Origin of the sequence: Microcoleus sp. B13-B6, assembly GCF_036705405.1 — a bacterium.
Taxonomy (GTDB): domain Bacteria; phylum Cyanobacteriota; class Cyanobacteriia; order Cyanobacteriales; family Microcoleaceae; genus Microcoleus.
This window is the reverse complement of the sequence record NZ_JAUBUJ010000001.1, coordinates 117,924-175,594: the sequence shown is the minus strand read 5'-3', so window position 1 is coordinate 175,594 and position 57,671 is coordinate 117,924. Positions and strand designations below refer to the sequence as shown.

Here is a 57,671-nt window from a genome sequence, read left to right as displayed (position 1 = left end):
AAACCGGATTCAAAACAACTAAAACTTCTCGTTCTTTTAGCAATTGTAACCCAGCCAGAATCACTTCAGAAGCAGATGAGTACCTACCGTTTTTGACTGTTGATTGAACAAACTGCTCTAGTTCAGGAGTTAAGGATATATTCATGATGTTGAGTCACCTATTTGAGTCAACTATTACCCCATAATAACAAAAATTATCAAATTTTGTTATTTAACATTTTTGGCTACGGGAAGATTTTGCGAGATCCTTGCTTGTAAGCGCAGATTAGCGATCGGCCTTATAGCAATCCTAAATGATTCAGATAAATTTGTAGGGGTAGTGCCCCCGTGCCTACCCCCTATCAATCGGGCAACCACGGGGGGATTGCCCCTACAATAATTATGCAAATGATTTAGGATTGCTATAGTTCCTCTTTCTCAAGAAAGAGCGATCGGCCTTCATTCCTCTTTCTCAAATAAGAGCGATCGCCCTTTTGGAATTTGTCAACAAGTGCGATCGCCCTTTACCCCTTTTTCTCAACCAAAGGCATCGCCCTTTTGGAATAAGTCAAAAAGTGCGATCGCTCTTTTTGATATGGAAAAGTCGATATCTCTTTTGTTCTGAGTCAAAAAGGGGGATCGACTTTTATTTAAGCTGCCACGATTGCCGGACTCGGAGGCACTAAATCTTCTTCTTGGCAATACTCAAGGTAGCTGGAGCTCGCTTCTTTAGCATTGGCGATCGCTTCTTCATAAGTTTTCCCATAAGTACAGGGCTGCATTGCAATTGTTGCAAACTCTGGCAGTGTTACCAAATACAGTCCATCCTCTTGTGACCATTGAATTAATAAACTATAGCGGTAATTCATTCCTCTGATTCCTCTGCTGAAGAATTGTTTCTAACTCTTGAATTGCTTTTTTTAACAAGTTCTCCAAATACAATGGTGTATCCTCAACACAAGAAGAGATTTTAGGATCTGCTGTGGCGCTAGTGTGGGTGGCGGTGTGGCATTTCTGGGGGTGGCCGCGCGAAGTAGAAATTGCTAGAGGTAAGCCGGAGGCTAAGAAAAAGCGATCGCCCAATTCCAACTTACCCGCTCCGAATCCGGTAGAACAAGAGCTCAACCAGCTCAAAGCGACAACTGGAATGAATCGGATGAAGCCAATCGATTTTAGATTTTAGATTTTAGATTTTAGATTGACTTGCGCGAGATAAATGCTCTTTCTTGAGGATTTTCGATTTTAGATTTTGGATTGATTCCACGGATAAATCACGTGGCGGATGCCACCTTTGAAATTCGCTTGTCAGTAAGGAATGAGAATTAAATAACTTACCATGCGTGATGGTTCTTGTGGGATGGGCGTCCCGCCCGTCCAGAAAGGGCGGGCGGGACGCCCAACCCACTTTCAAGAGTGTAAATTATTTAATTCGCGATCCTAAGACGATCGACCCAGCCAACTCCTGAAGTTCCTCAATGGTACGTGTTTCGCAGCGGTGAAGCCAAAGGGCCCTATACCAGATTGCAATTATGGGAGATTGAGGAAATCACAGCCAGAACCAAAGTGCGGCGCGGGGAAGCCGAGTGGCAGCGCGGCGGTGAAATTCCAGAATTAGCGTCGTACCTCACTCAAAAATAAGACAGTACACGTCACCGCACGTCGATCGGCGCTTAAGACGATCGCGCTCCCCAGAAAGTAGCGCTATTCTTAGAAAAGGGATTTGTGTCAGCGAGACTCCCGGAGATTTTTATGAATATTACTTTGAGTCCTGAGCAGGTGAAATTGATCGAAGCGCAATTAGCACTGGGCCAGTTTAGCTCGCCGGAAGAGGTGATTACAAAAGCCCTCCAGACTTTGACTCAAACACGCCAGCATTATTGGGAGTGGGTGGAGGAGGTGCGCTCTTCGGTGGAGGAAGCGGAGGCGGAACTATCGCGAGGTGAGGGAATCCCCTTAGAGACTGCCATCGAGCAATTGCAGGAAAAGTTTCGCAAGGCACGAGAGGTTCAGGGATGAACCGATGCTTTGTCTCTCCCACAGCAAGCCGAGACTTGAATGCCATTGGTGATTATTTTGTTGGCTCAAGTTTATATAAAAAAAAACCCTCAACTTTGTGAGGGCTTTGCGATGCCAGGAACGAGACTTGAACTCGTGACACGTGGATTTTCAGTCCACTGCTCTACCAACTGAGCTATCCCGGCTTGTTTTTTCGCGCTTTACTATCTTAGCAGACACATACAGAATTTAGCAAGCACTTTTTCAAATTAATTTTCGATCGCCCGGAACCGCCCGCCTGTAAGCTAAAAGCTGCAACCTAAAATCCAAGAATCGCAATGGCACAGCAACATCGGGACAGCGAGGGCAAGAGTCTGCTTGTCTTGGGCATAATTTGGCTGCTGGGGGCAATTAGCGATCGCCTCTGGTTTGCCCTCGATCGATCTGTCCCGGCGTGGGATCAAGCAGACTACCTGACTAGCACCCTGAAATACTTGCAGGCGTTGCAGCATCCTCAGTGGCTTTCCGGGGAGTGGTGGACAAACTTTTGGCTGCTTTCGACGAAAATTCCGCCCTTGGCATACATCTTAACGGTTCCGTTTCTTCAGGTTTTCGGTACTGGGGGCGATCGGGCAACCCTCGTTCATTTATTATTTAGTGCAATTCTCCTCGCCTCAGTCTACAGTCTGGGCGTCCAATTATTTAACCGGCAAGTCGGTTTGTGGGCCGCTGCAATTTGCGTTTTGTTACCCGGACTTTATCGGTTCCGCTTGCAATTTTTACTCGACTATCCCCTCACAGCGGCGATTACTTTGGCTTTCTATTGTCTGACAATGTGGAAGCAGGAATCAGGAAGTTCGGCAGCGGATTTAACGGATAGAACAAAGTTGGAAGAAGGAACCAAGAAAAAGTATAAATTCTCGCCATCGGGGGCGGGCACGGGGGCACCGCCCCTACATACCCTCTCGTCGTCATCTTTCTTTTGGGCGATCGCCTTTGGAATTTCTCTCGGCTTATCAATATTAGTTAAACACACGACTGTATTATTTCTGTTTACCCCGATTGTGTGGTTGGCTGTGGGTGCTGTGCGCCAAAAAGCTTGGGGGAGATTAGGTCAATTAACTGGTGCTTTGTTGCTGTCGGTGGCGGTGTTTGGGCCCTGGGCGAAAACCAATTGGCTGTTAATTTTGACCGGGGGAAAACGGGCTACGCTGGATTCTGCGATCGCCGAAGGAGATCCGGCCCTCAATACGATCGACGCTTGGATTTACTACGGCCAACACTTACCCGAACACATTTCTTGGCCTCTGTTACTTATTCCCTTAGTAGGATTGATACTTTATTGGCGTCGCAGGCCAAATAGTTCGTCAATTTTGCATCTCAACTCCTGTCGCTGGCTGGCTGTTTTCTGGGGAGGAGCTTATTTAATTAATTCTCTAAATATCAACAAAGACGACCGATATGTGATACCTTATTTGCCAGTTTTATCTATTTTCTTAGCCTACTGTTTAACGCTGTGGCCTTCTCGGTGGGGACGACAAATTCGCTGGGGTACAATTGGCTTGGCAATTTTGGCGATGCTGTTCCATATCTTGCCGCTGGGAGGTGCTCTGGGAAATAGCTTAGTCCAAATTATTAGTCCCGGCAATTCTAACTATCCTTACTTGGGGAAAGAGTGGCCGCACCGAGAGGTAATTGCAGAAATTATTGATAGGGAACCTTATTTGCAATCTACTTTAGGCGTGTTGCCTTCTACGCCGGAAATTAACCAGCATAATTTGAATTTTTACGGTGCTTTGGCTAATTTTCAGGTTTACGGGCGGCAGGTGGGAACGAATTTAAAAGAAGTGCCGCAAGATGTGCGATCGCTCTCTTGGTTCGTAACTAAAACTGGCCCGCAAGGTTCGATCCGCGAAAAAATTAAACAAGCTCAAAATGCAGCCGTAACCGCGATTGAAAAAGGGGATAAATTTGACTTAGATAAAACTTGGATTTTGCCAGATTATACTAATTTAAATCTTTATCGCAAGCGAGTGCAGCCTGTCGAAATACAGCCGTTGAATGAATCGCGATCGCAAGTACAATTAGATCGAGTTACTGTCGCTGCAAAAGCAGTTCCCGGAGTCGCGCTACCGGTTACTTATACTTGGTCTGGGCCTTGGCAGCAGTTGCAGTCTGGTTTAGTGTTGGTAACGTGGCAAAATCAGCAGTCTGGCGATATTCCACCGGGACAGACTTTCAGGATTTTACACGATCGCGCGATCGCCCAGGCAACTTTGCATCCGGGGATGCTGGAAGCGGATAAATTTGCTGTGGGGTTTCGAGTTGTCGATCGCACAGCGATGCTTCCTCCTGCTAATATTGCACCGGGAACTTACAATCTGCAAGCTACTTATCTAAATCGGAAAACTGGGGAAACTTATCCGATTAATGTGCCGGCAGTTAGTGTTAAAATCGAGGCAGAGCCTCTGGATATGCGTTCCCAGGCAGAGCCGGGAAACGAGGATAATACAGATCAGCCTGAGTTAGATTTGGTGACTCAATTGCGGGCGATGGCGGTTAATTTACCCAAAGGATTGCCCGGTTTAGAACCCGTGTTCGAGCAGATTGGGCGCATCAATCAGTACGATCCAATTCAAGATTATACCGTGCAAGCGGAACAAGCGTTAGAATATCGGTTGAAACAGGAACCAAATAATCTAGAATTGGCTTATGCTTTGGCATTTTCTCGGGTATTGCAGCAGAATGTCCAAAGTGCGATCGCTGCCTTAGAAAAAGTCACTCAACTCGACTCAAAAAACCCTTACGCTTACGCATATCTCGCTTTCGTACACCTGTACGGCTGGCATCCCAAAGCCGCTCAAACAGCCTTAAAACCTGCTCTCGCTCTCAACTCCAACCTACCGGAGATTAGAGTTTTAAACGGTGTAGCGGCTCTGATGCAAGGTAATCTCATTCAAGCATGGCAAGATTTGCAATACTTAAAAAAACTAAAAATTTAACAATCTCTTTTATTGTGGCACGGGCGTCCCGCCTGTGCTTCTAAATCTGTCAAGCCTGTGCTTTTAAATCTGTCAAGCCTGTGCTTTTAAATCTGTCAAGCCTGTGCTTTTAAATCTGTCAAGCCTGTGCTTTTAAATCTGTAAAGCCTGTGCTTCTAAATCTGTAAAGCCTGTGCTTCCGAATCAGTGAAAAACAGAAAACCAATGAACCAACCAAGAATAATCTCTCTAATTCCCAGTGCCACCGAAATTGTAGCACTTTTAGGATTAACCGATGCAATTGTGGGCCGTTCCCACGAATGCGACTATCCCCCAGAAATCCAAAATTTACCTGTTTGCACTCAGCCTAAATTCAATCCCGAAGGAACTAGCAGCGAAATTCACAACCGCGTGACAGAATTGTTGCAAAATGCCCTCAGCGTGTATAAAGTAGAAATAGATACTGTGGAAAAATTGCAGCCGACTCACATTATTACTCAAGCTCAATGTGAAGTCTGCGCTTGTTCTCTAACAGAGGTTGAACAAGCAGTAAGCACGCTGGTAAATAGCAAGCCGGAAATTATTTCTTTGCAGCCGAATCTGCTATCAGAAATCTGGACGGATATTCAGCGAGTTGCTGATGCTTTGGGCGTAGATGGCAAAAGCGCGATCGACCTTTTGCAATCCCGCATCGATGCTATTATCTTAAAAACCAAAACATTAACCGTTAAACCCAAAGTAGCTTGCATCGAGTGGATTGAACCTTTGATGGCTGCGGGTAACTGGATTCCCGAATTAGTGGCAATGGCGGGAGGCAATTCGCTATTTGGAATTGTCGGCGAACATTCCCCTTGGTTAAAATGGGAATCGCTAGTAGAAGCTAATCCCGATGTAATTATTTTCATGCCTTGTGGCTTTGATTTAAACCGCACTCGCAACGAAGCACTGCAGATAACTAAATACGCAGAATGGGCTAATTTGCAAGCAGTAAAAACGGGGAAAGTTTACATAACTGACGGCAATTCTTACTTTAATCGACCGGGGCCGAGATTGGTTGATTCGTTAGAAATTTTAGCAGAAATTCTCCATCCCGAAATCTTCAATTTTGGCCATCGGGGTAAGGGTTGGCAGCCATTTTTGTAAGTACCCACAGTTAGCTAAAGCTTGATATACAGCCTCTTCGGTGGTTCATGAAGTACACTATAAAGCTATATTGTGTGGTGTTAATCTGTAGGGTGCGGATCTGCGAAATATTGGTCGATAAAACTTACAGATTGACGGGTGGCGACGCACCTTACACGGGCTAGAAGATTGTGTGTACCACATCTACATGGAATATGCTATATATTAATTCTGAATGGCCTGCCACACAAATAAGGACACAACAATGTTGTGTCCTTACTTCGCTTTCATTTAACCGAATCTGACATCAATTGATGCAAAAAACGCTAGTCCTACTTGGCATCAGGGGGCATCAAAACCTTGTCAATTACGTGAATCACGCCGTTGCTAGCTTTGATATCAGCTTTCACAACATTACCGCCGCTGACAGTAACTTTGCCTGCGTTAACTCCCACCTTCAGCGCGCTGCCTTCCACACTTTTAACATCGCCGGATTTTAGGCTAGTAGATAAAACCGAACCAGGAACAACGTGGTAAGCTAAAATCTTAGTAAGTTGGGCTTTGTTTTCCGGTTTGAGCAAATTCTCCACAGTTCCTTCTGGCAAAGCAGCAAATGCCGCGTCAGTCGGAGCAAAAACAGTGAAAGGGCCTTTTCTTTGTAAAGTTGCAACCAAGTCTGCTGCTCCCAAAGCCTTTGTCAGCGTCTTGAATTGAGGGTCGCCCGATGCAATAGCAACAATATCCTTAGCAGCAGCAGTTGGTGCCTGTGAAGTGCCAGTTGGTGCCGGTGAAGCAGCGGTTTTCACATTTCCTGCAACTTGTTGAGTTTGAGTTGCATTAGCAACATTGGTATTGGAGGTGATGTGAGCCCAAGCCGGGAAACCAATCAACGCGCTAGCGCCGATTACTCCTGCGAAACCTGTCAGTTGTTTGATCCAGCTAGGTAAATTTTGATTTGTCATAAAACCTGTCGGTAAGTGGGAAACTCAGTCGCTGCATAGCGCTGAGAGGAAAACGATCAGCGGTTTCAACCGCCTTGAACATTACAGGGGGATCGTTTGATTCGATGTAATGAATGTGATGTACTTTTACGATCGACAATTACCACTTCAAACCTCACGATCCTGTACCCATAATGTTTGCTCTTTCGAGCCTCCCTTACGGGGTAATGTTAGCTTCGACCTTGTTATAAGAGCTTGCGCGGGCTCGCAACACTGTTCCAGTGACCTTGGAACTGTTTAATCACGAGCGACAGAGCGGGGAACTAGCTACGCATTCGCCCGGTGTCGTGACTCAAATAACGGCTCCTCTTACGAGGGGTCTGGTCAGCACAGCTTGGGAGAGATTTCTCGCGACCAAGCTCAGTCCCTTTAGGGCTGGGTTGCTGACTGCGCTTGCATTTCCTTTTGACATCCTCACCGGGCTAAAGCCACGGTGATTCCCAAGCATCACTACTTGGGTTTCTGCTTCATTGCACCTGCCTCCACCCTCAAGGAGTTTATGGTCTTACGGTCGCTCCACAGACTATCCCCGCTAGCCCAGCGGTTCTTATGTATCGAGAAATCTCAAGATTTCTGTTTGTTTGCGTCACTCAGGGATGTTGTACCATTGCCCAATAGTGCTTTTCCCGGTCTACCGATTTGTCTGCGCCGCCAGTTGTTTGCTGGACTTCGCTCGTATAGGCTGTCTGATCCATCGTCGCGGGTGGGTCAACGACCACTTTAATTATAGTGAAAAATTTGTAAAGCCGTCCTAGAAGGACGGGGTTTCTACCCAAATTTTCCGATGATATAAAACCGTGAACATGAATTGTTATGTTAGCCAAATATCGACAAAAAGCAAGGTTGCTAGAGGCTAAGGTAGAGAGAAAATTCTCTTGCATCCCCGATCGAACAAAACTTCCTTAATATAACGCAACCTAAAAAATCTGGCATCAACCGCTAAATCTGTAACTCAAAACCTCAATCACCGAACCAGTTTGGGGTAAGTCACCAGATTTGATCGAAATCGTGTCATTATTCAATCGGCGCACCGGCGTACCATCCATCAGCGCCAAGAATTCATCTAGCGGCACCAAATCGCACGCAGCAGCATCGGCGGCTTGGGTTTTGAAATGTGTCGGAATCACCATCTTTGGTTTGAGAAGTTGCAAAGTTTGCTTCGCTTCCGCCGGAGTGTAAGCTTTCGGCCCGCCGCCCACGGGAATCAGCACTACATCGGGCCGCCCGATCAAGATTTGTTCTTCAATGCCGATCGGGCCAGCAACTCCGCCCAAGTGTAAAATCTTAACGCCCGCTTGCTGCCACAGCCAAGCCACATTGACCCCAAATCGCCGTCCTCCCTCACGGTCTTTTTGGGTCCGAATCCCTTGAATCCGCAGCCCGTTAGACCTGTAAGCCCCCGGTTCGTACAAAAGGCCGGGATTGCCCGCAAATCCGTCGATCGCCCCTTCATCGAGCAACCGACTGCTAATCAGAATCAAATCTGTTGGCACTTTAGGAGAGCGATAGCCTGCCGTACAGCCCAGGGGGCGAAAAGGATTCACCAGCACCCTCGCACCGCCACCGGTGAACAAGAAGCAAGTGTGGCCCAACCACTGAATCGACAAGGAATTAGTAGTTTGAGCTTGATAGCTTTCCCATCCAGATGGCAAACCAGTGGACAAAGCTGCTAGCAAACCCGTCTGTGCGTAACGTATTAATTGTCGCCGTTTCATCAAAAACACTCGGTAAGTGGGAAACTCAGGGTATGAAAGACCTGAGAGGGAAAGGACACGGCGATTTCAATCGCCTTGAATCTTTCTGTATCCATTACCGCCTTGGAGTTGCTGGACTTGGTGTACTTTTGTAATGCACTTTCGGCAGGACAGTTACTGCCTCAAACCTTGCAACTCTGTACGCATAATGTTTGCTCTTATGGAGCCTCCCTTTCGGGGTAATGTTCGCTTCGACCTGGTTATAAAGGCTTGTTAGACCTGCAACACTGTTTCAGTGACTTTAAAACTGTTTAATTGCAGATGACAGAGCGGAAAACTAGCGTCGCATTCTCCGGTGTCATGACCTAAATAACGTCTCCTCTGTAAAGAGGGGTCTGGTCAGAACAGCTTGCAATTTCTTACAAGCTCAGTGGCGTTGATTCCCTGAGTTCCTGACCTTGTGGTTGCAGTTGTCGGGTGTTGGTCGTTTGTTGTTATACCACAAAACACCGTCAGTCGATTTTAGATTTTAGATTTTAGATTTTAGATTTACTGGCAGCATTGAATCTGGAATCTCGAACAGGAGTGTAAAATTTGGGGTTCACCACGACAGGAGTGGGGGGCTTGTATCCTTTTTGGGGCGGTTCAGGTGCGAAAATGTGTACCCTACTCTCACCGTAAGGTGCTATAAGAGCGAACCCTACAAATTCAGAGAAATTCAACTAAAGTCTTTCTAAGAAATTTCGCAATAATTGCTTCCCCGAAGTCGTCAAAATACTTTCCGGGTGAAACTGCACACCTTCAATATGCGGATATTCCCGGTGCCGCACCCCCATAATAGTTCCGTCTTCAACCCAAGCCGTAATTTCCAAAACTTCTGGACAACTCTGCTTTTCAATTACCAAACTGTGATAGCGAGTTGCAATCATCGGCGATTCGACGCCCTGAAAAACTCCGACTCCTGCGTGTTCTACCTGAGAAGTTTTGCCGTGCATCAACACGGGTGCAGAAACAATTTTGCCGCCGAATACTTGACCGATACTTTGATGTCCGAGGCACACGCCTAAAATTGGTAGAGTCGGCCCCAATTCTTTGATTAATTCCAGAGAAATTCCCGCATCTTCCGGCCGCCCCGGCCCTGGAGAAATCACCACTGCCGCAGGCTGTAATTGGCGAATTTCTGCTAAGGAAATTTGGTCGTTGCGGTAGACTTGCACTTCGCTTGCTACCGGCAACTGGGCACCGAGTTCTCCTAGATACTGTACCAAATTGTATGTAAAACTGTCGTAGTTATCGATTACTATAATCACGGGTTAAGTTGGATTTTAGGTTTGAGATTTTAGATTTTAGATTGACTCGCTGCCTGAAAGCAAGGGTTTTAAGATTTTAGATAGATGCCCAAGATAAAAATAGTTGCAATATAGACGAATAAAACTAAAAACCTCCCATTGGTCATCTAAAACCTAAAATTTGCTGAGGCCAATAATTTACTGACGGGCGATCGCAATTTGAACGACTGCCCACAAGGGAGGAAGCAGAAGTGCACTACCGACGATCGTAGCAGCCATTGCCGATACCAGAACCGCTCCCGCACCGCAGTCTTTGGCAATTTTGGCTAGTTCGTGGTAAGATTGCCCGACTGTCAAGTCTACCACCGATTCGATCGCCGTATTCAACAGTTCCATTGCTAAAACTATGCCAATGGTGACGCCGATCACAGATATTTCTACAGGTTTCAGTTGCAAAAATAGGCCGAGTCCGATCGCCAAAGTGCCAATAACAGTGTGAATCCGAAAATTGCGCTGAGTTTCAAAAGCATAACTCAGACCACCCCAAGCGTATCTAAAACTCGTAGCTAAGCTAGATGCGATTTTCCAGGACAGATCTCGGTTGTATTTCAAGGCTTTTTTAGACTCGTGGACTGTCTGGCTAGAAGAGTCTTGAGGCATGGGCAGAAACTGTGCGATTTGTGATGAAAGTGAGGGTCTATCTAGTGTCATAAAGAACCAACTTTAATTTACAGAGATGAATGAAGGCTAAACTTTTCAAATTAACTACATCAAGTCTAGGTAACTTTTCTAAGTTTTTACTAAAGTTTTGGTTTAATTTCAGAAAGTTATGTTGGGCTTGACATGATTTGTTAAATCACCATCCACTTCAGTTATGCTGTTTGGATCGTAAGACCGATCGCCCGCAGCAATGTTTCCTGTCGATCGAGCATTTGAGTCAGACTTTCTTCATCCGGGTGATCCCAGCCCAAAAGATGCAGAAAACCGTGGGCTGCCAGCCAAGCTAGTTCGGTTTTCAGGGGATGTCCTTGCTGCTGGGCTTGTCGGTTAGCTGTATCGATCGAGATGACGATATCACCCAAGTATAGGGGTTCAGATGACTGCATTTCCTCTAGCTGAGGACAGTCTACCTCTAAAGCTGCGAAAGCTAGTACATCGGTCGGTCGATCTTGCTGGCGGTACTGGAGGTTGAGGGCTTGCATCTCCCTATCGGCGGTTAAACGCAGACTGACTTCGTAGCCCGGGGCCACTGGCACATCCGCCGCCTGGTTTTCCAGCCAAACGCTAAACCAATTTTCCCAGGTTTCGGCCAAAATCTCCCCGCTGGCTGCACTCTCAGGGAGGTTGGAAGCGTCGGCTGACTGCTGGGCGAGCCCGTAACAGTCTTCGACGTTCACCTCGATTAACATTTTTTTGCTCTCCTGTCAAGGGATATATTAAATTTTTTTACAAATTCCAATTGCGCGATCGAACGGCAGGGGATTTTGCTGTTGCTGGCAACATACAGTAATCTGTTAGAGATTGCAACAGGCAGGCAGAACAATCAGCTTAACTCCCGATTAAGAAATATGAAAAACATCAGCAGAAATTAGAGGCTGATTGTTAGAATCCCCGATTAAGAATTGAAATATCGATCGAGAAAAGCCAAACCGACGAGTACGCCTAAAAGTCCGATCGCTGTCAAGGCAAAATGAAACAGAGAAGTCGCCCGCTTGCGAACCATGTTCCGCATCGCCAGCTTGACATAACTCGGTGGAGGTGCAGTGTTTGTCGGTGCTGTCGGGGTTTCGGCGGACTCTTCTGAGGCGGGAATTGCTGAGGGAGGTTGACTCATAACGGTTAGTTTAGAAGGTTAAGAGAGGGACTGTTGAGGACAGGCTCGTCCCGATGTTAACAAATATGTAACGTTTTGTGTAGGATTTTTTAGCTTTTCGATCGCCCCGGGCCCATTAAAGGGGGATTATACCAACAGATTAATGTGCGATCGCCCTGATAATCAATTCGATATTTTCTTTTCATCTTCAGAGACACAAGGATAAATTTAATTCCCGATCCGTGTTCCTGTGCGCTTTAACAAAAATTTTTAAATTGTCAAGTCGCACAATCAAGCGACACTCATTTGAGTTAACTCAAATGAGTGTCACCAGAAAAAGCGACTGTTAACCAACCGCGACGGGCAGTTATTCATAGATATAGCCACGGAAAAACAGAAACAAAATTTTCCGGCTAAATAACCCAAGCTAAAAGTTAAATTACTCGGACACAAACATGGAAGTTTCCACCTTTGAAATCCTCGCTGCACCGATCGCACCTGTGATGGGCATCCCTCCACAACTCATCCCAGTGGCTCGTCGAATCGTTCAGGGATACTTTCTCACCATCTCCAATCTCGAAGCGATCGACTTGCGATATCGGATTGAGTTTACCATCAGCTTACCCGTGCCGGCAAATCCTAATAAAATCTTGCTCAACAACGCTTTCTTAGTTGTTGACGTTGAAGGCACTAACATAGAGGTACCTCTGACTCAGCAGCCAGGAAAACCGAAGGTATATCGCGCATTTTTTACAATACCCGCTCACAAAACTGCATCTGTTCAATTGTTGCCCATTCTGCCAAAAACTCTGACTCCAGGTTTGTTGGAAGTGCGCGGCTATGTCTCGCTATTTGTGCCAGCGCGCTCCATCTTTCCAAAGCCTCAACCCCAAAGCAAGAAACCAGTCAAGGTGTTATTGAATCCCGAAATTCGCGGTACTTTCTTGCCAAACGATTTCCCATCCGAAAATCCAACTTTACCCGACTTCGATCAAATTAATTACACATTAGCGATCGCCAGTGGAAAAGGCTTGAACGAGATTACGCCTGAACCAGGTAAACCAATTATCATCGATTTACCAATTGTTGGCCCAATTTTGGAAGAGTTACGCAACGGTAATTTGGACTTGGCTACTTTGGAAGCAGACAATTCAGAAAAAGCTCAAATGCTCGTGCAACTGCTGGCCCAACTCGATGCCAATGATGTCAATTTGAAAGAGCTAAATACAGTGATGGATAAATTCGATATTCCTGTCAGAATGTCTCGCGGCTAGAACTGTTAAATGGTAAGTAAGCTGTTGGGCATCTAAATTGTATTTTTTGGGCGGGCGAGACGCCCACCCCACAAGACTTTTCTTAAATTTGACTCTACAATTTAAATGCACTTCAGCTTAACTGTAGGGTGGGCAATGCCCACCTTACGTTTAATTACAGCGGTTCTCAAAAAAGTGAGGTATGCCCACGGAGGCCTATGCCCACGGAGGCCTATGCCCTATGCCCTATGCCCTATGCCCATGAGTACCTCATCTTTCTGAGAAAGGCTATACGTTTAATTACCCCCACTTATACACTCAGTGAGCTTTATTCAAATGTCGAACTCATTTAAATTTCAGCCTGTTTCTTTTAGTTGGGTGGCTGTTCATCCGCAGCCCAAAGGTGTTGTTCAATTTATTGGTGGAACTTTTTTTGGTAGTTTGCCAACTTTGTTTTATCGATATTTTTTACAACAGTTGTTTGAAGAAGGTTATACCGTAGTTGCTTTGCCGTTTAGATTTACTTTTCGTCACTGGCCGATCGCTATTGGGTTATTAAAAGAACAGGAGATTCTGAGAACAGAACTGACCGAGATTGCTCAAAGATTAGGCTATGAAAGCGAAATTTATCAAGAACCATCAAGTTATTTTTGGGTGGGTCACAGTCTGGGATGCAAGTACATTGCTCTTTTAGAATTTTTAAGCGACGATCGGTATCCAAACATTGTGGAGAAATTCTGCGATCGCCCTGACTACGAACGGATTCAAAGGTTAATCGAAAATCTGGGCATCGACAGACCTTCAATTAAAGGCCAGCCGTCCTTATTAATTGCTCCTGATATCAGCAATACAGAGAGCGCTATTCCAGTGCGATCGCTAGCAAAACTGTTAGACAAATTCCGCTTAGGAGTGCTACCAACCAGAGAACAAACTCAATGCTTTATTGCTAATAGTTCTCTGTTTAATTTAACAGCAATAATTTCTTTCGATCGAGATGATATTGCTGGTTCTACCAATGATATCAAAAAAAGTCCAGAACAACAAAAAAACAGCGATGTACTTTGGCTCATACAACAGCTAAGTAATAGAAAATTGCCTTTATTGAGCCAGGAAATAGAAGGCAAACATTTAGAGCCGATTGGCGTCCAAATCGGTTACTATATTGTTGACCTCAATCCTTGGGATAAATTCATCAAACCCCTGAAAAGGCGCTTTCTTGAATATTGGTCTGTTCATTTTTTGGATGCTTTGAAAAAGCGGTTAAGCGCTTAACTATCGGTTGTTATTTGCGATCGCCCTTTCAATCCTCTCTCCTCCAACAGAGAATCGGCCCAAACAGCATCAGTTTCGGACAGCGCAGGGACTAACTCAGCCGTATAATCGAGGGTAATGTCATAGGCGGCGCGATCGTAAACCCCATTTAATAACGCTTGTAAATCTACAATTGGTTCCGCATCACCCGCGCGCAAAGGCAGGGGAAACGGAGGAATCATATCTGGTAAATTGAAAAGGTACAAATCCGCCAAAGGCCTTTGATTTCCGCGACTCACTAAAATTCGATAACTTGCCTCAATATCGTTACCAAAAACTGGTAGAGGTTGGTAACTTCGCAGCAAGTCAATTTCAACCATATGAGTGCGACTACCAAACACCTTTTCTCGCTTTGCTTCATACATTTCTCGCCCTTTGCCAGGGCGCTTATTGGCGGGTGACAGCACTTCAATCACTGTCACAACTTCCCTAGTTGCTGTATCTCGTACCTCTAAATATGCTTCCCTAAATTCCACAGGTACTGGCAGTCTTACTTTCAAAGCTGTCACAGGCGGTGCGGCAACTGCAACATTAGAAGAAGTAGGGTTGGTTGGACTAGGAGAACGCTGCACAGTGACATCAGGAATCCCCACTAATAGGGAATTGTCCCCGCTAATCTCATAAACTCTTTTTTCAATATCGACGATATATTTTGGCAGCAACTGCGGCACTAATGATTCAAAAATGCTACTAATTAGCAAGTGATGTACTTGAGGCCATAATTCAGGACTTTCTAAATAAGGATTCATCCCTGGAAATGGATTAGTCATTGATTTAACTCCTGTTAATTTACCTACTTGTATTATCCCCTTAACCCTCTCTCTCGCAACAGAGAATCGGCCCAAACAGCATCCGTTTCTGACAGCGGGGGCACTGCATCGGCTGTGTAATCAATTTCAAAATCATAACCGGCGCGATCGTATACTTGATTAATCAGCGCCTGTAAATCCAGAATCGGCTCTACATCTTCGGCACGCAAAGGCAAGGGAAATGCAGGAATTGTATCGGGAAGGTTAAATAAGTATAAATCTGCGATCGGGCGTTGATTGCTGCGGCTGACTAAAACGCGGCAGTCGCTTTTATGGGAATGTCCGAAAACTGGCAAAGGTTCCCCACCCCGCAACAAGTCTATTTCGACTAAATGGGTACTGCTATCAAATATTTTATTTCGCTTATTGTCATACTTTTCTCGACCTTCCCCCCGGCGTTTATTTGCAGGCGAAAGCACTTCAAGAACCGTGACAACTTCCTTGGTTGTCATATCGATTACTTCTAAATATCCTTCCCTAAATTCTTCCGACACTGGGATTCTCACTTTTAAAGGCTGCACAGTTCGGGAAGCGACGGCGACAGCATTAGATGCGATCGCACTTGCGGGAAGGCGTTTCTGTTGGATAGAGACATCAGGAATCGCTACTAATAGAGAATTTTGACCTTTGATTTCGTAAATTCGCTTTTCAATAGCGACGCGGTATTTCGGGCGCAATTGCGGAGTTAACGACTCCTTAATCACACTAATCAGTAAATGATGGACTTCTGGCCAAAAATCAGGATGTTCTAAATAAGGATTCATCCCCGGAAATGGATTAGGCATGAGCGTACTTCCCCTTTACCACTACTATTTTAGCAGCTCAATTAAAAAAACGCAGACAATATCAACATATCATCTGCGTTAATCCCCGTGCATCTGCGATTAAAATTCCCTAAAAATTGCCATAACTGCTAATAGCAGCCTGCAACCTCCCAATCACTTCATCAACCGAAATCGCCCCCAACTCCCCAGAAGCACGAGTCCGAATATTCAAACTATTCGCCTCAACTTCCTTCGCACCCACAACACCCATCACCGGAATTTTATCCTTCTCAGCATTGCGAATCAACTTGCCCAAACGCTCGCTATCCTCATCAGCTTCAGCGCGAATATTTAGCGCCTTCATCTTCGCCGCCACTTCCTTCGCAAACGGCAAAAACTCTGCGCTGACAGGCAACAACCGCACCTGAATCGGCGCCAACCACAGCGGAAAATCGCCCGCATACTGCTCGATCAAAATCCCGATCAAACGTTCCAAAGAACCGAAAGGAGCGCGGTGAATCATCACCGGACGCTTGCGAGTGCCGTCTTCAGCGACATATTCCAAATCAAAACGTTCTGGCAAATTATAATCTACCTGAACAGTTCCTAATTGCCATTCTCTATCCAAGACATCTTGGAAAATAAAATCGAGTTTCGGCCCGTAAAAAGCCGCCTCCCCAATTCCCTCAAAATAATTCATTCCCAAAGTTTCCACCGCGCGGCGGATTGCACCTTGAGCCTTTTCCCAAGCTTCATCGGAACCGATGTATTTCTCTAAATTGTTTGGATCGCGGAAACTCAAACGCGCCTTAAAGTTTTTCAGTTGGAGACTCTTGAAGACTGACAGAATCAAATCCACCACATTCAAGAATTCAGCATCCAACTGTTCCGGCGTAACAAATAAGTGGGAGTCATCCACCGTAAAGCCGCGCACCCGCGTTAAACCGCCCAATTCTCCCGATTGTTCGTAGCGGTAAACTGTGCCGAATTCCGCCAACCGCATCGGCAATTCGCGATAGGAACGCAATTCGCTTTTGTAAATTTGAATGTGAAAAGGGCAATTCATGGGTTTCATCACAAAACCCTGTTCGTTTGCTGCCGCTTCCTCATCCTCCGCCATCAGCGGAAACATATCTTCTTTGTATTTCTGCCAGTGTCCAGAAATTTTGAACAAATCGACTCTGGCAATGTGCGGAGTCACTACTTGCAAATAGCCGCGCTTGATTTGTTCTTGTTTCAAGTAATCTTCTAAAATACTTCTCAAAACAGTGCCTTTCGGCGTCCACAAAGGCAAACCCGGCCCAACTGGATCGGCAAAGATAAACAAGCCTAATTCTTTGCCTAATTTGCGGTGATCGCGCCTTAATGCTTCTTCTTTGCGGTGTTTGTATGCTGCTAATTGTTCGGGAGTTTCCCAAGCAGTGCCGTAAATGCGCTGTAACTGAGCTTTGGTTTCATCGCCGCGCCAGTACGCGCCTGCTAGGCTTTCTAGCTCGATCGCCTTTGGATTCAACTCACTGGTATTTTCTAAGTGAGGCCCGGCGCACAAATCCCACCATTCCTCGCCCACATGGTAAAGAGTAATTGGTTCGATCAAACCTTCTAAAATTTCTAATTTGTAAGGTTCGTTAATCTCCTTAATTCTGCGTTCGGCTTCCTCGCGGCTGACTTCTTCCCGAATTACAGGCAATTTACGGTTGATGATTTTGATCATCTCTTTTTTAATGGCTTTTAAATCCTGTTCCGTAAAAGGTTCGGGAGTGTCAAAGTCATAATAGAAACCGTTTTCAATCCAAGGGCCAATGGTCACTTGCGCCTTGGGAAATAACTTCTGCACCGCCATCGCCATAACGTGGGAGGTGGTGTGGCGAATTTTTTTTAGTGATTCCGACTCACTCGTGCGGGGCAACTCAATCTTAACGGACTCTTCTGGAGGGGACATGGATTCTGAGCTAGACATCGGCTGAATTAGCAATTAATTTAGTGGCAGTTGCTTCTATATTACTCAGATTGGGACAGCAAGCGCCGACTTCAGGTTGGGGGACACCCTGGGAAATTAGGTCATTCTGGGCATGGGGCATGGGGCATTGGGCATAGGGCATAGTTTTTTTCTTTCTTCTTCCTTTCATCCGTTACATCTCACATCTTGCACCATTGTCAAGAACAGGCTTTCCGGCCTGTTCCACAAAGAGTGAATTTTCTTGTGGAACAGGCCGAAAAGCCTGTTCCTAAAAAGCTTATTGAGAATGGTGCAACATCTCAGTTACATCCGTTACATCCGAAGAAAGCGAATCCCTTGCCGAACTTCCTTCTGCTATGAGCTATTGCTAGCGAGTCTGAGCCGATATTGCACAATTTGGGGATTTCGACTCAAAAATCGCTGCTGACACCATTAAATTTATTCACACCCACCTACTAATTGTTGTGAAACCCTTGAATTTTTGTTAAAATTATGTTACAATTTGTAAAGACCGTCTAAGACTATAATAGATAAATAACCCAATTTTGATCCATGCTTAATTCCAACTTGCCAGAGCCAGAATTGCTCAAAGCGTTACTGGAACCGCTCTTAGAGGATTTCACTTACTGGTTCGACCGATCGGCAAAACTCTTAGAAAGTGAGGAAATTCCCTTTCTGGGCGACGAAGATCAATCGGACTTGCTGGCGCGAGTCAAACAGGCTCAGCAAGAAGTAGGCGCGGCTAAAGCTCTATTTCAAGCAACCGGAGGTCAAGTTGGGATTGAAACAGCAGCACTGATGCCGTGGCACAGACTGCTCGCCGAATGCTGGCAAGTATCGGCGCGCTTTCGCTCATTGCAGTCAGCTCCCCCTGGAAAATAAGGAAGCGAGTTCAAGTTCAACTTGCAGTCAAATCCGCAATCTTGGGAAATGTGGCGGCTGACTTGACAACCTCAAACAGATTTCCAGTTAATAAGTTATCAGAAAATTGGGTTTAAAACCCCGTCCTTTTAGGAAGGCTTTATTTCCAAAAAGTTCTAAAAGTTTCCCAAATAGTACCCTATACTACAAAGAGATACAGGTAGAATAACCGCGAGCATCGAATGGATAACCAACCCCAAAATGACCCGCTTGAGAAACAATAATGTCTCGTGGGTGGCGAAAACCACAAAAACATAGCTAGGGTAGCCATCGCGCACCCATACCAGAAAACTCAAAATCTTAGTAGTTAGATGTACCGTAGGGCATACGGGAACAAAGGGAATGAGCCCTTAACGCTTGGGGAGACAAGCCCTCTGGGACTATTCAAATTAGGCTCGAAGCTTCGTTCAATTGGACGGGTTTTTGGTTTAAATATTGCCGAAGGGATGAATAGTTTAAAGGTATGTCAGTGAACCAAGAATCCCCGCGTTTACGGCCGGGAGTGTCAATACTTGCTGAAACACTTTTGTAAATTGCTGTGTGGCTGTTTAGCCCGGAGGAGAAGATAATGTTGCACCTGCTTTATATTTTAGCTTTTACCGTTCTTGCCTTTCTGGCAGTCGGTAACTTAATCCGCAGTCTAGTCACCGTTGGTATGGAATCCCAGCGCCCTCAACAGTTCAGGGCAAATAATCCCTACGCATCCTATCCTCGCTCTCAATCTGTACCACATCCAGAACTTTTAGACGAACACGGAAATGTTGTCAATGAGCCGCTGTTAGTGATGCGTTCGCTGACTGTCCAAGACGCCCGCGAACAATTAGATGCTCTCTACAAATCATCTCCGGGCGGCAGCGACGAAGGGGGCGAACTAGCCTGATACAACCACAGCCGCAGCATTTATACTCAGGCGCGATGGGGAGCATCTCATATTTGTAAAAATACTTCTTCTGGCTCCTTCCTTCTTGTGGCTCCTTCCTTCTTCCTCTTTCCTTCTGCCTCCTGCCTCCTGCCTCCTGCCTCAAAACTCCAATTTCTAGCTTGGCCGCAAAGGTGAGATGCTCCCGCGCGATGCCTCAAAAAAATATAGGACTTACACGCTAGGTGTCCGAAGCCCGGTTTATTCATAGATGGTGGGTAAAAACCGGGTTTCTTGGGATCAGTCGTCAAAATAATTGGTCGTTAGTTTTTAACGAATGGCTAATTATTTGCGCTTTTTTAAAGTTTAATTACCGATTAACCAGATCGATCGCCAAAAAGCGATAATTATGGCACTGATATCCAATAGAGCGAGGATAGTTTGACACTCAAGTACAGGGAAACTAGGAATCTTGGCGGGCACGGCGGAGCGAATTGGGGCGAACACCGGGATACTCCTGGAGAGCGAAACCGATTTCTTTGTACTTTACTTACCGAGAAAATGGGTTTAAAGCCCTGCCCTTCTAGGGCGGCTTTTTTCTTATCAATCGTGTTGTCCCTTTGTAACAGTATGGTACAATACTGAGACAAGGAGGTACTACAAGTGTTTTCTCTAACCTACGAGTTTAAGCTCAAACCTACCGTCAGCCAAGTTTCACTGTTTGAAGACTGGCTAGAACAGTGTCGGCGGGTGTATAACTACGCACTTGCTGAACGGAAGGCTTGGTATAAGTCTCGTAGTTGCCTGGTTAATGCTTGTTCCCTACATTCCGAGTACATTATTCCTGCTGATGCTAAGCGTCCTACTTATGCTTCTCAGTGCAAAAGTTTAACAGCAGCAAAAGAAAAAATCCCCGCTTTGAGGGTAGTTCAATCGCAAGTTCTACAACAAACACTTAAACGGTTAGAACAAGCTTTTGTTTCAATGTGGGAGAGAAACTTTGGCTTTCCTCGGTACAAGAAGCCTGGTCGCTGTAAATCTTTTGTTTTTCCACAACTGGGGAAATCGCCTTTGAAAAACGGCATGATTAACCTACCTAAAATAGGTTGGGTTAAGTTCCGACAATCAAGGGAGATACCTGGTGATGCCTTGGTGAAACAAGCTCGAATTGTTAAACGAGCTAGCGGTTGGTACGTGATGCTTAGTTTGCAATGGGGTGTATCTGTACCTCAAGCAACACCATCAGGAGAAGCAGTAGGAATCGACGTAGGATTAATCAGTTTTCTCGCTACATCATCTGGGCTAACACTACCAAGACCGAGGTTTTTTGTAGACCTTCAACGCAAGCTTAAATTGCTGCAACAAAGAGTCAACAGAAAGAAACTTGGGTCAAATAATTGGCGTAAAGCTCAAACGAAAGTGGCAAAACTCCATGAACATATAAGCAACACCCGCAAGAACTTTCATTGGCGTACTGCTCACTTGCTTTGCAATGAGGCAGGAATGATATTTGTTGAAGACTTAAATTGCAAAGCTCTAGCTGCGGGAATGTTAGCCAAGCACTGCCTAGATGCGGCTTGGGGACAATTCTTCAATATTCTGAAACAGTGTTGTTTTAAGCGTGGAGTCTTTTTCAGGGAAGTTGACTCTAGAAAAACAAGTCAAATTTGCCCTAACTGTGGAGTGGAGACAGGTAAAAAAGATTTGTCAGAACGTATCCACAAATGTAATAGCTGCGGGTATACAACTGATAGAGATGTTGCCGCAGCCCAAGTAGTTCTACGACGAGGACTTGCAGCGGTAGGACATACCGTCAAGATGCTTCCCGGAGGGCAAAGTCGTTGGACTCCCTACGAGTTAAGAATCTTCGCGCTTATAGGGCGGAGAGTGTCAACAAGTGCTGTAAATCTATCAGATACTGAAGAAGGAGCGCTCTAAAGCTCCTATCGCTCCTGTTTTGTCATCGGCAAAAATGCACGTTTAAAGCTAGATGATCGTCCCTATTTCGCTACTGGCAGAACTTCTGCAAGCTTTGCCCCAACTGCGGGCACAAATTTATTTCAAATCTTCCATGACAGCCCTGTCTCACGCTATGGAAGACTTAGTTTTGGCGGGTTCCGACGACGAACCCCTAGTCATTGCAAGCTTTCAGCGAGAGCGCTTCTACCGCCAGGAAGCTCACCGTTACCGGCGAATTGCCTCACGATCCTCTCAGGTATATGTGCTGGCAGCACCGGAAACTGAGTTTAAAAATTCTTCGGAGTGTCACGAAACTGTGGCGTTTGCACCGGAGGACGGATTAAGTAAAGAGTGGCACTTAGTGGTACTGGGGGAACACTACTCAACTTGCCTGATTTGTCAAGAAAAAATTGTGCCGATCGACAACCAGGACGATCGCGGGCCACTGGTGATGGATCAAGCTCGCAGATTTGAAGGAATTTGGACGTTCGATCGCGAGGTCAGCTCCAAAGCGGCCGCATTGTTGCTCGATAGAATTGTCAATTATCGCCCGGAATTGGCGGAAAAGATCGATCGAGCGCGAACTACTTACAAGCTCAAAACACCGAAAAAAACGAGGAAATCCGCCACTGCCAAAGCCGCCAAACCCGACAAAAGTACGGCAAAAAGCTCAAAAATTCCCCATCCAAAATTGAGCGATGCTTTTACCGAACGCTTAGTCACCTACTTGCAAGCAGGCCAGCACAAACTGCTCAAAGCATACGCCGCCATCGCCGCCCAGGAACGCAAAGAACGCCTGGTAAACTTAATTACAACGGCAATGCGGCAGTCTCTCAACCCACAAGAAATCGTCGAAGTTGCAGTTCAAGAACTGGGAACTGTCCTGTCAGCAAGCCGATGTTTGATTTATCGGTGCAAGACCGCAGATGTGGCGGTCAAAATCGATCGCGAGTTTTTGGCTCCCGGCGCTAGTTCCATGCTGGATCAGACTTGGCTGTTGCAGGAAAATCAAATATGGATTGAGGCGGTGGCGCGGCAAGAGCGAGTTTACATCCAAGACACATCACAACACCCCCTAATTGTCAATACAAAATTCCTGGAAAAAATTGTAAAAAATTGGCAAATTGTCTCTTGGTTAATGGTGCCAGTGCTTTATCATGGGCGGGTTTTGGGAATGGTGGAAATGCACCAGTGCCGATCGACTTTGGCTTGGGAAGAAGACGAAATTGCTTTAGTAGAGGCGATCGCCACCCAACTCGGAGCAGCATTAATTCAAGCAGAAACCTACGCTCATTTAGAAGAACTAAACCAACAATTAGAAGCATTAGACCGCACTCGCAGCAATCTAATTGCCATCACCGGACACGAACTTCGCACTCCACTTTCTACGATTCAAGTGTGTTTGGAAAGTTTGAACTCGGAACCAGATATGCCTGCAGAATTGCGGCAAATCATGTTAGAAACTGCCCTCGGCGATGCCGATCGAATGCGGAAACTCGTGCAGGATTTCTTAACTCTTTCTCACTTAGAAAGCGGGCGAGTCCAATGGAATGTAGAATCGCTGACGCTGCAAGAATGCGTGGATTTAGCCCTCAGCAGCGTGCGCTCGCGCACGGTCGATCGACAGTTACCGGAAATTATCGCCGAAGTGTCCGCAGAATTGCCTTTAGTGCAAGCTGACGGAGAGTGGTTGGTGGAGGTGCTCTCCAAACTGCTAGACAACGCTTGCAAATTCACCACACCTCAAGGAAGCGTGACCATAAGAGCCAAAAGCAACGGTTCTCGGATGGTGGAAGTGCTGGTAGCCGATACGGGGAGGGGAATAGAGGCGAACAGTTTAAAAGTAGTGTTCGATCGATTTTATCAAGAAGAAGGAGCTTTGCGCCGCAGCACCGGCGGTACCGGTTTGGGATTGGCAATTTGCAAACAGATTGTTGCCGGCTGGGGCGGTAAAATTTGGGTAGATTCCGCAGGAAAAGACCGAGGAAGTGAATTTCACTTTACTATTCCCACTGTTTAGACTCAATTGATACAGCGTATTCCAGGTTTATGAAGTACACACTCCTAACCGGGTTTCTTTACAGTTATCGCATCATTACTGATTCTGTTGCTCGAAACCCGGTCGATCGCGATCTACATTTACCTGGGGAATCTACTGTAAAAAACCGGGTTTGTGGGCGTCTGAGCGCGCAAGTATCGATCGAGTTATATCAAATCCGGCTGCGCTGGCATGATATCAAATCGGCTGCTAACAAATTTGATATGAGGGGCTATTTACGCCGGACTTGATATCAAATACTAATCTACAGTCGTCTTGAGACGACTTGAGCTATGAGGATCTTGTTTCAACCCCTGTCGGACTTAACGACTAATATTAATGCCGATTGCATCGGAATGATTTAACCACAGAGAACGCAGAGCTCGCAGAGAAAGAGAAGAGAGAGATGAATAATTCCGATGTAAACGGAAAGGATATCACCCTCAATCCTCACCCTGTGAGATCGGCCTTAAAGGTGATGTGGCGGGAGCGGTGTTCAGCTTTAAAATAGAAAGTATCAAAGCAGATTCAGGATGCGCTTACCGTCTTAAACCCGGTTTGGCGACAGAATACCTAGGGACGCTGCCGAAAATTAATAGCAGTTTAAAATAAGAATCCAACTGTAGGTAAGCTGCAAACCCCGATCGTAATCAGTCCTGCCGAATCTAAAATCTAAAATCTAAAATCTAAATTGGTATAAGTCTGCCCTGCACAAGCCGTGACATGGTAAAAGTCGATCGAATCTGTTGAGGCACTGCCGAGGCCAGTGTTGATTCGTGGAAAGTTGAAAATGCAAATGTTTGGCCCGGAAAAAGTTTTTTTCCAGAAGAATACTCAAACCTAGAGGTTAGCAAAATCGATTATGTCACCTACAACCCAGATGAAATCTACTCAACCTATGGCCAAACAGCCACAACTACAATTAGGTTCTCAAGGTAAAGCGGTATTGGAACTCGAACAACTGCTAACCAAGTTGCACCTTTACCGGCAGCCTGCTAAAGGAATTTTTAACAAAGCCGTTGAATTTTCTGTGAAGCTGTTTCAGTTTCGGGTTTTCTTGTCGCCCGACGGCATTGTCGGGCCACTGACTTGGCAGGCGCTTTATACTGGAGCTCCAGTTAATATGCCGGTACTCAGATTGGGCAGTTCTGGGCAAGCAGTCGCTACTGTTCAGGAAGTTCTCAAAATTTCCCAGCATTATGGCGGTAAAGTTGACGGCGACTTGTCTACTTTGACGGACAAAGCTGTTCGCGCATTTCAAAAAAGCTTTGGGATTGAGGCTGACGGGATTGTCAATCAGGAAACTTGGACTGCTTTGAGCCAAATTCCGCGCGGCTATGACCCTAATTCGTTCTTGACTTAGGGTTGACGCGGTAAATTGTGCGATCGTGTGTGGGGGTAATTTGGGGGAATGTGCGATTATTCAGGTGCCCCACAAGCACCAGAATAATTGCTGTTTTTTTTTGATTATTTTTTCGGAATTCGTGCTGCCTAATTTTGTTTTCTAACTTGGGTGGAAATTACCAATTATGAATTATTAATTACTAATTATCAGTTATCAGAAAAGATCGATCGCCAAAAAACTGTTAATTTTCCTTACAATTTCGAGAACAGCGTGCAGTCTCGATGATACGATGCCGTAAAAATCCTTTGGATATATCTATGGCCGAACAACTTACTGGACAACCCCCAATCTTCGGCGGCAGCACAGGCGGCTTGCTGACCAAGGCGCTAGTTGAAGAGAAGTACGCTATCACTTGGACTAGCCCCAAGGAGCAGGTGTTTGAAATGCCTACGGGTGGCGCTGCGATTATGCGTCAAGGCGACAACTTGCTGCATCTGCCCCGGAAGGAGCAGTGCATCGCTTTGGGCGGCCAGCAACTGCGGGCTAAATTCAAAATCACGAACTACAAAATTTACCGCGTGTTTCCAGACGGTACTACTGAGTACCTGCATCCCAAGGATGGCGTGTTCCCTGAGAAGGTGAACGAAGGTCGTCCCTACAACGGTAAGATTGACCGCAATATTGGCAGCAATCCAAATCCGGCTACGCTCAAGTTCACAGGTAAGAAGACTTTCGATCCTTAGACGATGAGTGCATGGCTGAGCAAAACATAGGTAATATTCCCTGTAAGGCTCAGCTTGTAAACTTGTTTTTGCAGTAGTATTCTGGCGCGGGAGGCTAAGCCCGCAGCGCCAAAATACTACTGCAAACTTCTAATCTTATTAAAAGTTAATGTTAAATTAAAAATGAATCTCGCAATCAGGCGAGCGCAGCCTTCTGATATCGATGTTTGCGCTCGCATTAATTATGAAGCTTTTAAATGTATTTCCGATCGCCATCAATTCCCTACAGATTTTCCGACGCTGGAGTTTTCAACTGAAATTATTGGTCTTCGGATCGAAAGTCCGTTGTTTTTTGGCATAGTAGCCGAGAGTTCCGGTGCGGTTGTCGGCTGCGGGTTTATGGACGAACGCAACCCGATTCGCGGTATCGGGCCCGTCAGTGTCGATCGAACTTTTCAAGGTCGCGGCACGGGACGGGAAATCCTGAAAGCTTTGCTGGAACGGGGACAGGACGCTGTGGGCATCCGTTTGGTTCAGGAATCTTTTAATATGGCCTCGCTGTCGCTGTACGCTTCTTTGGGTTTTGAGGTGAAGGAACCTTTCGTGTTAATGGCAGGGAAGTTTCGCAGCCAGCCTCCGCATGGGTTTGAGGTGCGCCCGATGGCTAGTGAGGATGTTGGTGAATGTGCTGCTTTGTGCGAAAAACTGTGCGGGTGCGATCGAACTTCGGAGATTGAAGACGCCCTGACTTTCTTTTCTCCTTGGGTTGCTTGCAAACAAGGTCGGATTGTGGCTTATACTTGTGCGGTGTCGGCTTTGAGCCACAGCGTCGCGGAAACTGAAGCCGATATGCAGGCTTTGCTCTTGGGGGCTGCTGCGTACAATTCCGAAGAATTGCTTTCTTTTCACTTGCCGCTGAGGTACCCAAGTTTGTTTCGCTGGTGCTTGGAAGAGGGGCTGCGCGCCCTCAAGCCGATGGCGGTGATGGCAGTTGGCGAGTATCGGTCGCCGGAGGGATGTTGGTTTCCGTCTTTTGTTTATTGATTGTATAGCGAAGTTAGTATATGATATTTCCCGATTTCTCACAATTTTCGGAACTGGCGAAACAAGGCAATTTTGTACCCGTGTATCAAGAATGGGTTGCTGATTTGGATACGCCGGTGTCTGCGTGGTATCGGGTTTGTGCGGGTCAACCTTACAGTTTTCTGCTGGAGTCTGTCGAAGGTGGGGAAAAACTTGGGCGTTATAGTTTCTTAGGGTGCGATCCGTTGTGGATTTTGGAGGCAAGGGGATCTCGCACAACTCAAGTTTACCGTGACGGTTCCGAAAAAGTATTTACGGGCGATCCGTTTGTAGCTTTAACTGAATGTTTGGAGTCTTATCAACCGGTGAAATTGCCGCAGTTGCCGCCGGGAATTGGCGGGCTATTCGGTTTTTGGGGTTACGAGTTAATTAAGTGGATAGAACCGCGAGTTCCCGTGCATCCAGCCAGTGAGAATGATTTGCCGGATGGATTGTGGATGCAGGTGGATAATTTGCTGATTTTCGACCAGGTGAAGCGGAAAATTTGGGTCGTCGCCTATGCGGATTTGCGCGAGGTTGGCGTTGATTTGGCCGATGCTTATCAGCAAGCGTGCGATCGCGTTGGTAAGTTAGTTGAGAAGCTGCAATCGCCACTTTCCAGGCAATCTACTCTCATAGAATGGACACCTCCCAATAACGGGCAAGATGCCCGTTCCACAAGAGATAAGGACGGGCAAGATGCCCGTTCCACAAGAGATAAGGACGGGCAAGATGCCCGTTCCACAACCGGAAATACAGAATTGGCTTACACTAGCAATATTACCCGTGAAAAGTATTGTGCCAATGTCTTAAAGGCGAAGGATTATATCAAAGCCGGAGATATTTTTCAAGTAGTTATTTCGCAGCGACTAGAGGCTGAATACAGTGGCGATTCTTTTGCACTTTACCGCTCTTTGCGTCTCATAAATCCTTCTCCGTACATGGCTTATTTTCATTTCAGAGATTGGCAGATTATCGGTTCGAGTCCCGAAATTATGGTGAAGGCGGAAAACACTGCTGATGGCAAAAAGATAGCAACTTTGCGACCGATTGCCGGCACTCGCCGCCGGGGTAAAACTCCTCAAGAAGATGATGCTTTGGCTGCTGAATTGCTGCAAGATCCGAAGGAAATTGCGGAACACGTCATGTTAGTTGATTTGGGTAGGAACGATTTAGGAAGAGTTTGCCGAAACGGTACTGTAAAAGTTGACGAGTTAATGGAAATTGAGCGTTATTCTCACGTCATGCACATTGTGAGCAATGTGGTGGGAGAATTGGCCCAGGATAAGACAGCTTGGGATTTGTTGAAAGCTGGTTTTCCTGCGGGTACGGTTAGCGGTGCTCCGAAGATTCGGGCGATGGAGATTGTGCACGAGTTGGAAGGTTGTCGCCGGGGGCCGTATTCAGGGGTTTACGGGTATTATGATTTTGAGGGACAGTTGAATAGTGCGATCGCGATTCGGACTATGGTTGTTCGCTCTCAAGGAGGCGATAAACATTCGGTTTCTGTGCAAGCAGGTGCTGGTTTGGTAGCTGATTCTAACCCGGATATGGAGTACGAAGAAACGCTGAATAAAGCCAGGGGAATGTTGGAGGCAATTCGCTGTTTGAAGTAGCGAGGCGGAGCCTCTGGATCTCTGTTACCAGGCAGAGCCTGGTAACAAGAAACACAAACTACTGTTGAACGAGGGAAATGTGAATTTTTATATAGTTGACGTGTTTGCGGAGTCAAAATATGCTGGCAATCAACTAGCTGTATTTTGCGGTGCAGGAGTTGCCGAACTATCTGAGGCTCAAATGCTACAGATAGCGAGGGAAATCAATTATTCAGAAACTACGTTTATTCGATCGCCCGATCCGCGAGATGGCGGCTATGACGTGCGGATATTCACGCCCAAGAAGGAATTGCCCTTTGCCGGTCATCCGACTTTGGGCACTGCGTTTGTGTTGCAGCAAGAGATTATTCGCGAAAAGGTCGATCGAGTAATTCTCAATTTAGCCGTCGGTCAAATTCCCGTTACTTTTAATTATCACAATGAAGCGGCAGATATTTTGTGGATGCGACAAAACCCGCCTAGTTTTGGTCAAGTTTTATCAGCCGCAAGTCTGGCAAATGTTCTGAATTTAGAACCCGATGAAATTGATTTGAGATTCCCAATTCAAGAAGTTTCGACCGGAGTGCCGTTTATAATTGTCCCATTAAAAACTCTCGCATCGCTCAAAAAAGCTCAAGTCAACTTAGATAAATATTTTGAGCTAGTTGATACAATGGAAGCTAAAGAAATTTTGATATTTTGCCCAGAAACTTACAGCGACCTTAATGATTTAAGCGTGCGAGTTTTTGCCCATTCATTAGGAATTCCCGAAGATCCGGCGACTGGCAGTGCTAACGGCTGTTTGGCTGGATATTTGGTAGAACATGATTATTATGGGGAAACAAAGATTGATGTGAGAGTTGAGCAGGGTTATGAAATCGATCGACCTTCTTTGCTGTTGTTACAATCCGCCAAAAATGAAGGGGAAATAGCAGTTTTGGTGGGTGGTAAGGTGGTGATGGTTGCTAAGGGAGAATTTGTGTAAATATTTAAGGGATTTTTTTTTACCGCAGATGCACGCAGATATGTACAGCCCGGTTGAAATTAGATTTTGGCGATCGAGGAAATGAATTGTATGTTGTATAATGTAGTTAAGATTAGGAATAATCATCAAAAACTATGACGGCAACAATCCAAGCTAGAGAAGTTACTCTCTCCTACTTAAGGGAAAAATTTAATATCCAACTCGTTGATGACGACCAATTTTTTCGTGAATGGATTGACGAATTACCCGAAATCAGCGAATTTGAAAAACAATTTCTCGATCAAGTGAAAGCTAGCTATTTCAACTTAGTCGAGTATCCTCCAATGCTAGAAACTACCGTCAAAATGGTGGTCTTATCTCCCTTGCTACATTTTGCAGGTTTCTATTTACCTCCCTTTCATATCAAAGCTGAACCTGAAGTAGAAATTTTCTTTGAAGACGAAGACGAGACAATTATCAGAGGTAGGATGGATGTCCTGGTTTTAAAACAGCAGTTTTGGGTAATGGTTATCGAGTCAAAAAGCGCTCAAATTTCCATAGAAACAGGATTAGCGCAAATATTAGCTTATCTGCTGGCTAATCCTAATCCTAGCATGGCGTCCTTTGGAATGCTAAGCAACGGCAGGAATTTTCAGTTCATTAAAATGACGTATCAAGGTACACCGCAGTACGGTTTATCTAATTCCTTTGATTTGCGCGATCGAGGGAATGAATTGTACAATGTACTCAAAATTATGAAGCGAATCGCTCAAATTGTGAAATATTACACATAAAAAAGGATTAATTCACATGGTAAGTTCAGTAAATCCTAGAATTGTATGAGGTAGCTCATATTCATTGATTCGCGTGATTGTTAGGCTGAAAAAGTCATCAATACCAGAGACTTTCCAATGCTGCAAACATTTTCGCGGACTTTAAATGTATCCCCTGACGCTTCTGAAGCCCTGCTTTCACTGCCATTAACCAGCTTGCTCGCTTCACCGGAATTTAATCAATTATTCGCAAGTCTCGATACTGCTTTACTCAAAGAAACTTTGCCAACGGCTGGAACTGTTTTAGCTCAAAAGCTGCCACCTTTTTACGACTGGTTGCAAACAGAACTAGGAATTAAAAACGTCCCTGAGAGTCCCGATCATACTACGAAATGGGTAGTCGGTTTTTTGAAGAATCAAGAAAGTTTAACTCGTTTAGTTGAATTGCACAAATCAATTCCCAGACAGGCATTAGAACGAGCGATTCCTCGTTTAGTTAGCGCCTTTGATGAGGTTCAACCCACCGCTGTAAAGGAAGAATGGGAAAAAGCGATCGCAGCACTTTGTCTGGTTCTCGCCGTCGCAGCACGGGAAAATCAGCCATCTGCGGCCTGAAGCCATTCTGTCTGAGTTTAAACAAAGCGCTTTTTTCGGAAAATTTGCAATTGAGTGCGATCGATCTCAACGACTACTGGCCGCCGTTTGTTGAGGACGATCGCATTGTGTCTGTTTAGCAAAAGCCACTGAGCCAATATTGCCACAATCGCGCGCCTTTTGAGAAACTTGCCTTCAAAACGCGCCATTCGGACGATCGCCTCTTCGATTTTATAACAACAGTTGTTACCCTTCTGGGAAATGACAAAAATCGTTCCCGGTATGTAATCGCCTTCATTTGCCCAGAAAGCATACCTTTCGCCTAAAGTAAAGTAGTGAAAAACATTGTTAGCGGTGGAAGTTTTAGCTAACTTTTCCGAAACGCCCAAAGAATTAAAAATTACAGTGGATCTAATATAATCCGGGTATTTTGCGGCTATTTGCTGACCAACTTTGCCGCCCAAACTTTCTCCGATAACATCTGGCGGATTCCCGCTGTGAAATTGCTGCTTTATCCAATCAATAGCACCCACAGTTTGCGCCGATTTTAACTGGCGTTCTAGTTTTGCCATAAATACATCGGGCGTATCTTCCAAAACGCGCTCGAAAGGATACCAAGAACCGTAGCCGCGAATCACGAAAACAGGCGGATTATTGCCAGAAATGGGGAGGCGACTTTCAGCATAAAAACCAGTGCGAGAGTCTTCAAAAACTTTTTTTATGATATAATTTCCATCAATAACTTGCCCTTCTTCGTGCCGAATGTAGATTGAAGGATTATTGGGTTTAAAAGTATCGTGCAGTTGGGGTTTGGCAAACTTTTCATACAGGGAATCTAGCAAGTGCCTTCCCGTTTGGCGATCGACAAAATCTGATTTTGTTATTTTCATCCCAAATCTCATTTTTAACTGCTTGTGGGGGGAAAACGCGGTATTTTTGCAAAATACCTTTACCCAGATTTGGTAGGGGCGGGTTCACCAACCATATCTAACGATTACCGACAATCTAGATAAACCCGCCCCCCACCACCGATAACCTACGTCAACCCGAAATTTGCATCGCATCGGAAAATGTACATGATGATTTATGGTTCGGTTCGGGCGGGTTTTCGAGATTGTTTGTTTCAGGCAATTATTGTTTGTAAAACCCGCCCCTACAAGCACCCGGTACATGATGATTTATGGTTCGGTTCGGGCGGGTTTTATGGATTGTCAATTATTGGCAAATATTGTCGGTGAAACCCGCCCCTACCAAATCCGCCAAATGTACATCGGATTTATCGTTGGGCGAGGGCGGGTTTTATAGATTGTCAATTATTGGCAAATAGTGTAGGTAAAACCCGCCCCTATCAAATCACTTTTACAAAACTCGCAACGTGCTAGCAACACTATCGACTGCTTCCATCGCGCGAATTTCATCGAGTGCTTGTTGAAAATTCCCTTCCCTAACATCGTGAGTCACGACGACAATTTCTGCTAAATCGCCGTGAATTCCCGTCTGCACAACTGATTCCAAACTAACTTTGTGATTGCCGAAACAAGTGCCGAGTTGGCCAATTACCCCCGGAGTATCGCGCGTCAGAAAACGGGCGTAAAAGCGAGTAACAAGTTCCTGCATCGGAGCAATTTTGCAGTAGTGTTGGTGACTGCAACTCAGCAAAGGATGGGGAATCGGAACAGTTTCGGTTTTCAGGATAGCCGCGACATTCATGATGTCTGATACTACGGCGCTAGCTGTTGGGCCCGCACCGGCGCCGCGCCCGTACAGCATCAATTGCCCGATCGGCTCTCCTTCGACTAAAATTGCATTGTAAACCCCGTTGACACTAGCCAGCGGATGAGTTTTCGGCACAAAACTAGGATGCACTCGAATTGACAGCAGTTCGCTTTCTGCCTCAGCTTGCTTGCCATTGTAGCGGGAGGTTTCTTGAGCAATAGCCAACAATTTAATCACAAATCCCAGCTTGTCGGCGTAGTCAATATCAGCCGCACTAACTTTTCTGATACCTTCGCAATGAACATCTGCTAATTTGATGCGTCCGCCAAAAGCTAGCGAGGCTAAAATAGCAATTTTATCGGCCGCATCTAATCCATCTACATCTGCTGTGGGGTCAGCTTCAGCATAACCTAATTGCTGAGCGTCGGCGAGCACTTCAGCAAAGTCTGCGCCTTCTGTTTGCATCCGCGTCAGGATGTAATTAGTTGTGCCGTTGACAATGCCGGTGACAGTTTGAATGCGGTTTGCACCTAAAGATTGTTTGAGGGTTTGAATGACTGGAATGCCGCCGCCGACAGCAGCTTCTAGCATTACGTAAACGCCTTTATTGTTGGCGGCCTCGAAGATTTCATTACCGTAGCGGGCGATAACTGCTTTGTTGGCAGTGACGACGTGCTTGCCGCTGGCAATAGCTTGCAGAATGAGCGATCGCGCCGGTTCCAATCCGCCAATCAGTTCTACTACAATATCAATTTCAGGGTCAGTTGCGATCGCTTCTAGGTCAGTTGTCAGCACATTTTCTGGCAATTGTAAAGACCGAGTTCGAGAAATATCGCGCACTCCCACCCGATAGATTTCCAATTCCTGCAACAGCGGATGGCGGCCATCTGGGGAGAGCAAAATCTCTGCTGTTCCCGCGCCAACTGTACCCAAACCTAACAAACCAATTTTGAAAGCCACGACTTTGACCCGTAGAAACTCAATTAACCTACAATCATTGTATGCTAATCAAGCAATTTGTCATTTAAGTAAGCTCAATATCCAGATCCCCGACTTCTTTAATAAGTCGGGGATCTAATTTGAGATGACAATTCACAGTTCTGAATCCATGTCTACTCCCATTTCTCGGAGTCGCTGGGCCAATCTTTCGGCCCGCTGGCGTTCTGCATTAACTTGCTGTTCTAGCTGCCGATTTTGCTGTTCTAGTTCCTGATTTTGCTGTTCTAGCTGCTGTCGCTGTGCTTCTTCTTCTCGAATTAAATCTTCTACTAGCGGCGGACATAGCACTTGATTAACCGATAAAATAAATTCAGCGAACTGTACAGAGTGAACTTGCTGTCCAGGCAAAAATTCCTGGTGAGAGTAACTGCCTTCATTTTCTGGACGGCTACACACTCGTATTTTCGGTTGATTGGCGTCTACAATCCAATATTCAGGGATATCAATTAAGTCATATTCTGCCCGTTTGCGAATGTAGTCGTCCCGCCAATTTTGACTGGTAACTTCGATAACTAACAGCGGTTTTTCTTCAAAATCTAGCACTGCGGAACCAGGTTGCGCGCAGACTTGTTCCCACAGACTCTGAGTGCAAATCACCACATCAGGAATGCGAGAAGAGTTTTCCTCAGTTCGGACTGCGGTAGTCACAATTGCAACTATCGGTAGGTTGTGTGCTGCAAAGAAGCGCCGGAACTGATAAACTAAAAATTCACAAATTTTGATATGTATTGCTGTAGGTGTTGGCATTTCGATTAGATTGCCCCGATATAATTCATAACAAACACCTGATTCTCCCTGATAGTTCAGATATTCTTCAAAGGTGAGTTTTTGGGTAGAAGTTATAACCATGTCAGTTATCTCCCTTTTTCGGTGAGCTTACTGTATATTTTACACTTGTATTGGGTGAACCAGCCCCTCCAGCCTCAAAACTGTTTCAAAAATTGTAGGGCGAGCCAAGCCCACCCTACAAATCAGATTAAATCAGGTAACACATTAATAAGTTTCAACGTGCCAACGGTGGTCTTTCTTCAACTGTTTCTGATAGGCAGCCCAGTCAACACCGTACTTGCCAGCCGCGGCCGACATTCCCTCATCAATTCCGCCTTCCATACCCTTCAAACCGCAGATATAAGTGTGAGTATTCGGCTTTTGAACCAATTCCCACAATTGGTCTGCGTTCTCTTGAATCCGGTTTTGAATGTACATCTTGCCGCCGTCAACATTCTTTTGCTCGCGGCTGATGGCATAAGTCAAGCGGAAATTATCGGGGAACTCGCGCTGCAATTGTTCCAACTCTTCCTTATAAAGAATGTTGGGAGTGTAAGCAACTCCAAAGAACAACCAAGCTAAACCTCTGAATTTGTAATCGGGATTGTTTTCTTTAAACATCCGCCACAAGTAAGCCCGGAAAGGAGCAATACCCGTACCGGTACCCATCATAATAATGGTGGCTTCCTCGTCGTCGGGCAACAGCATTTCCTTGCCTACGGGGCCGGTGATTTTGACATCATCCCCAGGTTGCAAACCGGTGAGGAAAGTCGAACAAACACCAAAGACTTGTTCACCGGTTTCTGGGCTTTTGTACTCTAGGCGGCGCACGCACAGCGAGACTGTTTTGTCGTCGAGGTGGTCGCCGTGACGGGTGGAGGCGATCGAGTAAAGCCGAATTTTGTGAGGTTTGCCGTTTTTATCCGTGCCATCGGGAATAATCCCGATACTTTGACCTTCGAGATAGTGCAAATTGCCTCCAGAAATGTCGAAGGTGACGTGGCGGACTGTGCCGTCGCCGCCTTCTCTGACTAATTCTTCTGTAGAAATGCACTTACCAATATAGGGATTGGCCGGTTTGTAGAGGTTAACAGGAACCTGAACTTTTTCCTTGGCTTGAGTCATGGGCTTAGTTTCTTCTCCAGATTTCTGACTCTGTAGCCCTGCTTCTGGTGCGACTTTGCCATTTGTTTCGGGAGCGCTGTTTGAGGGGCGGATGCTGACAATTCTTCCACCCATGCGAGCAATCCGGCGCATTTCCTGATTCATGCGATCGTAGGGCACGGAGATAAATACGCTGCCGCTACGGCGAATCGGGTTATTTATTTGGTCAGTTGCTTGGCTCTGACGCATACCCTCCACTTCGTAAACAAAGATGCGGCTGCCTGATTCGGAGTTTGCCGCTCCACCAGATAAGCTTGGGCTGTACATTTGTTGATTTTCCTTCACGATACAGAGTTATAAAGAAAGAGAATGTGACGTTAGACTCAATTTACTTTTTTCTTAAGGCCCTCGGGACTAATTGGCCGCGCCAATTTTTGGGCCTCGCCACGCCGGCGGGAGTGTTGAAGTTGCGATCGCTCGCGTATCCAATCCCTACTAGCCGAACGCCGCGCTCACCGAGCCCGCTTTGCGTTCGGCTGTTGACCTATAGCTATTGTTGTCTGCGTACTGCCAACATTTTACCCGATCGGGGGATCTGCCCCGATAAGTCGTTTTGATTGCCGACCGGTGATGGAGTGTGCCATCGGGCAACAAATAGCTCCTATTGACCGAAAGCAGCCAGGTACAAGATCCTGGATTTATGACTCCCAGGCTGACTGACGGGTCAATTCTACAATCTAAAATCTCAAATCTCAAATCTCAAATCTATCGACGTTGAGCTTGTAGTGGGCGATCGCATTCTGGTAAGATCAACTACTAAAGTTAGTGTTAATAGATATGACGATCTTATGCGCCAAGCAATCCCAAATGCCTTGTGCGATGGGATAGGGAGCTGCGTAGTTCAGCCCAGGCGGGTCAATCCGCTCGAAGTAAAAAAGAAAGGGGAGGGATTCACGCCTCCCATGTCATACATAAATGACTATACTTTTACAAGCTATTAATTACTTGCCTTGAAGATTGCTTGGGTCTTCCCGGGCAGGCAATCAACTCACTGCTGTATGCTGGTGAGAACTCGATCCTCTCGGGGTAGCAAAGCAGCGCAAAGCCTGCTTGTCGCTACCTGCGGGCTGAAATTTTGTGGAATCTAGACTTGAGTTAGTTAGTAAACAGTGATTTTGTTAGAGGGAAACTATGACCAGTAAGCCGGATCGCGTGGTTTTAATTGGCGTTGCCGGAGATTCCGGATGCGGAAAATCTACTTTTTTACGCCGATTGACAGATTTGTTCGGGGAAGATTTCGTTACTGTAATCTGCCTCGACGACTATCATTGTCTCGATCGCAAGCAGCGCAAGGAAACAGGGATTACAGCCCTTGACCCCAGAGCGAACAATTTTGACCTGATGGCAGAGCAAATGAAGGCTCTCAAAGAAGGTCGGGCGATCGACAAGCCGATTTACAACCACGAAACTGGTCTGCTCGATCCTCCTGAGCGGGTAGAGCCGAATCACGTGATTGTGATTGAGGGGCTGCATCCGCTGTACGACGAGCGAGTTCGATCGCTCCTCGACTTCAGCGTCTACCTCGACATCAGCGACGAGGTAAAAATTGCTTGGAAAATCCAGCGCGACATGGCGGAACGGGGCCACCGTTACGAAGACGTGCTATTTGCCATCAATGCTCGCAAACCGGATTTTACGGCCTACATCGACCCGCAAAAGCAATATGCTGATGTGGTAATTCAAGTGTTGCCGACCAACTTGATCAAAGATGACAAAGAGCGGAAAGTTCTGCGCGTGCAGATGATTCAGCGCGAAGGCGTCGCCAATTTTGAACCTGCGTATTTGTTTGACGAAGGTTCAACAATTAACTGGGTTCCTTGCGGCCGCAAGCTGACTTGTTCCTATCCGGGAATTAAGATGTATTACGGGCCCGACGCTTTCTACGGTCACGAAGTCTCGATTTTAGAAGTAGATGGTCAATTCGAGAATCTCGAAGAAGTTATTTACATCGAAAGCCATTTGAGCAAGACTTCTGCGAAGTATGAAGGCGAGTTAACTCACCTGTTACTCCAGCACCGCGAATATCCTGGTTCCAACAATGGAACTGGTTTGTTCCAAGTGTTAGTTGGATTGAAGATGCGGGCGACTTACGAGAAGTTGACTGCAAAAGAAGCGAAAGTGGCTGTTAGTGTTTAGAACACGGACATGAAAGATTTGGGAGGCGCAATTGCGCCTCTTTTTTTGTGGAGAAATGAACCGCAGAGGGCGCAGAGGGCGCAGAGTAGAGTTAGGGGAGGGTGTTTGGAAGTAGAGAGGTTAAGAAGGTTTTTCCGGCTTCATTCAGGTCGCTATCTAGGGAAAAAGTTAGACTGCGAACTCGGATATCGCCAATTTGTTTGTCTATGGGCGCTTTGAGATTTTGAGGGTAGATGAGAATTGCATTTTTACAGTTTAGTAGCGTTGCGTAGGTAACTACTTGATTACGATCCGTATTGTCTACTTTATCGGGAATTTTGTATTTAGTATCCAGGACATACAGGATTTCATTTGTTTCACTATCGCACAGCAGTAAGTCAATCCGATCGAAATAGTTTTGGTCATGTGTGACTCGGTGTTGTTGTTTTACAAAAAAGCCTTTTGGTGTATTTGCTTTGAGCCATTCAGCGACAAATTGTTCATATAAATTAGCCATGTCTATGAGAAAAGGGAGCATTTCGCGATCGCCTGTTTCGTGACTCGGCCCCGTGTTATCTAAAAAAAATCGACATAAGGCGTGTAAAAGTTGATAATCTTGATTCAAACGGTGATAATTTCTATCAATACAAGCTTCTGATTTAAAAGGTTTTAATGTAACAAATCCTTGGAGTGCGTGAAATGCTTTTCGCACAGTGGATGAAACAGATTCACGGCACAAACCGCTGCGGCCAATGATGAAGAGTGTCCAAGCGAGTATTTGATTATCTTCAATATCGCCTGTTTGTTCGTTATAGTGGCATTTTAGTTTAACATCCCAAGGTTTTTGCAGGGCTGACCGCAAATCGACGCGGCCGCGAATGTAGGCGAGTCTTTCGGTTTTGGATAAGTAATCGCGATATAATCCTTTGCGACAGCGTTCTAGAATTTTTTGGGCAAGAATGTTAGCTAATCGTTCATAGACTTGTTCTAAAGATTCGCACTCAATCTGTCCCTTCGGAAAATTGATATTAAGTTTGTAGGCATAGTCAAGCATTCCGAAGAGGTTGTTTATGGGAACCTTGGGGCGGATGGCGATGTGAAATTCTGGAGTGATGGGAAGGTTGCCCACTCTGCCTTTAGATTTTAAGTGCCATTGATATTTTGTTTTAAAGTTGGGAAATTCTATCTCTATTTCCTTGGCATAATTATGGTATATTTTTTCTCCTACTGATTCGGGGATTGAGTCTTGTTCAAAAGTTGCTAATTTATATTCTGTAAGTTCTATAATTCGGCGGGATTCTGGTTTCATAATTGTGGTGGATGCAGTAACGCCACGGTATCGGCGTTAGATTGTCAATAGCCCAATTTTGTCTTGATATTCTCCCAGAGAAACTCATCCATTTTTTCCAGGTTATCAAAGAAGTATTCTTCGAGGTATGGCTCAATTTCCATTTCCCAAATATCTTGGATATCTTCAGCTAATGTTTTTGTCAAAAAGAAAGAGATGCCTAGTTCATAGTGTTTGTTGTTAATTGTGCGATTGACATCTTCTAGAATGCTAGTTAATTTATCAACTGGAAAACCTGTTTCCTCTCTGTGGTGATACTGTCGCAGCACTTCATAGTTTGGATAGACGGGAATGAATGCAAAGCGGCGGCGGAGTGCGTTATCGACTAAGGCAATAGAACGGTCTGCGGTGTTCATTGTGCCGATAATGCGGACATTTTTAGGGATTCTAAATAGTTTACCGCTGGCTAGTTTAACAGTGCGATCGCGATCGTCAAGCAAATACATTAACTCTCCAAACACCTGAGATAAATTTGCACGGTTAATTTCATCAATAATTAGAACGCAAGTGTCTTGACAAGACTCAGCTTTTGTGCAAAATTCGAGGAATCTGCCGGGAACTATGGGATAAGTTAATTCCCCATCTTGACTCTGCGGCCGGATGCCTTGAATAAAGTCTTCATAAGTATAAGCGGGATGAAATTGAATAATGTCTGAAAAGCCGTCACCGCCACCGATTAAGTATTGGGCTAGTTTTTGAGCAAGGAAGGTTTTTCCGGTTCCGGGCGGGCCTTGCAGGATAGCTTGTTTCTTGCGGTGGATGGCGCGTATGCAGCGCTTTAGTTCTGTTTCGTCAAAGCCAGTTTCTTCGGCACATTGGTTCAAAAGATATTCCGGTTGCAACTGTACTTCTTCTACAGCGTATTCAAACACAATTGCCTCATCTAATAATGGCACTTCGTTACTAGGAAAGTCATATTTTTTTATTTCTATCAGCCAGTGGCAGAACATATCAAATACATCGTCCTCTCGGATAGATGGAACGCCAGTCTGCTGCATTTCTTTAGTTAATTCTTTGATCAGCTTGTGTCCGGTTAAGTTAGCATAGGAGTAGTCTATTAGCTGTTTGCTGTACGAAGTATTGGCGAAATAGTTAATAACCTGTATTGACTTGTCATTAATCGCGAGAAAGTCATCGGGACGGAGAGCATTGAGGATAGGCGTTAGCATCCCTATCTCGCCGAACAAGGAAACGCGCATTTCTTCTGAAAACTCTCTACAGGCCGAATATAGCTGACTCGGATCGTCGTTACAACAGCAGACTAAATAAAAAATTAATTCGGCCATTCTTACTGGCGCTATTAATGACAATTTTTTATACGATTTGGAATTCCATAATAACCCTTTTATTATGCACGGATTAATATGAATCCAGGCTCCCCTTTGTCGATTAGTAGGAGAGTCTTCGTAAGGTAGAAGTTTCAACATTATAGATTCAGTCACATCTTCTCCAGACTCAGCAGCAGCAGCGATCTCTTCAAAATTTCGACGCCCCTGCTGACGCTGCTCCTTGTAAGCGGCTATGTGACGCAATCCATCGGGAGTGTATGGATATGAATTGACAAATTCTTGAAATAATTTGACAAACTCAGCCCTTTTTTCCGCTTCCATGCTATTCTCAAAAACTCTCGATTAATTAATATTTTTCAGCAACACTTCCTGTCTAACGTTCTCCTAATGAAGTGACAATGTTAAACTGATTAGCTGTCAGGTATCGAAAACTCTGTGGCGGTTTAAGGTTAGGTAACTTGTTTCTTAAACGATGTAACTCTACTGGCTGACTAAACCTATGAATATCTTTTAAAAAGATACCTATACCTAGTTTTACACCTTGGTAATAATCATAAAAATCTTCATGGCTAATTCCTGCTATTTTTTCAACTTCCTCCCAAAGCTCTGTGACGGGTTTTTCAACAATATTATCCACCTTGAAAGAACCAACTACAGCTTTTTCGGGAGATGAAACATAGACTACCACTCGATCTCCTTCATTCAAAAGTCGAGGGCGAACCCGACGCAGTTCAACTGTTTTTGTACGATCGAATATTTTATTTGCGTACTCGGGACGAATAGATAATAATAAGATATTTGACATTTGTGATTATCCTCTTTCTAGGTCGCGGTTCCTTCTTTGTAAATGATTCCGAATTTAGTTTCTGGAAGCCTAAATACGCTTTGAACCGTTATCTTATTACCCAGTATTCCCTGAATTCTCTTTAATGTCAATGGGTTAGGGAAAAGCTCAGTGTGGCTGAATCTTATCGCCATGATATCTGCCTTTGGTTCGTCTTTGGCTATTGTCATTAAATCTTTTAATTCGTATACTCCTAAGCTGCGAAATTGTCGATAGAGTTTTTCCGGCTTGTCTATGATAACTTCCTCTAGTCTAGAGCAAGCTTTAACCTCTTTTGTCCCCAGAGTAAATGAGGAATTGGAGCTGACGTACCATAAAATTCTACCAATAACACCCGGTCTGAGGCCACCATTAGCCCACTTGCTTCTATAATATACAAGTTCCCGTTTTAGCGCTAGCTCAATTTGAGAGCCAAAAATGTACTGCTTAGCTAACTCTTCATCGAATAAGTCTTTGGCCCATCTGGGTTGAATGGGAATCATGAAAGTAGGCAGGTCAGCATCAATAATCTTAGCAGGCCAAAGGCGACGTTCTAGCTCTGCCATCGTTCCTATATCTTGAATTAATTCGGGAGTGTTAAGCGTCTCTGCAATTTTCATGCAAAAATTATATTCTTGCCCTATTTGGGCTAGGCTTGCCAGTTTTTGAGACATATCTGCTGCTGTTTCTGCTACAGGCGGATTTGCCTTTAAATACCCATCATTAACTCGAACAAAAGCATCTTCTTGAATAGCTTGTATAACAATTTCATCGAAATACTGGTCAGTAAGTCTCGTAAATTGCCTGTTTTCTTTTACTGAAACTGATATGGAGTGGAAAAGTAAGTACCGTGAAAGTGCCGCTGCTAGAGCACCGCGTTTAACTCGGAGCATTGTAACTTCTAATTCGTGATTTTTATATTGACAATAGGCAATTAAAGCAAGGGGTTGATTTTCACCATCTAAAACGACATGACACTTAAATTTATCTGGGTTGGCAATTATCTGGCGCAGATTTCTCTGAAAATCGGCTATTTTTTCTGCCCTATCAACCGCATAAAAACAGTTGGTTAACAGTAATTTATCAAATTTGCTATCAATTAGTTGAATGGTGAGATTCTGTATGCCGACAAACCGTACCGGTTGATATTGAGTATCTCTGCGAACATCATCCAGTTTAACAATTAAATCTGTAGGAGTCATAATTGCTAAACTAAAGTTTTCATAGACGGCATCTGCTAAAGCTAATATTTTGGGTTCGCGAGTTAAGAAAATTAAGTAATCAGCAGCAATAGCTTGTGCTAATTGACGAACTAAGGAGTCGTTTATTTCATCGAGATTGATACTGGGAATTAGACGTTTTAGAGAGTTAAATTTTGTTTCAAGTGTCTGCCGATCGCAGTGGATTTTAGTAAAACTCTCCCCTAACAGGCGTTTACGCTTTCTTAGAGCGACCTCAGAGATCGCGTTTATTGCCTTAAAAATCTCATCGGTAATACACAATTCCAAATAATCTTGTAACCAGTCAGCAAGTAGAGAGTCGGATTCCGTGCTTTCAATATCTTCATTACCGTGTAATTCTAAGAAAATACTTGTATCAATAACAGCACAAATTTTAGACTCAAGTTGTTGTGCAGCAGCTTGAGAAAATATAGTTGGATGACCGTGATCCAACCACCAAACAGTAAGCAGTTTACCCTCCTTACTTCTTCCAGGTCGATCGTTGAGAGGAATAAAACCCAGTGTTTCCCACATTCTGTCTATTCCATAATCGCGACGGCATTTGAGTTGAATTCCATAAAAATTCTGACTTTTTTGGCTGAGGGAATTGACTAGCTGTTTAGTAACACCCCGACCGCGATATGCAGGATCGACGCAGAGATGAACGATAACAATAATGTTGCTGCGACGCACTGGTCGGTAAAGCAGATAGCCAATGCAATTTTTTTGAGAATTGAGTGCTATAAGTATCACCCGATCTCTTGCACTTTTGCGAAAAGCACCTTCTGTAAAAAAACCCAGAGTTTTTTTATTGGCATCACCTAGGGCTATAACAGTTTCTAAATGGGGGGATGTTTCGTCAATCTCTTCAATCGTCACCTGTGTTTCTTCTGTCACTTTTTTCTACCTCCTCAAGTTACCGCAATACCTCAGTTTGATCTAAATTTACCACTGAGTCAATGATTGGGGTGGCTATCTCGCCCTTACTTCCGTCTTAGTATCACATTACAAGCGGCTGGGAAAGTCGGGAGTCATAAAGTACGATCGCACCCACCATCCTTACCCACATCAATAGCCCTCCCAAACCAGTAACACTGGCAAAACCGCTAACAACTGTTCCCGGAAAAGTTAAACTTGTGTCGAAACTATCTAAACGTGCTATATTCAACTCCGTAAACCCTGAACTGCGCTTTCAGGTAATGCAAATTTATAAACGAGTCAACTGAATGCTCTCTACTTTCAAGAAATTAGCTTCAATTGCAATCATCTTTGCCGCCCTAGAACTTTTACTTAATTATCCGGCTTTCAGAGAAATAAAGAATTTTATCGCAAATAGAGACCCAGCAAGTGCCACCTTAGACGCTGGAACTCAGCAGCAAAAACCCAGCAGCCCCCCTCCGGTACCTCCCAAAAAATCACCGGAGCAAAAGTTTGATGTAGTAGTATATGGTGATGAAGTACCGGGGATATGTGCGGCGATATGGGCTAAGAAAACTTTAGGCGCAAAGGGCAAAGTTGCGATCGTGCGATCGAACTACGGAAGTGCTCCTTTGGGCGGGTTACTCACCCGCGGCGGTTTAGCTTACATCGATGTAGATAAAATCCCCGGTTGGTATCGCCAACCCTACGCCCAATGTTTTAAGGAATTCTTAGATAAAGCCGATGCGCCCGAATCTTGCTTAGATCCAAAAAAGGCAGATCGAGCTCTCAAACAGATGCTTTCCGCTGCAGGAGTCAAAGTTATTTCCAACTCAACTCTTACTCCCCACGTCGTAGATAAAAAACTCGAATATGCCGAAGTAACAGGCAGAAATTTAACAATTAAAGCCCACTCTTTTATTGACGTAACTCAAGACGCTGAATTGGCAAGAAAAGCAGGATTATCTTATTATACAGGATATCAATCTCAAAATATAAAATCCAAAAATGAAACTCTAGCTGTCTCTGTAGTTCCGAGAATTACAGGGATAACGATGTCCGAATTCCGCAGTATAGAAGATGAAATTCTATACGATCGGCCTTTGGTAAAAAAGATTAAAGAAAGCATTACAAAATCTAAAGATCCGGCTAGTACAAAATTCTGGATGAGGAATTTCTGGAGCACGATTTATCAGCCATATACAGACGGTTACGACATCAGAAGCGTAGCTATAGGAGCAGCGTATCACATAGACAGAAATCTGCCCTTTAGCCAAAATAAAGGATTCTTTTTTGATAAAGGCAATGTCTGCGTTTATAACAAAAATGTGCTGTCCTGGAACGGGTTTCTGTTTAAATACCAAGTTGACAAAATAATGGAGATGGAAGCTAACGGCAGAAAACCGACTCCTGAAATGATTAGAGAAATGTCATTTCTCCAATACTGGCTACAAAAGAAGTCTGGTAAAGATGTGAGAGTATTTCTTCCGGACGAGATTTATATCAGGCAAACTTTGAACGTTCGCGATGTGGTAGATCCGTTAACGGGGCAGGAGATTATCAAAGGGGGAACAGTACCCGAAAAGTCGATCGGCAGTTTTTCCTACGATTTCGATATGCGGGGCGGAGTCAAGAATTTATCTGCGAGAATTCCGCCGCTACCAGTCTATAATTTCGGGATAGAAAGCGCTTTGGCTAGCAAAGTCAAGAATTTAGCCATTGTCGGGCGATCGTCCGGTTATGTCGGTATGGCTGTATCCGTCGGGCGAATTGCGACGGTGAATATTTATCAAGGACAAGGTGTGGGCGTCGCCGCTGGTTTGGCTAGCAAGTTCGGCGTGCCGCTGAATTCGATTACTTCGGCTGAAACGAAAAAAACTCTGGAGACTTTAACTGGGAAAACGACGTATTTGTCGGGGAGAGATACGAGTTATGGGGTGGATTATAAGGAGGTGAAATAATCGACAGATAGCAGTCGCCTGTGTTGCTATACGATGTTAAACCCGCCTACAAACTATAAACTTTTGTTTGAGTTTGAGAACAAAAAACGCAATTCCTGGAGTTTAACAAATGTTATTCATTGCGATTCTTAATTATTTCAATTTGTTTTACCAGTAGGACTAAGGCAAAAAGAAAACCGATTTCTCTGCAAAATCGTGGCTTTCTCCGATAGAATGCGGGTTTGGGATTAGGGATTTCTGTCAAATAAGATATTAAAAGGATTTTTCCACTGAAAATGTCGAAACCTCATATTCGACGGCGCAAGATTCCCCAACTCTTAGATATCCTCTCGATCTTCGCTCTGCTGCTGCTCGTATTCTGTAATAATGTTCTGAATATCCTCGGCTGCAATATCGACTTGTTCGGATTTGGTGTAAAGGGTCAGCAAAATGATTCCCGTTGCTGTTTGGACGTAGTAAATTAAACGGTATCCACCACTTTTACCTTTTTGAGTGTCGCTATTTCGGACTCTCAACTTGAAGACTGCATAACCCACTCCAGCAATTCGATCTCCTGGCAGTTCTCCCCGTGTGAGTTGTTCGATAATGGGTTGAATATCATTGCGAATGCTGCGGTATTTTTTTGCAAGAGTGCGTAAATTGCGATTGAAGGTTGGTGAAACTATAACTTGAATTAAGGGCAAGTCAGTCATTTTCAATTCCTTCCCACATTTGAGCAACCGAAATGGTTTGCCCAGTCATGGCTTCGTGCCAAGCTTGCCGAAAATCTTGTAGCAGCGCTGCTTTAGATTGGCCCTCTCCGTCAATTTCTGAGGGTTCTGGAATACTAAAAGAATTAGCAGGAGGCATCTCTTGGATTTCTGCTGAGAAAACCTCTGGCAGATTATTTTGCGAAATGATTACCCCCTGACGTTGCTTTTGGCTTAGAAACTCTATAAAACTCGCAACTAATGCCAGATGTTCTGGAGAAAGTCGATCGAGCCATCGATCGATTTGATGTCGAAGTGCTGCTACATTCATAATGCCATCAAACCTTTTAATTTTACCTTCATTTTAACTTGACACTCCCCGCCTTGAATATCGCTCTTCCCTCTGCCTCTGACACGGATGCGGTTCAAAACTCTTCTCCTCCCTTCTATGGCACAATCATAAATAAGATCAAACTCCGAAGCCACCATGACCGCAAACCTACCCCCCCAATACGACCCCCAAGCCACCGAAGCCAAATGGCAAAAATACTGGGAAGACAACCAAACCTTCAAAGCTGACCCCGAAAAAGGCGGCGAACCTTACTGCGTAGTCATCCCGCCACCCAACGTCACCGGCAGTCTCCACATGGGACACGCTTTTGAAGAGACGCTGATTGATGTCCTCGTCCGCTATCACCGCATGACTGGACGCAATACCCTGTGGTTACCGGGAACGGATCATGCTAGCATCGCCGTTCAAACTATTCTCGAAAAGCAACTCAAAGCAGAAGGCAAAACTCGCCACGATTTAGGCCGAGAAAAATTCTTGGAACGGGCCTGGGAGTGGAAAGCTGAATCGGGCAATACTATTACTAATCAATTGCGGAGTTTGGGCGTGTCTGTCGATTGGTCGCGCGAACGCTTTACGATGGATGAAGGCTTATCCGCTGCGGTTTTAGAAGCGTTTGTCCGCCTGTACGATGAGGGGCTGATTTATCGCGGCAATTACCTGGTGAATTGGTGTCCGGCGAGTCAGTCTGCTGTGTCGGATTTGGAGGTAGACCAGCAGGAAGTTGACGGCCATTTGTGGCATTTCCGCTATCCTTTGACGGATGGTTCTGGTTATTTGGAGGTGGCGACGACTCGGCCGGAAACGATGTTGGGTGATACTGGGGTGGCGGTGAATCCACAGGACGATCGCTACAAACATCTTATCGGTAAAACTGTCACTTTGCCGATCGTCAATCGCGAAATCCCAATCATTGCTGATGAGTTTGTCGATCCGACTTTTGGAACTGGTTGTGTCAAGGTGACTCCTGCCCACGATCCGAATGACTTCGAGATGGGTAAGCGTCACAACTTGCCGTTTATTAACATTATGAATAAGGACGGCACTTTAAATGAAAATGCCGGAAAGTTCCAGGGACAAGACCGATTTGTTGCCCGGAAAAATGTGGTGCAGCGCTTAGAAACTGACGGGGTTTTGGTTAAAATAGAAGATTATAAACATACAGTTCCCTACAGCGAACGCGGCAAAGTTCCGGTGGAACCTTTGATATCTACTCAATGGTTTGTGAAGATAGAGCCTCTTTCTCAACGTGCTTTAGAAGCATTAGATCAAAGTAACTCACCAGTCTTTGTTCCTGACAGATGGACAAAGGTTTATCGGGATTGGTTGGTGAAGCTGAAGGATTGGTGTATCTCCCGGCAATTGTGGTGGGGACACCAAATCCCGGCTTGGTATGCTGTTAGCGAAACCCAGGGCGAAATTACTGACACGACGCCGTTTGTGGTGGCAAAAAATGAAGCTGAAGCTAGGGAAAAAGCAACGGCTAAGTTTGGTAATGACGTGCAGTTAGCAAGAGATCCAGATGTATTGGATACTTGGTTTTCGTCTGGGTTGTGGCCTTTCTCAACTCTGGGATGGCCTGACGAAACTAAAGATTTGGAGTTTTACTATCCGACAACTACTTTGGTTACAGGTTTTGATATCATCTTTTTCTGGGTGGCTAGAATGACGATGATGGCCGGACATTTTACTGGAAAGATGCCTTTTGATACTGTTTACATTCACGGTTTGGTGTTGGATGAAAACGGTCAGAAAATGTCTAAGAGTAAAAATAACGGTATCGACCCGCTGCTGTTGATTGGTAAGTACGGTACTGATGCTTTGCGCTACACTTTGGTTAAGGAAGTGGTAGGGGCAGGCCAAAATATTCGCATTGAGTACGATCGCAAAACTGATGAATCGAAATCGGTGGAAGCTTCGCGGAACTTCACGAATAAGTTGTGGAATGCGGCCCGGTTTGTGATGATGAATTTGGAGGGACAGACGCCGCAGCAGTTGGGAATTCCTCACCCCCCCCAACCCGCCCTTACCGAGGGGGGGAGAGAAGTAGGGTTGGAATTGTGCGATCGCTGGATTCTTTCTCGCTACAATCAAGTTGTGCAGCAAAGCCGCAATTGTTTGGAAAATTACGGTTTGGGGGAAGCGGCGAAGGGACTTTATGAGTTTATTTGGGGCGATTTCTGTGACTGGTATATTGAGTTAGTCAAGTCTCGCTTGCAACAGGATGCTGAACCAAATTCTAAGAAAGTGGCACAGCAAACTTTTGCTTTTGTGTTGGAAGGGATTCTGAAACTACTGCATCCTTTTATGCCGCACATTACTGAGGAGATTTGGCACACTCTGACTCAAACAGGTGATGGTGAATGTTTGGCTTTGCAAGCTTATCCTGAAGCGGATTCCTCGCTAATTGATGCTGATTTGGAACAGCAGTTTGAGTTGTTGTTCGGTACAATTCGCACAGTTCGCAATTTGCGGGCCGATGCTGATATCAAACCCAGTGTGAAGGTGACGGCGATTTTGCAAAGCGAAAGCGAGAAAGAACGCCAAATCATCTCAGATGGAGGCGTTTACATTCAGGATTTGGCAAAAGTCGAAAATCTGACAGTTACTGCTAGTGTGGATGCAGATTTGGGACAGACAATTGCTGGGGTTGTGGGTACTGTGCAAGTATTGATTCCTCTCGCTGGGGTGGTGGATTTGGCGGCTTTGCGTGCTAAATTAGAGAAGAAGTTGAGTAAGGTGGAAGCTGAAATTAAGCATACGGCGGCGCGCTTGACTAATCAGAAGTTTGTGGATAAGGCTACTCCTGATGTGGTTCAGGGCGCGAGGGATGCTTTGGCGGAAGCGGAAAAACAAGCGGAGATTTTGCGCGATCGGCTAAAGGTGTTTTAAGGAGTCATTAGTCATTAGTCAGCAGTCATTAGTCGCGGGTGGGGTGAGAAACCGGGTTTCTACGAATTTTTCGGTTGAGTAACGAAAAATATTGAAAGAAACCCGGTTTCTGAGGAGATTATCATTTTTATTATGCTGGGCGATCGCTGTATAAAAACATCCCAAAATCCCGTAGGGGCGGGTTAACCAGCCATCTATGAAATACACAAACAATCTCGTAAACCCGCCCTCTCCTCAGCCATTATTTACATCACAATTTTACCTCTAAATTCATCGTACATTTTTATTGTTGGTGGGCGGGGGCGGGTTTATAGTATTATTGATGTTTACCATAAATGGTTGGCGAACCCGCCCCTACAAATTTGGTTTCAATAATAGAATTAATTGTGCTAACACGGGCAATTAATCACCAATTACCAATTACTAATTACCCTCATGTTATATTTAGCCCAAGTACAAAAGAAGGAAATTTTAGGCGAACCCGCCCTGCAATTGCTGGCTTGCCAAAATTCTGATGATACTTGGGCTCTTCTTAGTGAAGAATGTTTCTTGACATTACCGAAAGATTTTGCTCAAAATCCAATTAACTCTGCAACGAATGTTTTAAATGAAGGGATTTTAGTATTAGCAAATGTTGACGAAAATAGCCAGGTTTTGCATATTCAAGCAGCTACAAACTGGGTACTACAATTAGTAGAGAAATATTTAACAACAGGTTTTACTCCCGATTTTTTGCAGCAAGAAGCACAGAAAGCAGAAGATTGGAGGCAATCTCTCACTTTGCAGAGTCAAGAATTGTCTCGCCGCTTGATTGAAGTTGAAGCCCGCCGGGAACAAATTCAAAACTTAGAAGCAAAACTCCAGCAGGAAAAGCAATTGTTGGAAAGTTCGATCGCCCAATTGAAAACAAACAATTGAAAACAAAATTTGAATCCGCCGAATATAATTCGGGGCTATACAAACAAAGTCCGCCTACGCGGACTAAGATAAAAGCAAAATTGCCTGCGGCTAAAGCACTTTTGACTTCATCCAAGCAGCGGGGAGACACCGCAGTTTCTGATAATTGCTAACATAAGCCCGCTTCTGAAACACATCATATTGATTGCGTTCGATCGCATTTAAGATTCTGCTGTAGAGCATTGTAGCAGCCCAAACAGTCCAGCGAATATCGGGACTGAGCACTTTAATTCCCGGTTCCGCGCTGGCGTATAATTTGCGAGCTCGCTGAATTTGAAACCGCATCAATTCCCGCCAGCGGTTGTCAATTACACCGTTGAATAAATCTTCTTCGGTGTAGTTAAACAAGGCTAAGTCTTCTAAGGGAATGTAAATGCGGCCGCGGCGGGCGTCTTCTCCGACATCGCGCAGAATATTAGTCAACTGCTTGGCAATACCGAGGGAGATGGCTTCTTCTTTGGGAATTCTATTCCCCCAGTGCCAATTCCAGTTAGCAGCGGAGTTCGATTCGCCTACACCCATGACAGACATCGACATCAGCCCGACAGTACCCGCTACTCGATAACAGTAAAGATTGAGCTCTTCAAAAGTTTCGTAGCGGCTGCGGTACAAGTCCATTTGCTGGCCCGCAATCATCTCTCGAAACGGCCCAATGTCGATCGGGAAACGAGACAGCGTATCCACCAAAGCTACGTCGTAGTCGTCGTGAGGATGGCCCGCAAACACAGATTCTAGGCGTTTTTCCCACAAATCCAGGGTTTCAGGGGTCGTTGCATCAGAACCCGGCCCGTCTACGAGTTCGTCGGTGCGGCGGCACCAGACGTAAATCGCCCAAATCGCCCGACGCTTGGCTTCGGGCATGAGTTGAGTGCCTAAATAAAAATTTTTGGCATAACTCGCCGTGACTTGGCGGCACAGTTCGTAAGAGTCATCCACAGAGGCCAGAGTTCTCATGCACTGGAGTTTTGACAGTTGCAGCATCCGAGAATAAGAAATTTAAAGATTAGAACTGATTTTCCCCCGTTTAGAAAACGGGAGATTTTTTACGTCTTTATGAAAAATTCTTAATTTTTCATCAAAATTCATCGGGTCTGAAACGCCGTCCTGTAAGGACGGCTTTACATTTAATTTAAATCCCCTTGCGGGGTAGGGGGGGTATGGTTGCCCCCCCGTGAGGATATGGTTGTCCTCAATCTCCCATTTCTGGGGTAAAGTTAGCTTTGCCAATGTTTAGTGAGCTTGTTATGCTAGCAGCACTGTTCCAGTGACCTTAGAACTGTTTAACCACTAGCGACAGAGCAGGGAACTAGCTTCGCATTCTCCCGGTGTCGTGACTCATAAAACGTAGTCAGTTAAGACTTAGGCGGGTCAAGATGGCTTGTTAGATTTCTCTTTCAAGCCTCATGCCGTCAGGGCTGAGGTTCTTGACTGGTTATTGGCGGTTGAAATAGCCTGCGCTGTCAGCTTACCAGAAAGCACGGCACCTTCCATACTCGCAAGATAACGCTGCATTGTATAATCCCCCGTTAGATAGAAATTGCTAATGGGAGTTGTTTGTGTGGGACGGCACTGCTGGCGTCCGGGAGTGGCTTTGTAGACGGAACGTGGGGTTTTGACTACGTGATATTTGAGCAGTTTGGCTGGTTCTGGGATTTGATCGGGAAAGAGTTTTTCTAACTCGACCATTGTGGCTGCGACGATATCTTCGTCAGATTTGCCGATCCAGTCTTTGGCCGGTGCTAAAACCAGTTCCAGCATTGATTTGTCTGGGTTGGCATATTCGCGGCAGGTGTTGCTCATGTCGGCGTAGACGCTCAGCAAGGGCGATCGCGAGAACAGCAAATGGTCGATTTCAGTTAGCTTGCGATCGAACCACAAGTGTACATTAATGACGGGTACTCCCTCCAAACCTTCGAGCTGTTTGAAATAATCCATTTCGCCCCAAGGTTTCGGCATCATCAACTTCAGCGGGTCAACCGGCATCGCGGAAACGTAAATATCGGCGGTCAGAATTTCTGACTCTGCCCCTTTTACTCCCCGAATGTGGAAGCCCCGCACCGTGTTGTCATCGTTGAGCAAAAACTCCCCGATGGGTGCATTCAGCCGGACTTCACCACCGCGCTCAGTTATGTAGTCTACCATCGGCTGACACAACCTTTCTGTGGGGGAACCGTCTAAAAAAGCCATTTTCGAGCCGTTTTTCTCTTGCAGGAAGCGGTTGAGGGCTGTCAGCAGTATGGTTGCGGATATTTCGTGGGGGTCGATGAAGTTGAGCGCCTTGGACATGGCGATGAATACTTCTTTTTCGACTCTGGGGGGGACGTTTTGCTTTTTCAGCCAGTCGGAAAACGAGTATTTGTCCATTGCTTCGACATAGTTTTGACCCTGAAGCATCGCCGGAATCAAACCTATACCGAAGCGGATTTTTTCGGGCCAAGTGAGCATATCGTTGTTGCTCAGGATGGCTGCGACGCCGTTGAAGGGAGCCGGAAGGTCGGGAAAGTCAAAGCGGGAATAGGTTCCGGGGGTTTCCGGCTGATTGAAAATCATCGAGTGCTCTTTCCATTGCAGCCGGTCTTCGATGTCAAGTTCTTTGAATAGTTGGAGCATATTCGGGTATGCACCGAAGAAGATGTGGAGGCCGGTTTCGTACCAGTCGCCGTCTGCATCTTTCCAGGCGGCTACTTTGCCGCCGAGTACGTCCCGACTTTCTAGGAGGATGGGGGTGTGGCCCGCGTCGGTAAGATATTTAGCGCAGGAAAGTCCTGCTAAGCCTGCTCCGGCGATCGCAACTCGCATTTGATACTACTTGGCCTCTGTGTTCGCTTCGTTTTCATTATACTTTACAACTCGTTACATTTTTTGGGAACAATCTGTAGGAATGTGGCGGGGCTTGGAGGTGTCGGCTTAGCCCGAAAGTCCGACAGGGAATGAATTCCCTGTCTCATAGCGCAAGTCCTCTCAAAGAGGACTAATGAGTTCTTCAGTCCTCTTTGAGAGGACTTTAGCTTTGAGGCAGGGGTTTCAACCCCTGCCGGACTGCGGGTGTGACCTTAAGTGCCCTAGTGCCCTATGCCCTAGTAAACGCAATTAACAGAAATTTAGCAATTATTGCTATCATCAATTATGAGGCAAATTTCAATAAATTAGTTAAATTTATGGTACAAACAATTCAATCTAGAAATGTCGCGCTGAACGACTTGGAAACCCAATTCAAAATAGAGTTGATTGAGGATGACCAATTCTTTCGCGAGTGGCAAGATGATTTACCAGAAATCAGCGATCCTGAAAAACAGCGATTAGACAGAGTGAAAGCAAGTTACAGGAATTTGCTTGCTCGTCCACCAATGCTAGAAAATACAGTCAAAATGGTAGTGCTGTCTCCGCTGTGGGATTTAGCTGACTTTTATCTTGCTCCTTTTCACGTTACTTCCGAAAAGTCTCTAGAAATCCTTGACGAAGACGAGGGAGTGATTGTGAGAGGACAGTTGGATGTTTTGGCTTTGTTTCAGGAGTTTTGGGTAGTGGTGATCGAGTCCAAGAAGGCTGCGTTTTCTTTGGAGGTAGGGATTCCGCAATTACTAGCTTATATGTTAGCTAATCTTAAGGGCGATCGACCTACTTACGGATTGTTAATGAATGGCTCTAGTTTTTTGTTTGTCAAATTAGTTAAAGGGGAAACACCGCAGTACGCTTTTTCGCGCTGGTTTTCTATGTTCAATCCGGGGAATGATTTGTACAGTGTGCTGAGTATTTTGAAGCGCCTCGGCGAGTTGAATATTAGTAATCTGGTTTAGTGGGGGAATCAGAAACCGGGTTTTTGCGAAAATCTTTGGTTTCACCCGCAGATTCGGTAAAAAACCCGGTTTCTTTGGTTGGAGTGCATAAGTCCTGAAATGGATGATTTCAGGTTCCCCCGGTTATGCCGCAAAGGTGCGATATGCTTCCAAGGCTGCTTGTTTCACTGTTTCTGGCACGATCGGAAAAGTAGTCAAAATATAGGCAAATTCGGCTTCGGTTAAGCCGTAAAGGTGGGCGATGATGCCGTCTAATTCGGCTCGCAATTGAGCGCGTTCAGTTTCATCGGTAACACCTTCTCGGTGCGAGTTTAAGCCGACTTCTTGGGCTAATTCGTCAAATTCTGGGGCGGTGCAGATCAGTTTGGCGGCGCGCTGTACGATGTCAGTGAAGTATTTGTCGCCTGATGTTAATCGCGGTACGGGAAGTTGATAAACATAGAAAAAGTTGATGTTTGCTGAAATTCGAGAGCGAAGTGCATAATCGACAATAAAACTATTCCAAACACTGACTAAATATAAACACTGATGATTATTAGGTGGAGGCTCACTACCTTCTGAACAACGCAACACTGACTGAAAGTTTTCTGCTTGAAAGTTAGGTGGAATGACTGTGGCTATCATTGTTCTGGTATTTGTACTGCTTGCAATCTTACGAAATCCAGCTCTATAAGTCTGATAATCTAGAGTTTGACCTCTATCCTGTTCTTTTCCAAGTATCGCAGCTCGTCCTTGTGATTCCTCTATCCAATAACGCGGTTCGCAAAGAGTATGAGTAAACTGCTCAATCATTTTCCCTTCATAAAGTGGCAGTCTCCCTTTCCCTGGTTCTTGCTTGAATAAATGACTGTCATTAGTCATGTGAAATTCCGCAGTTAACCGCAGATTCCATTTCCCCTCAATCTGTTCGCCCAGCAAAGGGAATTGCAGCATTTTCTCAGCAATCCGAATATCCCCCTCATTTTTAAACTCCATCACCGACAGAGAGTCAGGAGATAACTTCCGCACTAATTCAACGTTAACTTGCAAGCTATCAGCACTAGGAAACCTTTGCAGTTCATCCACATCAAGACGCATAAAAGCTGACGGAAACTCAGTTGTGATCCCATCCTTCTCAAAAGTAAGAACAACTATTTTGAAACGACTATCAACCCCTTCAAAAATAGTTTTACGATTTTCCAGACAAAATAACCCCGTGACTTTGGTTTGACTAAATAACATCTCCCGCAGTTGCTTAGTACCCAAGTCAGTGTAAATTCCGCTAGGAATCACAATCCCACACTCGCCACCCCTGCATAAGAGATTAAAACATTGCTCTACAAAAAGTTTATAGAGGTTAATATCCGTACCTGCTTTTTTACCGTTGACAATTGAAATCTGATTTTTGTACTGTTCCGCTGAACGATAGTAAGCGCTAACATGGGGGAAATTGCTCTGATATTCCAACCAAGCATTAGAAACCTCAATATCTTGCAAGAGTTTCTTTTGTTCTTTCTCAAAACTCTTAATATCCATCTTCTTTTTAGTCACTAAGTTGCTATAACTAGCAAAAAACTCCTTAGCATCTGGCTTAAAAATTTCCCAAGGTGGATTGGTAATAATCGCATCAAAACCGCCCCGTTGATGCAAAATCTCATCAAACTCATAGCCCCAGTGAAAAGGCTTCAAAGCTTCTATATCAGCGAGAGTCAGGGTACGCTTAATCGGCTTACCGCTAATCTGTGATTGTTCAAACTTAATTTTTAACTCCTTGAAATCTTCCAACAAAATCTTATTAAGATTTTCGATAGCCGGCGCTTTCTTTTCGGCAATTTCATCTCGTAAACTCTGCAAGTTTTGGCTATAGGTAGTCGCATGACGGTAAATAGAAATCAGACGGTTTTTTTCCTCTAATACTTGTCTGTATGTCTTGTGAAACAAATTTAACTGAGTTCCACTTCCTTCATATTCTGCGTCATCCACCCGCAGTAATCCAATTAAGGAATTGCCCGCCATGATGTTAAAATCAATATTCGGCAACGGTTCCAAGTCGTTGACATTCTGCGCGGCCGAAACTAAGGCTAAAAACAGTCGCAATTTAGCAATTTCCACGGCTTCCGGCATGATATCCACGCCGTAGAGGTTGTCGCTAATAATCCGTTTTTTGATATAGTAGTTGAGTGAAGTATGCTCTTTTTCGATGTCTTTTAGGTAGTCATTGAGGTAACGATCATTTAAAAACTTGCTTGTACCGATGACTGTTGAATAGATGTAAATCAGCGTTTTCATGGCTGCGACTAAAAACGCGCCGGAACCGCAGGCTGGGTCTAATAATGTTAGGTTGGGGAGGATTTCTGTTAGCAGGCTGCGGCAGAGATTGGCGTCGAGATTGGTGAGGAGTTCGGTGATTGTTTCAAAGTGGGGAGAAGAACCCCCCCAGCCCCCCTTGCTAAGGGGGGAGGAAGAGTTGGAAGAGTTAAGGGATTGGTTGACTCTATCGAGGATTAGTTTGTTGATTGTGCGATCGCACAAATATTCAGTAATCTCCGGCCTGGTATAATAAGCACCAAAGGCTTTTTGGTTAATGTATTTCTCAAAGATGTATCCCAAAACCGCCGGATTAATTTCATTTTCCTTCCCGCCCACCGTATCGTCAAGATTCCAAGAATAGGCGGCAAATAACTTAAATATTTTCTCAAAAGCAGCATCGGGTATAGCGATATTCGGATAATTTTGTTCGATGGGATGTTCTAGAAACAGTCCCCCATTCAAATATTTAACATCGCCGATTAATTCTTTAACGCCTTCCTCGCGCAAATCCAGAGGTTTAGCAAATCCATCAAAAAACAGTGTTTTCAAGAATTGCGAGTAAAATAAATCCGTTCCCCGCTGCTTGCTTTCGGCTAACTTTTCCTGCAAATACATCAATTTTTGATTGTCGATAAATCCTTTGCGCTGCAAGAAATAAACAAACATCAAGCGGTTGAGTAAAACCGAAGTATACCAGCGTCTGTCTGTTTCCTTGTCAATGCCGCGAATCACACTTAAAAATTCAACGTGTTGCTGTTTAAACTCTTCAAAAAACTTTTTAGTTACTCGTTCGACATCCAATCCAGCCTGCAATCTTTGGGCGACATCAATCACCGAAAGCGTTTCTAATTCTTCTAAATCAACCTTTAAAGCTACGACTTTACTCAGCAGCAAATCGCAAGGTTCCCGTTTCACGTATACATGATCGCGGGGATAAAGTTTTGTACCTTCGCGCTTCACCCAATACCACAGACATTTAGTGCGATTTTTGTCAATAAAAATCAATAAATTTTCGGCAGAAATTTGGACGATTTCGCGATAAATTGTCAGTCTTTCGGCGCTGTTGGGGATATTTCCGCTATCGGCGATAATTTCATATACAACTACTCCGTTAAGTTGGGCGATGGCTTTTCGGGAATAAGTCTCGCCTTCTATTTCTAAAGATACGGTTTTGTGGGATGATGGATTATCCCAACCGAGTTTTTGGACGAACAATTTGTTGAATTCAAAGTCTTGGAGAAGTTCGCGGGATTCTTTAAGTGTTTGTGGCATGGTTATATATGAAGGAATAAGGGAGAACTGTAGTAGGGACACGGCACCGTGTCCAAGGCGTGTCAAATTAACGTTAAACCGAGAGTCAGATAGTCCGACAGTCCGACAGTCCGACAGGGGTTGAAACCCCTGTCTCAAAGCGAAAGTCCTCTTAAGAGGACTGAGAAGAAAAATTTTCAATTCATCAGTCGTCTTTAGACGACTTTCGCTATTAGACAAACAGTTCGACAGTCCGACAGTCCGACAGGGGTTGAAACCCCTGTCTCAAAGCGAAAGTCCTCTTAAGAGGACTGAGAAGAAAA

Annotated in this window: 52 protein-coding genes and 1 tRNA gene (1 of these 53 only partly in view); 24 read left to right on the top strand and 29 right to left on the bottom strand. The window is 45.0% G+C overall.

Annotated features, from left to right (window positions below; translation table 11 throughout):
• Both QUB35_RS00730 and QUB35_RS00725 read right to left on the bottom strand, forming a co-directional pair.
• On the bottom strand, window positions 1–145 hold the 5' portion of the coding sequence (locus QUB35_RS00730) for a type II toxin-antitoxin system ParD family antitoxin (RefSeq protein ID WP_333138411.1). 110 nt of this gene lie to the left of the window's left edge; only the first 145 of its 255 coding nucleotides appear in the window; its start codon is at window positions 143–145; its stop codon lies off the left edge, out of view.
• 484 nt (window positions 146–629) lie between these two features.
• The gene (locus QUB35_RS00725; protein ID WP_333138409.1) at window positions 630–848 is read right to left on the bottom strand and encodes a type II toxin-antitoxin system HicB family antitoxin; all 219 of its coding nucleotides are present in this window, start codon (window positions 846–848) and stop codon (window positions 630–632) included.
• 113 nt (window positions 849–961) lie between these two features.
• Between QUB35_RS00725 and QUB35_RS00720 the strand changes: the two genes are divergently transcribed.
• The 3 genes from QUB35_RS00720 (at window position 962) to QUB35_RS00710 (ending at window position 1,995) form a co-directional block, all read left to right on the top strand.
• Window positions 962–1,162, top strand: a complete 201-nt coding sequence (locus tag QUB35_RS00720; RefSeq protein ID WP_333138407.1) for a hypothetical protein — start codon at window positions 962–964, stop codon at window positions 1,160–1,162.
• 299 nt (window positions 1,163–1,461) lie between these two features.
• The gene (locus QUB35_RS00715; RefSeq protein ID WP_333054718.1) at window positions 1,462–1,617 is read left to right on the top strand and encodes a GYF domain-containing protein; all 156 of its coding nucleotides are present in this window, start codon (window positions 1,462–1,464) and stop codon (window positions 1,615–1,617) included.
• Between the two features lie 111 nt (window positions 1,618–1,728).
• Window positions 1,729–1,995, top strand: a complete 267-nt coding sequence (locus QUB35_RS00710) for a hypothetical protein (RefSeq protein ID WP_333138405.1) — start codon at window positions 1,729–1,731, stop codon at window positions 1,993–1,995.
• Window positions 1,996–2,107: 112 nt separating this feature from the next.
• Here the strand turns inward: QUB35_RS00710 and QUB35_RS00705 are convergent.
• Window positions 2,108–2,180: transfer RNA gene (locus tag QUB35_RS00705), tRNA-Phe, on the bottom strand.
• Between the two features lie 132 nt (window positions 2,181–2,312).
• On the opposite strand from QUB35_RS00705, the gene QUB35_RS00700 reads away from it, so the two are divergent.
• Together QUB35_RS00700 and QUB35_RS00695 are read left to right on the top strand one after the other, a co-directional pair.
• Window positions 2,313–4,976, top strand: coding sequence for a glycosyltransferase family 39 protein (locus QUB35_RS00700; protein WP_333138403.1), 2,664 nt, complete (start codon window positions 2,313–2,315; stop codon window positions 4,974–4,976).
• A 204-nt stretch (window positions 4,977–5,180) separates the two neighbouring features.
• On the top strand, window positions 5,181–6,098 hold the full coding sequence (locus tag QUB35_RS00695) for a cobalamin-binding protein (protein ID WP_333138401.1): 918 nt from the start codon (window positions 5,181–5,183) through the stop codon (window positions 6,096–6,098).
• Window positions 6,099–6,409: 311 nt separating this feature from the next.
• Here the strand turns inward: QUB35_RS00695 and QUB35_RS00690 are convergent, their stop codons facing one another.
• The 7 genes from QUB35_RS00690 to QUB35_RS00660 form a co-directional block, all read right to left on the bottom strand.
• The gene (locus tag QUB35_RS00690; RefSeq protein ID WP_333138399.1) at window positions 6,410–7,039 is read right to left on the bottom strand and encodes a fasciclin domain-containing protein; all 630 of its coding nucleotides are present in this window, start codon (window positions 7,037–7,039) and stop codon (window positions 6,410–6,412) included.
• Between the two features lie 629 nt (window positions 7,040–7,668).
• On the bottom strand, window positions 7,669–7,797 hold the full coding sequence (locus tag QUB35_RS00685; protein ID WP_333138397.1) for a hypothetical protein: 129 nt from the start codon (window positions 7,795–7,797) through the stop codon (window positions 7,669–7,671).
• Window positions 7,798–8,010: 213 nt separating this feature from the next.
• The gene (locus tag QUB35_RS00680; protein ID WP_333138395.1) at window positions 8,011–8,793 is read right to left on the bottom strand and encodes an MBL fold metallo-hydrolase; all 783 of its coding nucleotides are present in this window, start codon (window positions 8,791–8,793) and stop codon (window positions 8,011–8,013) included.
• Window positions 8,794–9,494: 701 nt separating this feature from the next.
• Window positions 9,495–10,082 carry an aminodeoxychorismate/anthranilate synthase component II gene (locus tag QUB35_RS00675; protein WP_333054712.1) on the bottom strand — a complete coding sequence of 196 codons (588 nt, stop codon included), beginning with the start codon at window positions 10,080–10,082 and terminating at the stop codon, window positions 9,495–9,497.
• A 177-nt stretch (window positions 10,083–10,259) separates the two neighbouring features.
• The gene (locus QUB35_RS00670) at window positions 10,260–10,772 is read right to left on the bottom strand and encodes a diacylglycerol kinase family protein (RefSeq protein ID WP_333138392.1); all 513 of its coding nucleotides are present in this window, start codon (window positions 10,770–10,772) and stop codon (window positions 10,260–10,262) included.
• Window positions 10,773–10,933: 161 nt separating this feature from the next.
• Window positions 10,934–11,470, bottom strand: coding sequence for an rRNA maturation RNase YbeY (gene ybeY, locus QUB35_RS00665; protein WP_333138390.1), 537 nt, complete (start codon window positions 11,468–11,470; stop codon window positions 10,934–10,936).
• A 206-nt stretch (window positions 11,471–11,676) separates the two neighbouring features.
• Window positions 11,677–11,895, bottom strand: a complete 219-nt coding sequence (locus QUB35_RS00660) for a DUF3285 domain-containing protein (protein ID WP_333106650.1) — start codon at window positions 11,893–11,895, stop codon at window positions 11,677–11,679.
• 434 nt (window positions 11,896–12,329) lie between these two features.
• Here QUB35_RS00660 and QUB35_RS00655 point away from each other — a divergent pair, with 434 nt between their 5' ends.
• Together QUB35_RS00655 and QUB35_RS00650 are read left to right on the top strand one after the other, a co-directional pair.
• On the top strand, window positions 12,330–13,148 hold the full coding sequence (locus QUB35_RS00655; protein ID WP_333138388.1) for a hypothetical protein: 819 nt from the start codon (window positions 12,330–12,332) through the stop codon (window positions 13,146–13,148).
• 315 nt (window positions 13,149–13,463) lie between these two features.
• The gene (locus tag QUB35_RS00650) at window positions 13,464–14,399 is read left to right on the top strand and encodes a DUF1350 family protein (protein ID WP_333138387.1); all 936 of its coding nucleotides are present in this window, start codon (window positions 13,464–13,466) and stop codon (window positions 14,397–14,399) included.
• On the opposite strand, the gene QUB35_RS00645 is transcribed toward QUB35_RS00650, so the two are convergent.
• From QUB35_RS00645 to QUB35_RS00630, 4 genes are all read right to left on the bottom strand, one after another.
• Complete coding sequence (locus QUB35_RS00645; protein WP_333138385.1) at window positions 14,396–15,208, bottom strand: DUF4058 family protein; 813 nt, start codon at window positions 15,206–15,208, stop codon at window positions 14,396–14,398. The two genes, QUB35_RS00650 and QUB35_RS00645, sit on opposite strands and share 4 nt — an antisense overlap.
• A gap of 32 nt (window positions 15,209–15,240) precedes the next feature.
• Window positions 15,241–16,032 (bottom strand): DUF4058 family protein, encoded by a 792-nt coding sequence (locus QUB35_RS00640; protein WP_333138383.1) that lies wholly within the window; start codon window positions 16,030–16,032, stop codon window positions 15,241–15,243.
• 109 nt (window positions 16,033–16,141) lie between these two features.
• Window positions 16,142–17,971 (bottom strand): threonine--tRNA ligase, encoded by a 1,830-nt coding sequence (gene thrS, locus QUB35_RS00635; RefSeq protein WP_333138380.1) that lies wholly within the window; start codon window positions 17,969–17,971, stop codon window positions 16,142–16,144.
• Window positions 17,964–18,113, bottom strand: a complete 150-nt coding sequence (locus tag QUB35_RS00630) for a hypothetical protein (RefSeq protein ID WP_333138378.1) — start codon at window positions 18,111–18,113, stop codon at window positions 17,964–17,966. Before QUB35_RS00630 ends, thrS begins: the two co-directional genes overlap by 8 nt.
• A 410-nt stretch (window positions 18,114–18,523) precedes the next feature.
• On the opposite strand from QUB35_RS00630, the gene QUB35_RS00625 reads away from it, so the two are divergent.
• Window positions 18,524–18,853, top strand: a complete 330-nt coding sequence (locus tag QUB35_RS00625; protein WP_333138376.1) for a DUF2605 domain-containing protein — start codon at window positions 18,524–18,526, stop codon at window positions 18,851–18,853.
• Window positions 18,854–19,460: 607 nt separating this feature from the next.
• Window positions 19,461–19,772 carry a DUF2973 domain-containing protein gene (locus QUB35_RS00620; RefSeq protein ID WP_333106625.1) on the top strand — a complete coding sequence of 104 codons (312 nt, stop codon included), beginning with the start codon at window positions 19,461–19,463 and terminating at the stop codon, window positions 19,770–19,772.
• Window positions 19,773–19,819: 47 nt separating this feature from the next.
• Here the strand turns inward: QUB35_RS00620 and QUB35_RS00615 are convergent, their stop codons facing one another.
• Window positions 19,820–20,062, bottom strand: a complete 243-nt coding sequence (locus QUB35_RS00615; protein ID WP_333138374.1) for a hypothetical protein — start codon at window positions 20,060–20,062, stop codon at window positions 19,820–19,822.
• Window positions 20,063–20,414: 352 nt separating this feature from the next.
• On the opposite strand from QUB35_RS00615, the gene QUB35_RS00610 reads away from it, so the two are divergent.
• From QUB35_RS00610 to QUB35_RS00565, 10 genes are all read left to right on the top strand, one after another.
• Window positions 20,415–21,689, top strand: a complete 1,275-nt coding sequence (locus QUB35_RS00610; protein ID WP_333138372.1) for a transposase — start codon at window positions 20,415–20,417, stop codon at window positions 21,687–21,689.
• A gap of 52 nt (window positions 21,690–21,741) precedes the next feature.
• Complete coding sequence (locus QUB35_RS00605) at window positions 21,742–23,730, top strand: DICT sensory domain-containing protein (RefSeq protein WP_333138370.1); 1,989 nt, start codon at window positions 21,742–21,744, stop codon at window positions 23,728–23,730.
• 29 nt (window positions 23,731–23,759) lie between these two features.
• Window positions 23,760–23,999, top strand: a complete 240-nt coding sequence (locus QUB35_RS00600; protein WP_333138367.1) for a hypothetical protein — start codon at window positions 23,760–23,762, stop codon at window positions 23,997–23,999.
• 611 nt (window positions 24,000–24,610) lie between these two features.
• Complete coding sequence (locus QUB35_RS00595) at window positions 24,611–25,111, top strand: peptidoglycan-binding protein (RefSeq protein ID WP_333138365.1); 501 nt, start codon at window positions 24,611–24,613, stop codon at window positions 25,109–25,111.
• Window positions 25,112–25,410: 299 nt separating this feature from the next.
• Window positions 25,411–25,836 (top strand): photosystem I reaction center subunit II PsaD, encoded by a 426-nt coding sequence (locus QUB35_RS00590; protein ID WP_333106609.1) that lies wholly within the window; start codon window positions 25,411–25,413, stop codon window positions 25,834–25,836.
• A gap of 162 nt (window positions 25,837–25,998) precedes the next feature.
• Window positions 25,999–26,859: a GNAT family N-acetyltransferase gene (locus QUB35_RS00585; RefSeq protein ID WP_333138363.1), complete on the top strand. Its 861-nt coding sequence runs from the start codon at window positions 25,999–26,001 to the stop codon at window positions 26,857–26,859.
• A 20-nt stretch (window positions 26,860–26,879) separates the two neighbouring features.
• Window positions 26,880–28,493, top strand: coding sequence for an anthranilate synthase component I family protein (locus tag QUB35_RS00580; protein ID WP_333138361.1), 1,614 nt, complete (start codon window positions 26,880–26,882; stop codon window positions 28,491–28,493).
• Window positions 28,494–28,572: 79 nt separating this feature from the next.
• Complete coding sequence (locus tag QUB35_RS00575; RefSeq protein WP_333138359.1) at window positions 28,573–29,457, top strand: PhzF family phenazine biosynthesis protein; 885 nt, start codon at window positions 28,573–28,575, stop codon at window positions 29,455–29,457.
• A 134-nt stretch (window positions 29,458–29,591) separates the two neighbouring features.
• Window positions 29,592–30,230, top strand: coding sequence for a restriction endonuclease subunit R (locus QUB35_RS00570; RefSeq protein ID WP_333106603.1), 639 nt, complete (start codon window positions 29,592–29,594; stop codon window positions 30,228–30,230).
• A gap of 117 nt (window positions 30,231–30,347) precedes the next feature.
• Window positions 30,348–30,824: a hypothetical protein gene (locus QUB35_RS00565; RefSeq protein WP_333138356.1), complete on the top strand. Its 477-nt coding sequence runs from the start codon at window positions 30,348–30,350 to the stop codon at window positions 30,822–30,824.
• Window positions 30,825–30,841: 17 nt separating this feature from the next.
• Here QUB35_RS00565 and QUB35_RS00560 read toward each other — a convergent pair whose 3' ends face one another.
• The 4 genes from QUB35_RS00560 to petH all read right to left on the bottom strand — a co-directional run bounded on the left by QUB35_RS00560 (window position 30,842) and on the right by petH (window position 35,717).
• Window positions 30,842–31,693, bottom strand: a complete 852-nt coding sequence (locus QUB35_RS00560; protein ID WP_333138354.1) for a hypothetical protein — start codon at window positions 31,691–31,693, stop codon at window positions 30,842–30,844.
• A 469-nt stretch (window positions 31,694–32,162) separates the two neighbouring features.
• Window positions 32,163–33,479 (bottom strand): homoserine dehydrogenase, encoded by a 1,317-nt coding sequence (locus QUB35_RS00555; RefSeq protein WP_333138351.1) that lies wholly within the window; start codon window positions 33,477–33,479, stop codon window positions 32,163–32,165.
• Window positions 33,480–33,611: 132 nt separating this feature from the next.
• Entirely contained in the window at window positions 33,612–34,367 is a 756-nt protein-coding gene (locus QUB35_RS00550; RefSeq protein WP_333138349.1) for a Uma2 family endonuclease, read from the bottom strand.
• Window positions 34,368–34,511: 144 nt separating this feature from the next.
• Entirely contained in the window at window positions 34,512–35,717 is a 1,206-nt protein-coding gene (petH, locus tag QUB35_RS00545; protein ID WP_333138347.1) for a ferredoxin--NADP reductase, read from the bottom strand.
• Between the two features lie 864 nt (window positions 35,718–36,581).
• Between petH and QUB35_RS00540 the strand changes: the two genes are divergently transcribed.
• Window positions 36,582–37,586 (top strand): phosphoribulokinase, encoded by a 1,005-nt coding sequence (locus tag QUB35_RS00540; RefSeq protein ID WP_333138345.1) that lies wholly within the window; start codon window positions 36,582–36,584, stop codon window positions 37,584–37,586.
• 91 nt (window positions 37,587–37,677) lie between these two features.
• Here QUB35_RS00540 and QUB35_RS00535 read toward each other — a convergent pair whose 3' ends face one another.
• From QUB35_RS00535 to QUB35_RS00515, 5 genes are all read right to left on the bottom strand, one after another.
• Entirely contained in the window at window positions 37,678–38,874 is a 1,197-nt protein-coding gene (locus tag QUB35_RS00535) for a 5-methylcytosine restriction system specificity protein McrC (protein ID WP_333138343.1), read from the bottom strand.
• Window positions 38,875–38,918: 44 nt separating this feature from the next.
• Complete coding sequence (locus QUB35_RS00530) at window positions 38,919–40,523, bottom strand: AAA family ATPase (protein ID WP_333138341.1); 1,605 nt, start codon at window positions 40,521–40,523, stop codon at window positions 38,919–38,921.
• Between the two features lie 52 nt (window positions 40,524–40,575).
• Window positions 40,576–41,007: an ASCH domain-containing protein gene (locus QUB35_RS00525; protein ID WP_333138339.1), complete on the bottom strand. Its 432-nt coding sequence runs from the start codon at window positions 41,005–41,007 to the stop codon at window positions 40,576–40,578.
• A gap of 17 nt (window positions 41,008–41,024) precedes the next feature.
• Entirely contained in the window at window positions 41,025–43,142 is a 2,118-nt protein-coding gene (locus QUB35_RS00520) for a GNAT family N-acetyltransferase (protein WP_333138337.1), read from the bottom strand.
• 103 nt (window positions 43,143–43,245) lie between these two features.
• Complete coding sequence (locus QUB35_RS00515) at window positions 43,246–43,413, bottom strand: hypothetical protein (protein WP_333138335.1); 168 nt, start codon at window positions 43,411–43,413, stop codon at window positions 43,246–43,248.
• Between the two features lie 58 nt (window positions 43,414–43,471).
• On the opposite strand from QUB35_RS00515, the gene QUB35_RS00510 reads away from it, so the two are divergent.
• The gene (locus tag QUB35_RS00510) at window positions 43,472–45,124 is read left to right on the top strand and encodes an FAD-dependent oxidoreductase (RefSeq protein WP_333138333.1); all 1,653 of its coding nucleotides are present in this window, start codon (window positions 43,472–43,474) and stop codon (window positions 45,122–45,124) included.
• A 317-nt stretch (window positions 45,125–45,441) separates the two neighbouring features.
• Here QUB35_RS00510 and QUB35_RS00505 read toward each other — a convergent pair whose 3' ends face one another.
• Together QUB35_RS00505 and QUB35_RS00500 are read right to left on the bottom strand one after the other, a co-directional pair.
• Window positions 45,442–45,816, bottom strand: coding sequence for a type II toxin-antitoxin system RelE family toxin (locus QUB35_RS00505; RefSeq protein ID WP_015179269.1), 375 nt, complete (start codon window positions 45,814–45,816; stop codon window positions 45,442–45,444).
• On the bottom strand, window positions 45,809–46,144 hold the full coding sequence (locus tag QUB35_RS00500; protein ID WP_333025783.1) for a hypothetical protein: 336 nt from the start codon (window positions 46,142–46,144) through the stop codon (window positions 45,809–45,811). The genes QUB35_RS00505 and QUB35_RS00500 overlap by 8 nt, the downstream gene beginning before the upstream one ends.
• Before the next feature lie 156 nt (window positions 46,145–46,300).
• Here QUB35_RS00500 and QUB35_RS00495 point away from each other — a divergent pair, with 156 nt between their 5' ends.
• Window positions 46,301–49,054, top strand: a complete 2,754-nt coding sequence (locus QUB35_RS00495; RefSeq protein WP_333138331.1) for a valine--tRNA ligase — start codon at window positions 46,301–46,303, stop codon at window positions 49,052–49,054.
• A gap of 435 nt (window positions 49,055–49,489) precedes the next feature.
• Complete coding sequence (locus QUB35_RS00490) at window positions 49,490–49,972, top strand: hypothetical protein (RefSeq protein ID WP_333138329.1); 483 nt, start codon at window positions 49,490–49,492, stop codon at window positions 49,970–49,972.
• A gap of 90 nt (window positions 49,973–50,062) precedes the next feature.
• On the opposite strand, the gene crtB is transcribed toward QUB35_RS00490, so the two are convergent.
• The gene (gene crtB / locus QUB35_RS00485) at window positions 50,063–50,992 is read right to left on the bottom strand and encodes a 15-cis-phytoene synthase CrtB (protein WP_333138327.1); all 930 of its coding nucleotides are present in this window, start codon (window positions 50,990–50,992) and stop codon (window positions 50,063–50,065) included.
• Window positions 50,993–51,412: 420 nt separating this feature from the next.
• Window positions 51,413–52,810: a 15-cis-phytoene desaturase gene (gene pds / locus QUB35_RS00480; RefSeq protein ID WP_333138325.1), complete on the bottom strand. Its 1,398-nt coding sequence runs from the start codon at window positions 52,808–52,810 to the stop codon at window positions 51,413–51,415.
• A 359-nt stretch (window positions 52,811–53,169) separates the two neighbouring features.
• Between pds and QUB35_RS00475 the strand changes: the two genes are divergently transcribed.
• Complete coding sequence (locus QUB35_RS00475; protein ID WP_333138323.1) at window positions 53,170–53,808, top strand: restriction endonuclease subunit R; 639 nt, start codon at window positions 53,170–53,172, stop codon at window positions 53,806–53,808.
• 123 nt (window positions 53,809–53,931) lie between these two features.
• On the opposite strand, the gene QUB35_RS00470 is transcribed toward QUB35_RS00475, so the two are convergent.
• Entirely contained in the window at window positions 53,932–57,369 is a 3,438-nt protein-coding gene (locus QUB35_RS00470; protein ID WP_333138321.1) for an Eco57I restriction-modification methylase domain-containing protein, read from the bottom strand.
• Between the last annotated feature and the right edge of the window lie 302 nt (window positions 57,370–57,671).

Coding starts and splice junctions, on each gene's coding strand:
- QUB35_RS00550 (WP_333138349.1), bottom strand. CDS start 34,367: ATGGTTATAACTTCTACCCAAAAACTCACCTTTGAAGAATATCTGAAC.
- petH (WP_333138347.1), bottom strand. CDS start 35,717: ATGTACAGCCCAAGCTTATCTGGTGGAGCGGCAAACTCCGAATCAGGC.
- QUB35_RS00710 (WP_333138405.1), top strand. CDS start 1,729: ATGAATATTACTTTGAGTCCTGAGCAGGTGAAATTGATCGAAGCGCAA.
- QUB35_RS00565 (WP_333138356.1), top strand. CDS start 30,348: ATGCTGCAAACATTTTCGCGGACTTTAAATGTATCCCCTGACGCTTCT.
- QUB35_RS00645 (WP_333138385.1), bottom strand. CDS start 15,208: ATGACTAATCCATTTCCAGGGATGAATCCTTATTTAGAAAGTCCTGAA.
- QUB35_RS00470 (WP_333138321.1), bottom strand. CDS start 57,369: ATGCCACAAACACTTAAAGAATCCCGCGAACTTCTCCAAGACTTTGAA.
- QUB35_RS00530 (WP_333138341.1), bottom strand. CDS start 40,523: ATGGAAGCGGAAAAAAGGGCTGAGTTTGTCAAATTATTTCAAGAATTT.
- QUB35_RS00535 (WP_333138343.1), bottom strand. CDS start 38,874: ATGAAACCAGAATCCCGCCGAATTATAGAACTTACAGAATATAAATTA.
- QUB35_RS00560 (WP_333138354.1), bottom strand. CDS start 31,693: ATGAAAATAACAAAATCAGATTTTGTCGATCGCCAAACGGGAAGGCAC.
- QUB35_RS00690 (WP_333138399.1), bottom strand. CDS start 7,039: ATGACAAATCAAAATTTACCTAGCTGGATCAAACAACTGACAGGTTTC.
- QUB35_RS00495 (WP_333138331.1), top strand. CDS start 46,301: ATGACCGCAAACCTACCCCCCCAATACGACCCCCAAGCCACCGAAGCC.
- QUB35_RS00725 (WP_333138409.1), bottom strand. CDS start 848: ATGAATTACCGCTATAGTTTATTAATTCAATGGTCACAAGAGGATGGA.
- QUB35_RS00525 (WP_333138339.1), bottom strand. CDS start 41,007: ATGTCAAATATCTTATTATTATCTATTCGTCCCGAGTACGCAAATAAA.
- QUB35_RS00490 (WP_333138329.1), top strand. CDS start 49,490: ATGTTATATTTAGCCCAAGTACAAAAGAAGGAAATTTTAGGCGAACCC.
- QUB35_RS00600 (WP_333138367.1), top strand. CDS start 23,760: ATGAAGTACACACTCCTAACCGGGTTTCTTTACAGTTATCGCATCATT.
- QUB35_RS00500 (WP_333025783.1), bottom strand. CDS start 46,144: ATGAATGTAGCAGCACTTCGACATCAAATCGATCGATGGCTCGATCGA.
- QUB35_RS00620 (WP_333106625.1), top strand. CDS start 19,461: ATGTTGCACCTGCTTTATATTTTAGCTTTTACCGTTCTTGCCTTTCTG.
- QUB35_RS00660 (WP_333106650.1), bottom strand. CDS start 11,895: ATGAGTCAACCTCCCTCAGCAATTCCCGCCTCAGAAGAGTCCGCCGAA.
- QUB35_RS00625 (WP_333138376.1), top strand. CDS start 18,524: ATGCTTAATTCCAACTTGCCAGAGCCAGAATTGCTCAAAGCGTTACTG.
- QUB35_RS00695 (WP_333138401.1), top strand. CDS start 5,181: ATGAACCAACCAAGAATAATCTCTCTAATTCCCAGTGCCACCGAAATT.
- QUB35_RS00595 (WP_333138365.1), top strand. CDS start 24,611: ATGTCACCTACAACCCAGATGAAATCTACTCAACCTATGGCCAAACAG.
- QUB35_RS00540 (WP_333138345.1), top strand. CDS start 36,582: ATGACCAGTAAGCCGGATCGCGTGGTTTTAATTGGCGTTGCCGGAGAT.
- QUB35_RS00605 (WP_333138370.1), top strand. CDS start 21,742: ATGATCGTCCCTATTTCGCTACTGGCAGAACTTCTGCAAGCTTTGCCC.
- QUB35_RS00680 (WP_333138395.1), bottom strand. CDS start 8,793: ATGAAACGGCGACAATTAATACGTTACGCACAGACGGGTTTGCTAGCA.
- crtB (WP_333138327.1), bottom strand. CDS start 50,992: ATGCTGCAACTGTCAAAACTCCAGTGCATGAGAACTCTGGCCTCTGTG.
- QUB35_RS00700 (WP_333138403.1), top strand. CDS start 2,313: ATGGCACAGCAACATCGGGACAGCGAGGGCAAGAGTCTGCTTGTCTTG.
- thrS (WP_333138380.1), bottom strand. CDS start 17,971: ATGTCTAGCTCAGAATCCATGTCCCCTCCAGAAGAGTCCGTTAAGATT.
- QUB35_RS00510 (WP_333138333.1), top strand. CDS start 43,472: ATGCTCTCTACTTTCAAGAAATTAGCTTCAATTGCAATCATCTTTGCC.
- QUB35_RS00580 (WP_333138361.1), top strand. CDS start 26,880: ATGATATTTCCCGATTTCTCACAATTTTCGGAACTGGCGAAACAAGGC.
- ybeY (WP_333138390.1), bottom strand. CDS start 11,470: ATGTTAATCGAGGTGAACGTCGAAGACTGTTACGGGCTCGCCCAGCAG.
- QUB35_RS00570 (WP_333106603.1), top strand. CDS start 29,592: ATGACGGCAACAATCCAAGCTAGAGAAGTTACTCTCTCCTACTTAAGG.
- QUB35_RS00650 (WP_333138387.1), top strand. CDS start 13,464: ATGTCGAACTCATTTAAATTTCAGCCTGTTTCTTTTAGTTGGGTGGCT.
- QUB35_RS00505 (WP_015179269.1), bottom strand. CDS start 45,816: ATGACTGACTTGCCCTTAATTCAAGTTATAGTTTCACCAACCTTCAAT.
- pds (WP_333138325.1), bottom strand. CDS start 52,810: ATGCGAGTTGCGATCGCCGGAGCAGGCTTAGCAGGACTTTCCTGCGCT.
- QUB35_RS00590 (WP_333106609.1), top strand. CDS start 25,411: ATGGCCGAACAACTTACTGGACAACCCCCAATCTTCGGCGGCAGCACA.
- QUB35_RS00630 (WP_333138378.1), bottom strand. CDS start 18,113: ATGCCCTATGCCCAATGCCCCATGCCCCATGCCCAGAATGACCTAATT.
- QUB35_RS00640 (WP_333138383.1), bottom strand. CDS start 16,032: ATGCCTAATCCATTTCCGGGGATGAATCCTTATTTAGAACATCCTGAT.
- QUB35_RS00585 (WP_333138363.1), top strand. CDS start 25,999: ATGAATCTCGCAATCAGGCGAGCGCAGCCTTCTGATATCGATGTTTGC.
- QUB35_RS00655 (WP_333138388.1), top strand. CDS start 12,330: ATGGAAGTTTCCACCTTTGAAATCCTCGCTGCACCGATCGCACCTGTG.
- QUB35_RS00475 (WP_333138323.1), top strand. CDS start 53,170: ATGGTACAAACAATTCAATCTAGAAATGTCGCGCTGAACGACTTGGAA.
- QUB35_RS00670 (WP_333138392.1), bottom strand. CDS start 10,772: ATGACACTAGATAGACCCTCACTTTCATCACAAATCGCACAGTTTCTG.